Source organism: Pseudomonas sp. RP-B7 (genome assembly GCF_059803535.1).
The window spans coordinates 1-57013 of record NZ_JAPFHC010000030.1 but is presented as its reverse complement, the minus strand read 5'-3'; the positions used below and the strand labels follow the sequence as shown (position 1 = coordinate 57013).

Below are 57013 nucleotides of genomic sequence, written 5' to 3'. Positions count from 1 at the left end.
TGGAAGACAAGCAGCAACGCCTGGAGCAAGCGATTCTCAGTGCGCTGGACGACGTTCAGGTGCTCAACGAAGACCGCATCCTGCGTCGCTACCTGGACCTGATCAAAGCCACGCTGCGTACCAACTTCTACCAGACCGACGCCAACGGCCAGAACAAGTCGTACTTCAGCTTCAAGTTCGACCCGCGCGCGATTCCCGAGCTGCCAAAGCCGGTGCCGAAGTTTGAAATCTTCGTCTACTCGCCGCGTGTCGAAGGCGTGCACCTGCGCTTCGGCAACGTTGCCCGCGGCGGCCTGCGCTGGTCCGACCGTGAAGAAGACTTCCGTACCGAAGTGCTTGGCCTGGTAAAAGCCCAGCAAGTGAAGAACTCGGTCATCGTGCCGGTGGGTGCGAAGGGCGGCTTCCTGCCGCGTCGCCTGCCACTGGGCGGCAGCCGCGACGAGATCGCGGCCGAGGGCATCGCCTGCTACCGCATCTTCATTTCCGGTCTGTTGGACATCACCGACAACCTCAAGGATGGCGCCCTGGTGCCACCGGCCAACGTCGTGCGTCATGACGACGATGACCCGTACCTGGTGGTTGCCGCGGACAAGGGCACTGCGACCTTCTCCGACATCGCCAACGGCATCGCCATCGACTACGGCTTCTGGCTGGGCGATGCGTTCGCCTCCGGTGGTTCCGCCGGTTACGACCACAAGAAAATGGGCATCACCGCCAAGGGCGCGTGGGTCGGTGTGCAGCGTCACTTCCGTGAGCGCGGCATCAACGTGCAGGAAGACAGCATCACCGTGGTGGGCATCGGCGACATGGCCGGTGACGTATTCGGTAACGGCCTGTTGATGTCCGACAAGCTGCAACTGGTCGCAGCGTTCAACCACCTGCACATTTTCATTGATCCAAACCCGAACCCGGCCACCAGCTTTGTCGAGCGCCAGCGCATGTTCGAGCTGCCGCGTTCGGCCTGGACCGACTACGACACCAGCATCATGTCCGAAGGCGGCGGTATCTTCTCGCGCAGCGCGAAGAGCATTGCCATCTCGCCACAGATGAAAGAACGCTTCGACATCTCGGCCGACAAGCTGACTCCGACCGAACTGCTGAATGCCTTGCTCAAGGCGCCGGTGGACCTGTTGTGGAACGGCGGTATCGGCACCTACGTCAAGGCCAGCAGCGAAAGCCATGCCGATGTGGGCGACAAGGCCAACGACGCATTGCGCGTCAACGGCAACGAGCTGCGCTGCAAGGTGGTGGGCGAGGGCGGCAACCTCGGCATGACCCAGCTGGGTCGTGTGGAATTCGGCCTCAATGGCGGCGGTTCCAACACCGATTTCATCGACAACGCCGGTGGTGTGGACTGCTCCGACCACGAAGTGAACATCAAGATCCTGCTCAACGAAGTGGTGCAGGCCGGTGACATGACCGACAAGCAACGCAACCAGTTGCTGGCGAGCATGACCGACGAAGTCGGCAACCTGGTGTTGGGCAACAACTACAAGCAGACCCAGGCCCTGTCCCTGGCCGCGCGCCGTGCCTACGAGCGTGCTGCCGAGTACAAGCGCCTGATGAGCGACCTGGAAGGCCGTGGCAAGCTGGACCGCGCCATCGAGTACCTGCCGACCGAGGAGCAGCTCGTCGAGCGCGCGGCGAACGGCAAGGGCTTGACCCGCCCTGAGCTGTCGGTGCTGATCTCGTACAGCAAGATCGACCTCAAGGAAGCGTTGCTCAAGTCCCAGGTGCCGGATGACGAGTACCTGACCCGTGACATGGAGACTGCGTTCCCGCCGAGCCTGGTGGCCAAGTTCGGCGAGGCCATGCGTCGTCACCGCCTCAAGCGCGAGATCGTCAGCACCCAGATCGCCAACGACCTGGTCAACCACATGGGCATCACCTTCGTTCAACGACTCAAAGAGTCGACCGGCATGAGCCCGGCGAACGTGGCCGGCGCTTATGTGATCGTGCGCGACATCTTCCACCTCCCGCACTGGTTCCGCCAGATTGAAGCCCTGGATCATCAGGTTTCCGCTGACGTGCAACTGGAGCTGATGGACGAGCTGATGCGTCTGGGGCGCCGCGCCACGCGCTGGTTCCTGCGCAGCCGTCGCAACGAGCAGGACGCAGGCCGTGACACCGCGCACTTCGGTCCGCACCTGGCGGCGTTGGGCCTCAAGCTCGACGAACTGCTGGAAGGCCCGACCCGCGAAGGCTGGCAGACCCGCTACCAGGCTTACACCGAAGCTGGCGTGCCTGAGTTGTTGGCGCGCATGGTTGCAGGCACTACCCACCTGTACACCTTGCTGCCGATCATCGAAGCCGCCGACGTGACCGGGCATGACGCCGCCGAAGTAGCCAAGGCCTACTTCGCCGTTGGCAGCGCCCTGGACTTGCCGTGGTACCTGCAGCAGATCAGCGACCTGCCGGTGGCCAACAACTGGCAGGCCCAGGCCCGCGAAGCGTTCCGCGACGATGTGGACTGGCAGCAACGGGCGATCACCATTTCGGTACTGCAAATGGCCGACGCGCCACAAGACATGGAAGCCCGCGTGGCCCTGTGGCTTGAGCAGCACAAGGACATGGCAGAGCGTTGGGTGGCGATGATGGTGGAGATTCGTGCTGCCGTTGGCACGGACTACGCCATGTATGCAGTGGCCAACCGCGAGTTGCTGGACCTGGCGTTGAGTGGTCAGTCGGTGTTGTAACCGGCTTGATCTGACGCTGAAAACAAAAGCCCCCGTATCGCAAGATACGGGGGCTTTTTTACTTGAATTGGAATGCGATCACTGTGGGAGCTGGCTTGCCTGCGATAGCGGTGTATCAGTTGCAGATGTGTTGGCTGACCCTCCGCTATCGCAGGCAAGCCAGCTCCCACATTTTGATCTCCATTTGTCAGGGGGATCAGTGGTGTTTGAGTAATTTGGATTCCAGGTGATCCAGGTGCTGGGTCATCAGGCTCACGGCGGCGGTGGCGTCCCGTTGCTCCAGCGCATCCACAATCGCCACATGTTCTTGCCATGCACAGTAGGTGCAGGCTTTCGCTTCATATTGGGCAATGACCAACGATGTCAGCGGCACCAGGCTGTTGAGAAACTGCGCCAGCGGGGCATTACGCGCCATCGCCGCCAGTTGCAGATGAAACTCCCCGGACAAACGAATGGCCGGGCCACGTTGATCGCGCTCGATGCATTCGCGTTCGCGGGCGATCAGTTCGCGTAACTGGCGCACTTGTGTGGGTGTCGCATGCACGCAGGCCAGTTGCACCACGGTGATTTCCGTCAGGCGCCGGGCTTCGAGGATCTGCCGGGTTTGCTGCGCATCCGGTGCGGCCACCTGGGCACGCTGGTTGGGGCGCAGGATGATCACTTGTTGATGGGACAGTTTCGCCAGGACCCGACGAATCACGCTGCGGCTCACGCCAAAGGTCTCGCCCAGGCTCTCTTCGGTGAAACGGCTGGCCGGCGCGATGCGCTGTTCGAGGATGGCGTCGAACAGGCGCGGGTAGATGTCGTCCACCGAGGGCTTTTTACCGGCGATCAAGCGCAGGGCTGGGAAGATAGGGTCGCGTTGCAACGCATAAGCGGTCATGGCCGGTCTCCAAAAAATCAGCTGCCCAGATGGTCATCCGGGATGTTCAAGCGAATGCCCATGCGCAGGCCTTCCTGAAGGATGTGCCGACGCATTTCGGCACTGGCCAGGGCGCTGTTCTTGTTGCGGATGGCGCGCACCACGGCTTCGTTTTCGCGCAGGCGTTCGGCCAGGTGTTCCGGCGAGTTGCGCAGTACCTGCGCGCTTAGCTTGAGGGCGTTGCGGGTCTGCTGCACCACGTTCTGGAAGATCGGGTTGGAGGTCAGGGCGAACAGTTCTTCGTGAAAGCCGATATAGGCATTCATGCCGGCCTCGGCATCTTCGGCGTCGAGGGCTTCGCGCATGTCCATCAGGGTCAGGCGCAGTTGGCCGACTTCCTTGCTGCTGATGGACTGGGCAACCAGGCCCACGACGAAGGGCTCCAGGGTGTAGCGCAGTTGCAGGATGTCTTCGAGGCTGGCGTCGGCCACCGCGTCGTTGGTCTGGGGTTCGCTGACATCGGTTTCGAGTACGACCACGCCCTTTCCGGGCATCGAGCGCACCAGGCCAAGGGTTTCCAGCACGATCACCGCTTCGCGCAGGCTCGGGCGGCTGATGCCCATCTGTTCCGCCAGTTCGCGTTGGCCGGGCAGCATTTCGCCCCGGCGCCACTGACCCCGCGCCAGGGCGGCGCGGAGTTTTTCTACCACTGAATTGACGACGGTTGAGGTGCTTATCACGTCTACCTCTCCTTTATGTTGCAAATACGGTAATGAATCCAGTGAAGATCTAGTGTGGGAGCAGGCAAGCCAGCTCCCACATTGGTCTGTGTTGTCCTCAGGAATGCCTCAGAACTCCTGATGCGCCGGCAGTACCGGCTTCTTGGCCTGGAAGGTATAACCGTGCTGGCCTTCGAGTACTTTATTGGCGCGCTGGATGTCGATGTCTTTTTCCCAGCGGGCGATGGCTACGGTAGCGACGCAGTTGCCGATCAGGTTGGTCAATGCGCGACCGATGCCCATGAACCAATCCACCGCCAGCACCAGCACCAAGCCCACCACCGGAATCGCCGGGATCGCCGTGAGTGTCGCCGCCAGGATCACCAGGGCCGAGCCCGGGATGCCGTGGGCGCCCTTGGAGGTGATCAGCGACACCAGCAGGATGGTCAGCAAGTCGGTCATCGACAGCGGCGTGCCGGTGGCGTTGGCGATAAACACGATGGCCAGGGTCAGGTAGATCGAGAAACCGTCGAGGTTGAACGAATACCCCGTCGGAATCACCAGGCCTACGGTCGAGCTGCCGATGCCCAGGTGCTCGAGTTTGCGCATGATCTGTGGCAGCACCGCGTCGGACGAAGCGGTACCCATCACGATCAGCAGTTCTTCGCGCAGGTACTTGAGCAGCGGCAACATACGCAGGCCGGACAGACGCATTACCAGGCCGAGGATCAGCCCGACGAAGGCGAAGCAGGTCAGGTAGAACAGGCCGACCAGGCTGCCCAGGTGTTGCAGCGAATCGAGGCCGTAGGTGCTGGTGGTGAAGGCGATCGCGCCAAATACACCGATTGGCGCCAGGCGCACGATCATGCCCATGATGCGGAAGATCACATGGCTCAGTTCGTTGATCAGGCGCGAGATGCCGGAAGCCGCCTCACCCACCAGGTTTAGCGCGCTGCCGAACAGCACCGAGAACAGCAGCACTTGCAGAACGTTGTTGTCGGCGAAGGCGCCGATTACCGAGTTGGGGATCAGGTCCATCAGGAACTGGCTGGTGCCTTTGATGTGCTGGCCTTTGTCGGCCAGTTCATTGAGGCCAGCGGAGGACAACTGCTCAAGGTGGATATTGGCGCCGGTGCCGATCCCGGTGCTGAAGGCCATGACCAGGCCGATCACCAGGGCGACGGTGGTGAGGATTTCAAAGTAGATCACCGACTTGAGGCCGATGCGCCCGACTTTCTTCAAGTCGCCTGCACCGGAAATGCCGCTGACCACCACGCAGAACACGATCAGGCCAATCAGCATTTTGATCAGCTTGATAAAGCCGTCACCCAGGGGTTTGAGTTGTGTGGAGAATTCGGGAAGGGCCAAGCCGCATATGACGCCGAGCATCAGGCCAATCACGACTTGCAGGAAAATCGAACGCGAGCACCATCTGAGCATGGGAGGGATCTCTATTCGGTGCCCTGGTGGTTCCAGGGCTTAATTGTTGTGGTCTTACCGGTAAGTCCAGTGCCGGGCCAGTCTACGCTGGGGTTTTTTGAAATCACAAGTAAAAATTCGCCGGTTGACCGGTCCCGGTCTGACCAGTTGGTCGGTGACGGTGATGCTTGAGCGGTTGGCGGGTGATAAAAATTTTCGCTTATCATCCGGTGCTTGGCACTTGAGGTAATGGATGGACAGACCAGGACTGACGACCGACGCCTGTGGGCAGACCTATTGCGCCTGGCGCACGTCCGCGCCGGAATACCCGCGTTACCACGATCACGAGTGGGGCGTGCCGGTGGCCGACGACACCCAGTTGTACGAGAAGATCTGCCTGGAAGGCTTTCAGGCGGGCATGGCGTGGATCACCATCCTGCGCAAGCGCGAGCAGTTCAGGGTGGCGTTAGAGGGCTTTGATTTTCGCAAGGTCGCCACGTATGGCGAGGCCGATATAGCGCGCTTGATGAACGATGCCGGGATTGTGCGTAATCGGGCGAAGATCGTGTCGACCATCAACAATGCGCGGCGTGCCTGTGAGCTGGTGGATGAAACGGGTTCACTGGCAGCCTGGCTGTGGGCGTTCGAGCCCACTGCACAAGAGCGCCCGGCGGTGGTCGATCTGGCTTATTGGGCGGCCAACCCCACGTCCCCGGCCTCGGTGCGGTTGTCGAAGGCCTTGAAGAAGCGTGGCTGGACCTACGTCGGCCCGACCACGATGTATGCGCTGATGCAGGCGATGGGCATGGTCAACGATCACTTGGAAGGCTGCCACTGTCGGGCACAGATCGAAGACCTGCGCCGGCAGTTCAAGCGGCCCTGACGCCTGGGTTCAGGAGAGGAAGCCGCCGTCTACGTTCAGCGATACGCCGGTGGTGTAGCTGGACGCATCGCTCGCCAGGTACAGCACCGCGCCGGCCATTTCGCTCGGGTCGGCCACGCGTTTGAGCGGGATCTGCGCCAGTGCGGTTTTCAGGATCGCATCGTTTTTCACCAGCGCCGAGGCGAACTTGGTGTCGGTCAGCCCTGGCAGCAGGGCGTTGCAACGAATGCCAAACGCTGCGCATTCCTTGGCGAACACCTTGGTCATGTTGATCACGGCGGCCTTGGTCACCGAGTAGATGCCCTGGAACACCCCAGGGGAGATGCCGTTGATCGAGGCCACGTTGATGATGCTGCCGCCACCGTTCTCACGCATCAGCTTGCCGGCTTCCACCGACATGAAGAAGTAGCCGCGGATATTCACGTCGACGGTCTTCTGGAAGGCGCCGAGGTCGGTGTCCAGCACGTTGCAGAATTGCGGGTTGGTTGCGGCGTTGTTGACCAGGATGTCCAGGCGGCCGAACTGTTCGCGAATACCGGCGAACACCTGGGTAATCTGCTCCATTTCGCCGATATGGCAGGCAATCGCCGTGGCTTTGCCGCCGGCGGCGATGATCGCGTCCGCCACATGCTGGCAGCCGTCCAGCTTGCGACTGGAGACGATCACATGGGCGCCTTGCTGGGCCAGTAACTTGGCGATGGCCTCACCGATGCCACGGCTGGCGCCGGAAACGAAGGCGATCTTGCCGTCGAGGTCGAACAGGTTGGTCTTGGACATGGAGGTTCCTTAAAGGGCTGATTTACCGATCACGTTCAGGCTCATCTGCTCCAGCAGCTTGTTCATCTGGATGAACTGCGCGAAGCGTTTGTCCTGGGTCTGGCCATGGAAGAAGCGGTAGTAGATCTGCTGCACGATGCCGGCCAGGCGGAACAGGCCGTAGGTGTAGTAGAAGTCGAAATTGTCGATCTGGATGCCGGCACGTTCGGCGTAGTAGTCCACGAACTGGCGGCGGGTGAGCATGCCGGGGGCGTTGCTCGGCTGGCGGCGCATCAGTTGCACCGGGGCCGGGTCGGCGGCTTCGATCCAGTAGGCGAGGGTGTTGCCAAGGTCCATCAACGGGTCGCCGAGGGTGGTCAGCTCCCAGTCGAGCACACCAATGATCTGCATCGGGTTGTGTGCGTCGAGGATCACGTTGTCGAAGCGGTAGTCGTTGTGCACGATGCTGGACGTCGGGTGGTCGGCCGGCATCTTGTCGTCGAGCCACGCGCGCACTGCTTCCCAGCGCGGGGCGTCGGGGGTCAGGGCTTTTTCGTAGCGATCGCTCCAGCCGCGGATCTGCCGTGCCACGTAGCCTTCGGGCTTGCCCAGATCGGCCAGGCCGCATGCGGTGTAGTCGACTTGATGCAGTTCGACGAACTTGTCGATAAAGCTTTTGCACAAGGCTTCGGTCTTTGCCGCGTCCAGGCCCAGTTCGGCCGGCAGGTCGGAGCGCAGGATGATGCCGTTGACCCGCTCCATCACATAGAACTCGGCGCCGATCACCGATTCATCGGTGCAGTGCACGTAGGCTTTGGGGCAGTACGGAAAGCCGTCCTTGAGGCTGTTGAGAATGCGGTATTCCCGGCCCATGTCGTGGGCGGACTTGGCCTTGTGGCCAAAGGGCGGGCGGCGCAGGACAAATTCCTGGCCGGGGTACTCCAGCAGGTAAGTCAGGTTGGACGCACCGCCAGGAAACTGGCTGATGGTGGGCGTGCCGCTCAGGCCGGGGATATGGGCCTTGAGGTAGGGATCGATCAGGCTGGCGTCAAGTTCTTCGCCTGCCCGGATCTGGGTCGATTGGTCGTTCAGCGCCATGCTTATCCCTTCTGCTTATTCTAAAGGCCTCGGACTATTTCCTAATCTAATGCGCACAACCGCCCAGCGACAAGGTCGGGGCGGTTTAATAGGTTAGCGTGTTGGAGGGTGATCAGCGTGCCTGATGGGTCACTTTGCAGGCGGGGGCAGCGCGACCGGCGTGAGCACCGGGCGACCGGCGAAAAACTCCACCAGGTTATCGGCTACGCGCTGCACCGTATCATGGGCGGCCTCCGGTGACAGGCCAGCGACATGGGAGGTGAGCACGGTGTTGCTCAGGCGCTTGAGGGCGTCGGGCACTTGGGGCTCGTCGTCGAACACGTCCAGGGCGGCACCGCCAATGCGCCGCTGCTCCAGGGCAGCCACCAGGTCGGCGGTGACCACCACGCTGCCGCGTCCGATGTTGACCAGGTAACCATTGGGGCCGAGGGCGTCGAGGGCGTGGCGATCGATCAAGTGGCGGGTGCCGTCGCCGCCGGGCGTGGCCAGGATCAGGAAGTCCGAGGTGCGCGCCAGTTCCACCGCGCTCGAACAGTAGGTGTAGTCCACATCATCGCGCGGCTGGCGGTTGTGGTAGCTGATTTCCATACCGAAGCCGAGGGCCGCGCGCTTGGCGATCTCCAGGCCCACCGCACCAAGCCCGAGTATGCCCAGCTGCTTGCCGCCCAGGGACGGCCGCATCACTTTGGGCCATTCATTGCGCCGCACGGCGGCGTCGGTCTGCGGAATGCCGCGCACCAGCGACAACAACAAGGCCATGGCGTGGTCGGCCACTGATGGCGCGTTGACCCCGGCGCCGTTGGTGACCACGATCCCGCGATTGCTGGCCGCTTGCAGGTCGACATGTTCATAGCCTGCGCCGATCACGCAAATGATTTCCAGCAGGGGCAGGGCGTCGATTTCCGCGGCGTACAAGCCCAGCGGACCACGGGTCAGCACGGCCTTGATCTGCGCGCCGTGGGTCTTGATGGCCTGGGCGCGTTCGGCGGGTGTGGGAGCCAGGATCACATGAAAGTCATTGCTTTCGATGATGGGCAGGTAGGCGTTGATGGTTTCAACCAGGACCAGAACTGTTGCGGTCATCGGAAGGCTCTTCCTGAAGGGTTTGAGAGGATGAGTATGCGGGATTTGTAGGGCGGGGCGTTTTACTGAGAAAGAAAATTTTCTTCTTGCGTAAGGCTGTTCTAACAGCTGGATATTGCGCAGAACACCCTCAACGGTGAACTGCGCAATAGGCCCCTGAGGGCCTCCGCGGTTTAGTGGGTCGCGTGGTCGCTTGAGCGCCAGAGGTCCCTTGCGCTGATACGCTTCACAAACGCCCCGGCCAATGTCCCATTGTGATGCTCGATGATCGCTTCGGCCTTCAGCGCCGGAGTGTCCATGCAGGTGTGGCCATCCTCGGGCAATACCACCGAAAACCCCAGTTCAACCGCTACACGGCAAGTCGTGTCGATGCAAAACTGGGTTTTCATGCCCACAATCACCAGTTCGTCGACCTGGGCTGCGCGCAGTTGTCGGGCCAGGTCCGTGCCCAGAAAACAGCTTGGGCGGGTTTTGTTGAATAGATGGTCGCGGTGCTCGTCCACCTCCAGGCCGTGCCATACCTGCCAAAGCGGGCTGCCCGCCGCAATCGGCGAACCTTCCGGGCCGGTGTGGCGCGCCACGAAGATCGGCTTGTTGGCGGCGCGGGCGCGCTTGATCAACTGGTTGATGGTGTCGAGCAGGCGTTCACGCTCGAAAGGTCTTTGCGGGCCATCGTATAGGCCGGCTTGCATATCGATGATCAACAGGGCGTCAGCCATGGTGTTGCTCCTTGTGATTGCCTGGTGGGCGGAGCAACAAAAAGGCCCCGTCCATTGCTGGCGGGGCCTTGGGTTGAATCTGTGGGGTATTTAGCTCGACCACCCACAGCCACCGCGCGACCCGCCGAAAGCGGTCGTGGTGGTGGTGCGGGTGAGGTGCAACGGCATAACGTTCATTGCCGGATCATGCTGGCGTGGGCGCTGGATTGTCAACAAATGTGTCTGGGTTGGGTGCGGCGTGTCGATATACCACGCCACCGTTCCTCAGCTAAGTCTTTGCTTATTCACAAGAATCCCGGACAATCGCGGCCCTTCTATGGTCGGGGCGCTGCCTGTCAGGTTTTTCTGACTCGTCCCGGCTGTGTAAATGCGGAGATCCGACCGGATGAATGATCAGGCCAATAGCGTTGACGAACGCTATGCATCGACACCTGCAACCCTCACAAGCTGGAGCCGCCAGGACACCACCTGGATGCTTGGCCTGTTCGGCACGGCCATTGGCGCCGGCACTTTGTTTCTGCCTATCAACGCTGGCCTGGGCGGCTTCTGGCCGTTGCTGATCCTGGCGCTGCTGGCGTTTCCGATGACGTTCTTTGCCCACCGTGGCCTGACCCGCTTCGTACTCTCCGGTCGTGATGGCTCCGACATCACCGACGTGGTGGAAGAACACTTCGGCATCAAGGCCGGTGCAGTGATCACGTTGCTGTACTTCTTTGCGATCTTCCCGATCCTGCTGATCTACAGCGTGGCGTTGACCAACACGGTCAGCAGCTTCATGGAGCACCAGTTGCACATCATGCCGCCGCCTCGGGCAATCCTGGCGTTTGTGCTGATCCTCGGCCTGCTGGCCGTGGTGCGTTGCGGCGAGCAGGTGATCGTCAAGGCCATGAGCCTGATGGTGTATCCGTTCATCGTCGCCTTGCTGTTCCTGGCGGTATACCTGGTCCCGCACTGGAACGGCGGCATCCTCAGCACCGCCAGCGTGGTGCCGGAACCATCGGCCTTGCTCAGTACCCTATGGCTGGCGATTCCGGTGATGGTTTTCTCGTTCAACCACTCGCCGATCATCTCGGCCTTTGCGGTTGATCAGAAGCGTCAGTACGGCGCCCATGCCGATGAGCGCAGCTCGCAGATCCTGTCCCGCGCGCACCTGCTGATGGTAGCGATGGTGCTGTTCTTTGTGTTCAGCTGCGTGCTGACCCTGTCGCCGGCGCAGTTGGCCGAGGCGAAAGCGCAGAACCTGTCGATCCTGTCGTACCTGGCCAACCACTTCGACAACCCGACCATCGCGTTCGCCGCGCCATTGATTGCATTCGTGGCGATTGCCAAATCGTTCCTGGGCCACTACATCGGCGCCAGTGAAGGCCTCAAGGGCCTGGTGGTCAAGACGGGTCGCCGCCCGGCACCGAAGACCCTGGACCGCATGACCGCCGCCTTCATGCTGGTGGTGTGCTGGATCGTGGCCACACTCAACCCGAGCATTCTCGGCATGATCGAGACATTGGGTGGGCCGGTGATTGCTTCGATCCTGTTCCTGATGCCGATGTACGCGATCCGCAAAGTACCGGCCATGGCCAAGTACCGCGGGCAGGCGTCCAACGTGTTTGTCACGGCTGTTGGCCTGGTAGCGATTACGGCGCTGATCTACTCGCTGTTGTCCTGATAACCGGCGGCACCTGAAGAGGCCGATTCGCGCACACCGTGAATCGGCCTTTTTTGTGGCTGCGCAAAACCAGCACCCGGATCAACCCGGCGCCGGTTAATGAAGGCTAAGCTTGTCGGCTTATTGGTTTCTGATTTGGAGACCCCCAAGGTTGGCTCGATTGAATACTCAAACCCCTCCCGCTGTTGCGGCGTCTTCCAGGCGCATCCAGGACATCCTCGCCGGGCTCTCCATCGCCGGTTTGTTGCTGCCGGAGGCAGTGGCCTATTCGAGCATTGCCGCGCTCCCGCCCCAGGCGGGTGTGATTGCCTTGTTTGCCGGGCTGTTGTGCTACGGCTTGTTGGGCACCAGCCGCTTTGCGATTGTGTCGGCTACGTCGTCTTCGGCGGCGGTACTGGCCGCAGCGACCGCCAGCCTTGCCGGTGATGACCCGGCGTTGCGGCTTTCCCTGGCGTTTGGGCTGGTGTTGGTCACGGGTGGATTTTTCTTGCTGGCCGGGCTGCTCAAGCTGGGTGGAGTCACTTCGTTTATTGCCAAGCCGGTGTTGCGCGGTTTCGCGTTCGGCCTGGCGCTGACCATTATCCTCAAGCAGCTGGCAGCTGTGGTGGGCGTACACCTGAGCGACAACAACCTGATCCGCTTCCTGCCGCAATTACTCGAGCAGTGGCCAAGCTGGAACTGGCCGGCGGCGCTGGTCGCGGCCGTGGCCTTGTGCGTGTTGTGGCTGTGCGCGCGGATTCCGCGCCTGCCGGGCGGGTTGCTGGTGGTCGTGCTGGGAATTGCCGGCGGGCAACTCCTGGACCTACAGGCCCACGGTGTGGGGTTGATTGGCATGATCGACCTGCGCCTGGAACTGGGGCGCTTGCCGGTGCTGCCGTTCGCCGATTGGTTGCGCCTGGGGGAGTTGGCGTTTGCGTTAGTCATGATCCTTTATGCGGAGTCCTACGGCTCTATCAGCTCGTTCGCCCTTAAACATGGCGACCGCGTGTCATCCAATCGTGATTTGTTGGCGCTGGGAGCGGCCAACCTGGTGTCCGGGTTGTTTCATGGGATGCCCGTCGGCGCCGGGTATTCGGCAACCTCGGCGAATGAAGCCGCCGGTGCGGGTTCACGGCTGGCCGGCATCGTCGCGGCGCTGGTGGTGTTGGTGATTGTGTTGACGGTGCTGCCCTACGTCGCCCTGACACCGGAGCCGGTGCTCGCAGCCATTGTCATCTATGCGCTGGGGCATGGCTTGAGCGTGCAACCGCTGGGGCGCTATTTCATCTGGCGGCGTGACCGCCTGCTGGTGATCTGCGCGGTCGCGGCGGTGCTGGTGCTCGGCGTGCTGGATGGCTTGTTGCTGGCGGTGGCGATCAGCGTCGTGTTGATGCTGCGCCAGATGTCCTCCGCTGACATCCAGGTGCTTGGTCGCCTGGGCGATAGCCACGACTTTGTTGACCGTCAGCATCATGCCGACGCACGGGAGGTGCCGGGTGTGCTGATCGTGCGTCCCAGCGAGGCGCTGTTTTTCGCGAATACCGAACGCATCCTGGGCGCGGCCTTGCGCCTGATGCGCCAATCGCCAGTGCAAGCCGTGGTGCTGAGCCTGGAAGAATCGCCGAACCTGGATGGCACCAGCATTGAAGCGCTGGCCGCGTTTTTTGCGCAGGTGCGCGGGGAGGGTAAGCGCCTGGTGCTCGCGCGTGTACGGCACGACGCCCTTGAGGTGTTGCAGGCATTGCCTGAGGCAATGGCGCCGCAGGTGCTGCTCAGCGATTTGAGTGTGGATGGCGCGGTGCAACTGGCCAAATCCCGGGCATAAAAAAACGCCGCGTATCTTGCGATACGCGGCGTCTTCTACGTCAACACACCTTAGGCTTGAATCACCGGGATGTTGGCGCTTGCTGCGATTTTGCGGAACTCGGCGATCTGGTCGAAGTTCAGGTAGCGGTAAACGTCACTGGCCATGGTGTCCAGTTTCGCTGCGTAACCCATGTACTCTTCGACGGTCGGCAGGCGACCCAGGGTGGAGGCAACTGCCGCCAGCTCAGCCGACGCCAGGTAGACGTTCGCGCCATCACCCAGACGGTTCGGGAAGTTACGGGTCGAAGTCGACACAACAGTCGAGTTCGGCTCTACACGTGCCTGGTTACCCATGCACAGCGAGCAGCCCGGCATTTCCATGCGCGCGCCAGCTTTGCCGTAGATGCCGTAGTAGCCTTCTTCGGTCAGTTGGTGTGCGTCCATCTTGGTCGGCGGCGACAGCCACAGACGGGTTGGCAGCTGGCCCTTGACCTGTTCCAGCAGTTTACCGGCAGCGCGGAAGTGACCGATGTTGGTCATGCACGAACCGATGAACACTTCGTCGATCTTCTCACCGGCAACGCTCGACAGCAGACGGGCATCGTCCGGGTCGTTCGGTGCGCAGAGGATCGGCTCGTTGATTTCCGACAGGTCGATCTCGATGATTTCGGCGTATGCCGCGTCGGCATCGGCTTCCATCAGCTCAGGGTTCTTGACCCAGGCTTCCATCGCTTGGGCGCGACGTTCCAGGGTACGCGCATCGCCGTAGCCTTCGCCGATCATCCAGCGCAGCAGGGTGATGTTGGAGTTCAGGTACTCGGTGACGGACTCTTTCGACAGCTTGATGGTGCAACCGGCAGCCGAACGTTCAGCCGAGGCGTCGGACAGCTCGAAAGCCTGTTCCAGCGTCAGGTCGTTCAGGCCTTCGATCTCCAGGATGCGGCCGGAGAAGGCGTTTTTCTTGCCTTTCTTCTCTACAGTCAGCAGACCCGATTGGATCGCGTAGTAAGGAATGGCATGAACCAGGTCACGCAGGGTGATGCCAGGTTTCATTTTGCCTTTGAAGCGCACCAGGATCGATTCCGGCATATCCAGTGGCATTACGCCAGTGGCTGCGGCAAACGCGACCAGGCCAGAACCCGCCGGGAACGAGATGCCCATCGGGAAACGGGTGTGGGAGTCACCACCAGTGCCGACGGTGTCCGGCAGCAGCATGCGGTTCAGCCAGCTGTGGATGATGCCGTCGCCTGGACGCAGCGATACGCCGCCACGGGTCATGATGAAGTCAGGCAGGGTGTGGTGGGTGGTCACGTCGATCGGCTTTGGATAGGCCGCGGTGTGGCAGAAGGACTGCATTACCAGATCGGTCGAGAAGCCCAGGCACGCCAGGTCTTTCAGTTCGTCACGGGTCATCGGACCGGTGGTGTCCTGGGAACCCACGGTGGTCATCTTCGGCTCGCAGTAGGTGCCAGGGCGAACGCCTTTGCCTGCTGGCAGGCCGCACGCCTTGCCGACCATTTTCTGGGCCAGGGTGAAACCCTTGCCGGTGTCGACAGGTGCTTCAGGCAGCTTGAACAGGTCGGTTGGGCCCAGGCCCAGCTCGGCGCGTGCCTTGTCGGTCAGGCCACGGCCGATGATCAGCGGGATACGGCCGCCGGCGCGGACTTCGTCCAACAGCACCGGGGTCTTCATTTCGAAGGTGGTGATGACTTCGTCGGTGCCGTGTTTGCAGACTTTGCCAGCATGTGGGTACAGGTCGATCACGTCGCCCATGTTCATGTTGGAAACGTCGAACTCGATTGGCAGTGCGCCAGCATCTTCCATGGTGTTGTAGAAGATTGGAGCGATCTTGCTGCCGAAGCAGAAGCCGCCGGCGCGCTTGTTCGGCACGTAAGGTACGTCGTCGCCGAAGAACCACAGTACGGAGTTGGTCGCCGACTTGCGGGACGAGCCGGTGCCGACCACATCACCGACGTAGGCGATCGGGAAGCCTTGGCCGCGCATCTCTTCGATCTGCTTCATCGGGCCGGTCTTGCCTTGCTCGTCCGGCACGATGCCTTCACGGGCCATTTTCAGCATGGCCAGGGCGTGCAGCGGGATGTCCGGGCGGGACCAGGCATCTGGAGCAGGGGACAGGTCGTCGGTGTTGGTTTCGCCAGTGACCTTGAATACGCGCAGGCTGATCTTGTCGGCCAGGGTAGGGCGGTTGCGGAACCATTCGCCGTCAGCCCAGGACTGGATCACGGCTTTGGCGTGTTCGTTGCCGTTACGGGCTTTTTCGGCCACGTCGTGGAACGCATCGAACATCAGCAGGGTGTGCTTGAGTTGGGCGGCTGCGACAGCTGCCAGCTCGGCATCGTCCAGCAGCTCGACCAGGGTCACGATGTTGTAGCCGCCTTGCATGGTGCCAAGCAGTTCAACAGCGCGCTTCTTGTCGATCAGGGGGGAAGTGACTTCGCCCTTGGCCAGGGCAGACAGGAAACCGGCCTTGACGTAGGCAGCTTCGTCAACACCTGGTGGGATGCGGTTGGTGATCAGGTCAACGAGGAATTCTTCTTCGCCAGCCGGAGGATTTTTCAGCAGCTCAACCAGGCCTGCGGTTTGTTCGGCGTTAAGCGGCTGGGGAACAATACCCAGGGCTGCACGCTCTTCGATATGTTTGCGGTAGGCTTCAAGCACAGTTATTACCCTCATCAGTGGTCCCACGGGACGCTCATCCAGAAATGAACGGCACGCCTGCGCTCGGGGGCTTTTTGGGCCGCAAAGCCAGCGCTGCCGGCATTCCTCACAGAAGCTGCTTTCAAAGTTTTACGCCTGCAGAACGGAGCTGATGAGGGTTGGCGCTGGTGACTGACCTACCGGGTCAAACACCATCGCCAACACCGTTCTGAAGGAACGACTGTGCTCGTGACGCTTTGAAAACAGCTTCCAGCGGATTGTTGGCGCCTTACAAGGCCGGATGATTCTACGGCAAAAAAAAACTAAAGGTAAGTTGCCTCGCCAAGTTTGCAGGGTGATACAGGTTAGACAAAGGGCTAACATGGCGCATTGTTTCGCTGATTTGTGTGTCGTTGCCCATGTCCAACCAAGCCATCAAAACCCCCTGCGTAGGCCTGTGCTCCACGGTCTACGGCGATCTCGTGTGCCGTGGCTGCAAGCGCTTCCACCACGAAGTGATCCAGTGGAATGGCTATAACGAAGAAGAAAAGCGTGCGGTTTGGCTGCGCCTGGAGCAACTGCTGGTGCAGGTGATGGGCGGCAAGGTCGAGGTTTTCGACCCCAAGACCCTGCGCGTTCAACTGGAACAGCGCAAGATTCGCTTCGTACCGCACCAGTCGGAGTATTGCTGGGCGTACCAGTTGATTGCCCGGGGCGCACGGGTGATCTCCAATCTGGAGGCCTATGGCATGGTGCTGTTGCCGGAATTTCGCGACTGGGCCTTGCCGGATTTGCGCGATGCGATCGACCGGGAGTTTTTTATCCTGTCCGAAGCGCATTACCACCGCTATATCGCACCGGGGTTTCTGCGGGATGTGTTTGCTGACTGACAACACCCGACCCAATGTGAAATGGGCTTGTGTGGGAGCGGGCTCCCACAGTTTGATCCTCGTCGCCCTCAGGACTTAGCCGCCAGCTCTTCCAGGTGATCCATAAGGCTCGCAGGCTTGAGCACCAGCACATCACTTTCCAGCTTGTCGAGCACGACCTCCGCCGTATTGCCGATTAACGCGCCGGAAATGCCGGTACGCGCCACCGTGCCGATGATGGTGACGACCGCATGGTACTTGTGCGCCGCAAAGGGAATCAGCACGTCGGCAGGGCCTTCCTCTATGTGCAGCCTTGAGTTGTCGATATCAAACTCGGCTTGGAATGCCCGGCACTGTTCGCGGTAGCGCGCCTCAATCGTTTCTTTGAGCTGGAACGTCGGGTCCGCCGCCGATAGCATCGGCGAAGGGTGGGCGCTGATCACATGCAATTGGGCCTTGGCCAGGCTGGCGATGTCGAAGCCATGACCGACTATCTCGGCGTGCAGTTCACGGTGTTCGGCGTCGGTATTACCCACATCGATTGCCGCCAGGATCACACCTTCAGCCCACGGCGTAGACGTCTTGACCAACAACACCGCCGTCGGGCAATAACGCAACAGTTTCCAATCCGCCGGGGTCAGCAGAGCCTTTTTCAAGGGGCTGTCGGGAAAGTGCTGCTTGATCACCAGTCCACAGCCTTCGGCCTGCTGCACATCAATAATGGTTGCATGCAGGCTCTCGTTCCACGCCTGCTCGGTGGTCACGCTGTAGCCATCCTCCTGCAAGCCCGCCTTGAGCAGGCTCAGCAGCGCCGAATGCTCATGTTTCCTGTCGCACACCAGCAAATGCAAGTGCGCACCGGTGACCCCGGCGATCAACTTGGCGCGTTTGAGGGCCAGGCTTTCCGAATGTTCGGGCTCGATGAGCACCAGGATGCTGCGGATGGCTTGCATGGTCGGTAACTCCGGGAAGTGGTGGGCATGAGACAACTATAGTTGCTGCCCGGCGCACGTCATGTTGATGCACATCAAGGCCGGTGGCTGGTGGTCTGCGGCGTGGTCGGTATAATCGGCGCCCTTTTGTGATCCTTTGCCCGTGAGCCCGATGAACCTGCCCGAAATCCACGAATTCCTCGGTTGCCGCACTCCCGACGCCTGGGTCCAGGCCGCGCTGGCCGATCAGGAAACCCTGCTGATCGACCACAAGAACTGCGAATTCAAAGCTGCCAGCACCGCCCTGAGCCTGATGGCCAAGTACCACAGCCATGTCGACCTGATCAATATGATGTCGCGCCTGGCCCGCGAAGAGTTGGTGCACCACGAACAGGTCATGCGCCTGATGAAAAAGCGCAAGATCGAGCTGCGCCAGCTGCATGCCGGTCGCTACGCCTCGGCGTTGCGCAAAGTGGTGCGCAGTCATGAGCCGGTCAAACTGGTGGATACGCTGGTGGTCGGCGCCTTTATCGAAGCCCGCAGTTGCGAGCGTTTCGAAGCGCTGGTGCCGCATTTGGATGAAGACCTCGGCAAGTTCTACTTCGGCCTGCTGAAAAGCGAGGCGCGGCACTTCCAGGGCTATCTGAAATTGGCCTACCAATACGGCGACGCCAAGGACATCGCCCAAGTCATCGAGCGGGTGAGGGCGGCCGAGCAGGAACTGATCGAGTCACCCGACGTCGAGTTCCGCTTTCACAGCGGCGTGCCGGCCTGAGGCCACGACCACACCGATCAACACGGTGATCCCGGTCAGCAGCAGGATCACCGTTTGCGTACCCAGCGGCGCCGCCAGCAGTGCAACCGCCAACCCGGCCAGGGGTTGCGGCAGGTTGTTGAGCAAGGTAATCACCCCCACGGTTTTGCCAAAGTCCTGCACCGGAATCACCTTTTGCCGCACGCTGCGCATGTACACGCTGTACATCTTGTCGAAGCCGATCACCAGCAGGAACCCCAGCGAGTAAGCCCACAGATTGGGGCTGATCGCGGTGATCAGCGCGCCGGCGGCAATCAGTGCGTATGACAGGCCACCGAGGATTTTCAGCGACAGGGTGGCGCGCGCCAGGTAGAACAGAATCGCGATGGTCACCCCTGCGCCTGCGGCTTGCAGTACCGCATAGGCGTCCTTGTCGGCGGCGTAAAGCCCGGTGACCATTGCGGCTGACGTGGCCAGCGTGACCCCGATGATCAGGTTGACCCCCACCGTCAGCGCAATCAGGCGTTTGAGCCCGGCAAGCTGGCGGATATGCCCGAATGCAATCCGCAGTGGTTGCAGCCAAATATCACGATGCTGTTCAAATACCGCCAGGTCGACCGAGCTGGAGCGCTGCCACACCCCCATGGCCACGTCCGCCAGCACAAACAACCCGGCAATCCCCAGCACCACCCAATGCCACGCCCACACTTCGAGCATCAGCGCTGCCACCAGCGGCCCGAGCACCAGTCCGCTCTGGTCGGCAATCTGCGAGTAGGAGAGGGTCTTGGCATAACTGTACTGCGCAAAGATATGCGGCATCAGCACTTCGCGGGCCATGATGCCCTGGGTGGTCAGCACCCCGCACACGGCCGAAAGCAACACCAGCCAATAGATGCCGTCGAACATCCCGTACAGCGCCACCGCGACGACGCACGTCAGCGCGCGATAGACCTGGCTGATATGCAGGATGCGCACCGGCGGGTACTTGTCGCACAACGCCCCGCACAGCGGAAACACGAGGAAACGCGGCAACGACTCGACAAAAAACGCCAGCCCGGCCCAGGACACGCTCCCTGTGCTCTGAAACACTATCAAGGGCACGATAAACAGCAGAATCTGGTCGGCCAGGCGCGACAGGAACAGCGAAACGAAGAACGCCAGGTAATCCTTGCGCATACAACTCCCTGTAGATGGCGTTAAAAATTGCAGGCTATTTGTTAAAAAGTCTTAAAAGCATGAAGCTTCGTCGGCCGCTGCTGGCCAGTTGCTCAAGTTGCCCAGCTTGCCACCTATAATGCCCGCTCTTCAATCTGCGTCGCACACTGAGAACTTATGGAAAACCTGGGGCTGGGCAAGGTCTTGCTCGTTGAAGACGATGAGAAGCTGGCAGGGCTGATCGCGCATTTTTTGTCGCAGCATGGTTTCGAGGTGCGCGTGGTGCACCGGGGCGACGCGGCCTTGGCGGCCTTTCTCGATTTTCGCCCCAAGATCGTTGTTCTCGACCTGATGCTGCCCGGCCAGAGCGGCCTGCACGTGTGCCGCGAAATCCGCAATGTGTCCGACACGCCTATCGTGATCCTCACGGCCAAGGAGGACGACCTGGACCACATCCTCGGCCTGGAATCCGGCGCTGACGACTACGTGATCAAACCGATCAAACCGCCGGTACTGCTCGCCCGCTTGCGCGCGTTGCAACGTCGCCAGGCGCCGGAGCCCACCGTGCGTGGGGCCCTGAGTTTTGGCCGCTTGGCGATTGACCGTAGCTGCCGGGTGGTGCGCCTGGGAGACGAAAAGATCGAACTGACGACCATGGAGTTCGAACTGCTGTGGCTGTTGGCCAGCCACTCCGGCACCATCCTGTCCCGCGATGACATCCTCAACCGCATGCGCGGCATTGCGTTTGACGGCCTCAATCGCAGCGTCGACGTGTACATCAGCAAGCTGCGCGGCAAGCTCAACGATAACCCTCGTGAACCGGTGTGCATCAAGACCATCTGGGGCAAGGGCTACCTGTTCAATCCGTTTGCCTGGGAGGTATGAATGCTGCGGCTTTATCTACGCCTTTACCTGATCCTTGCTCTGGGCCTGGCGGGGGCGATCTGGCTGGTCAACTACACCTTCGACGAGTGGCTGCCGGAGGCCAACGAAACCTACAACCGCGAGGCGTTGCGTGGACCGGCCTACGCCCTGGTCGAGCAGTTGCGGCCGTTGACGAGCGAAGCGCGGGCTGCCCGCCTCGCCGAGCTGCAACCCCATTACGGGTTGCATCTGAAACTGCTGTCGCGTGATTCCCTGAGGCTGAACGAGCGTGAGCAGCAACTGCTGGCGGACGGGCTGCTGGTCGTGCGTGGGCACTTTATGGAGTTCCTCGCCCGTATCGATGACGGCCCGCAATTGCTGGAAATCAAGCTGCCGGAAGAGCCCAAGTGGCTTTACCTGTGGGCTTATGTGCTCCTCGGCCTGTGCCTGGCCGTCGTGCTGTATTTCTGGGTGCGTCCCCATTGGCGTGATCTGGAGCATATCCGCCTGGCCGCACAGCGTTTTGGCGACAATCACCTGGCCTCGCGCATCCTGCTGCCACGCCGCTCTACCGTGCGCGAACTGGCCGGGCACTTCAACCAGATGGCTGAACGCATCGAGAGCCTGATCGCCAACCAGCGTGAACTGACCAACGCGGTTTCCCATGAATTGCGTACGCCGATTGCGCGCTTGTCGTTTGAACTCGATCAACTCAAGCAGCAGGTCGACCCGCGTCTGCGTAGCGAACTGATCGCCGACATGTACGCCGACCTCGGTGAGCTGGAGGAAATGGTCTCCGAGTTGCTGACCTACGCCAGCCTGGAGCGCGGCGCGACCCAGGTCACCCGGGAAAATATCGAGGCTCACAGCTGGCTCGACAGCGTGATCGGCAGCGTGGCCCTGGAGGCCGAGGCGGCAGGGGTCCGACTGACGTTGCGCAGTTGTGAGGTGGACACCATCCAGATCGAACCGCGCTTTATGGCGCGGGCGGTGATCAACCTGCTGCGCAATGCCATTCGTTATGCCGAGCGGCGTGTGGAGGTTTCGTTGGTTAAGTTTGGCAGCGGCTACGAAGTGCGGGTGTGTGACGACGGCCCCGGCGTGCCCGAGGATGGCCGGGCGAAAATCTTCCAGCCGTTTATGCGCCTGGATGCCAGCCGTGACCGCCGCACCGGCGGCTTCGGCCTGGGCCTGGCGCTGGTGCAGCGGGTGTCGCAGTGGCATGGCGGGCAGGTAGAAGTGCTGGATTCTCAGTGGGGCGGGGCGTCGTTTCGGATGACGTGGGCCTATGCCGAATGATCAGGCCCCGCGCTGAGCCCGGCGCTTCACACAGGTGTTGATGGGGGGCTGGATCAGAAGGTGTATTCCAGCGCACCTATGAGCGAGCTTTGCAGGCGCCGCTCGACGATAGGGCTTTTGCCCGCGTCCCCCGACAGGTACTGCATGTCCAGCAGTGTGCTGAATGTGGTGTGCTCGCTGACCGGCAAACTCCACGTCAGGTTCAGGCCACGGCTGAACAACCCGCCTTTGGCGTCATATGCCTGAAAACGGCTGCGGGCGGCTTGGCCGGGCGTCACGCCATACCATGTGCGCAGGTAATTGGCGTCGCCAAAGCGGCTGTTGAGGCTGGCATCGAGGCTGCCGTAGTCGCCGTCGTACAGGTTGGTGCCGATGCTCAACTCCAGCGAGGTGAAGGCTTTGGCGCTGTCTTTGTGGTCGTCGTCCTTGAGCGCATGTTCCAGGGTTGCCCCCACAATCGCTGCGCCGAGGTTATAGCTGGCGCTTACGCCCAATTGCGGGCGTGATTTGATTTCGCCCATGCCTTTGAGGCGGTCCGAGCCCAGGCGGCCGGTTTTGGTTTCATCTTTGCGTGAGGCACTGGCGCCGATATAGGCGCTGAAACTCAAGGCGTTGCCTTCGTAGCCCCAGCCCAGCCCTTTGTCGGTATCAAGGAAAATCCCCCATGGGCTGACGATCGCGCCGCCCAGCAGCGGCGTGGTGGTGCGCTCGTCGCTGCCGCTGTAGCGCGGCAGGTTGGCCACGCCGGCTTTTAATCGATAGTCCCAGTCGTCGGCCAAAACCTGATGGGCACCGGCCAACAGACACAGGGTGGAGATGGACAAACAGAGGTTTTTTGATCGCATCGTGCGAAGCATGTAGAGCACCCGATTGGAGGTTTGGAAGCTCGAATGCTAGGTCTGGAGGAGGGCGGGGGTCTTTGACAGCTTTGTCGGAAAACTGTCAAAGACTGTTAAGCGCGCAACACATCGCGGGCCGTGATGCTTGCTACTGATCCATCGCGCTCAAGATGCCATGGGCCGCCGTCACTCTGTCGGCAATCGGGTAGTTCTTGTTGGCCAGGATCACCACGCCTATATCCTTGCCAGGCACATACGCCACGTACGCTCCAAAGCCGCCGGTAGAGCCGGTTTTGTTGAACATGACGTTGCCCGGTTGTGTCTGCGCCGGTTGCAGCCAATGGGCTTTATTGGGTTGCAGCGCGATGAGCGTGGAGTTGCCTTCAAGCAATGCCTGCAACTTCACCGGGTAGGGGTAGTATTCCCAGCCCAGGCCTTGGGTCATGCCGTTGACGGTGTAGTAGCCGGTGTGTGTCGTGGCAATTGCCTGTTGCAGCGGCGCGCTCAGGGTTTGTGGGTGCATGTTCGCGAGGACAAAGCGCGCCATGTCCTGGGTGCTGGACTTGACGCCGTAGGCCTCGCCGTCCAGTGCGCCGGGGCCGACCCGTACCGGGTTTTGCTGCTTGTCATAACCTTGGGCGTATTGGTCGGCCTTGTCGGCGGGCACAGTGATATAGGTGTGCTTGAGCCCCAATTGCGGCAGCAGGGTTTTCTCCATCGCCACATTGAAGGGCTGCCCCAGGCTTTGCGCGCTCAGGTAGCCGAACAGGCCGATGCCAGGGTTTGAGTAGAGGCGTTGCACACCGGGGGCGTAGGTAGGTTTCCAGTGCTGGAAATAGCCGAGCATGGTCTTGGCACTGTCGGCGGCTTCCGGAAACTGCAGAGGCAAACCACCCGCCGAGTAGGTCGCCAGTTGCAACAGGCTGATGCGGTCGAAGGCGCTGCCTTGCAGGGCTGGCAGGTGCTGGCTGGCCTTGTCCGTCAGCTTGAGTGCGCCGGTGGCCTGGGCATAACCGCCCAGCGTGGCGGTGAAGGTTTTGCTGACGGAGCCAAGTTCGAACAGGGTGTCTTCGGTGACGGGGCGCTGGGTGGTCTTGGACATTACGCCGTAGTTAAAGTATTGCACCTGGCCATTTTTGATCGTGGCTACCGCCAGGCCGGCGATTCCGTGTTGCTGCATCAACGGCGCAACGTTGCTGTCCACAACCTGGCGCAGGTCGGTGGCGGCCATGCAGGTTCCAGATCCAACAATTGCGGCTGAAATAAGGCAATTTCTTACGTGATGGTTCATGCTGACTTGCTTCCATATCAAGGGTGCACTGCCAACCGAGGCCTGCGCAGGCGGATAAATCTAGGTAGATTTGCGCGCGTCGACAAACGATCATATCTCGCACCAGCCATTAGAATAACTAGGGTCAAGCATGTTGCGCTCCCATCTACCCCTCAATGCCCTGCGTGCATTCGAAGCCTCTGCACGGCATTTGAGCTTTACCCGCGCGGCCATCGAGCTGTGCGTTACCCAGGCGGCGGTAAGCCATCAGGTTAAAAGCCTGGAGGCACAGCTCAATGTCACCTTGTTCAAGCGCCTGCCACGGGGGCTGATGCTTACGAGCGAGGGCGAAACCTTGCTGCCGGTGGTGCGTGAATCGTTTGACCGGATTGCCCAGACCCTCAGTCGGTTCGAAGGCGGACATTACCGTGAAGTGCTGACGGTGGGCGCAGTCGGCACGTTTGCCGTGGGATGGCTACTGCCGCGCTTGCCCGAGTTTCACGCACGTTATCCATTTATCGACTTGCGGCTGTCGACCCACAACAACCGCGTTGACGTCGCCGCCGAAGGCTTGGATTACGCGATCCGCTTTGGCGCGGGTGCCTGGCATGGCACCGACGCAAGCCCCTTGTTTGAAGCGCCGCTGAGCGTGCTTTGCGTGCCGCACATCGCCGAGCAACTGCAAACCCCGGCCGACCTGCTCAAGTTCACCTTGCTGCGCTCTTATCGGGCGGATGAATGGACCCAGTGGTTTCAGGCCGCAGGTTTACCTGCCGACACTCTGGTGCCGCGCAGCATTGTGTTTGACTCATCCCTGGGGATGATGGAGGCGGCATTGCAGGGCGCGGGCGTGGCCCTGGCGCCGGCGATGATGTTTTCGCGGCAATTGGAAAATGATGTGATTCGCCAGCCATTCGACGTGGGCATCACCACCGGCAGTTACTGGCTGACCCGTCTGCAGTCGCGTGCCGAAACCTCGGCGATGCTGGCGTTCAAGGGCTGGTTGATGGCGGTAGCGGGGCGCGGCTGAAGGTTTACTCGCGAAACAAAATGAAACATTTGCGCCGGCCTAGCCTCTACCGTAGCCCCAGCCGAGTGCCTATATGAACAGTCCGCGTCCCTCCGCCCGCATGCCCCGCCTGATCCAACTGCGCAACCTGAAGATGGCACGTTCCGCCCACGCCTATGTGCGCGGCAGCACCGTGCAGTTCTACGATTGGCTGCACAGCCTGCCTGGCCGCCGGTTGCCCCACGGTCCGGCGATCTGGATCTGCGGCGATTGCCATGCGGGCAACCTGGGGCCGACCGGCGACAGCAAGGGGCGCATCGATATGCACATCCGCGACCTCGACCAGGCCGTGATCGGCAACCCGGCCCACGACCTGGTGCGCCTGGCCCTGTCCCTGGCCACCGCGGCTCGTGGCTCTGACCTACCTGGCGTGACCACCGCACGCATGCTCGAAGAAATGATGGTGGGCTACGAACAGGCCTTCAAGGACAAACCGGATGAAGCGCCGCCGCGCCCGTCCCAGGTCAAGGCCGGCATGCGCAGTGCCGTGGAGCGCACCTGGAAGCACCTGGCACGTGAACGCATCGAGAATGTGCGGCCGAGCATTCCCCTGGGCAAGCACTTTTGGTCGTTGTCGCGGGCGGAAAAAAGCGCCTTGGCCGACGTTTGCGCATCGGACGACCTCCACCAGTTGGTCACGTCCCTCAAGGGGCGGCCCAAGGACGCCAAGGTCGAGTTGCTGGATTCGGCCTATTGGGTCAAGGGCTGCAGCTCCCTCGGCTTGCTGCGTTACGCGGCGTTGCTGGGGGTGGGAGACAAGGACGATCGCGAATACTGCCTGATCGACATCAAGCAGGCGGTGGGCGCTGCGGCACCCCGCGCCGCTCGGGCGAAGATGCCACGGGACAATGGCCGCCGGGTCGTCGAGGGCGCTCGCCAGCTGTCCCCTGGCCTGGGTGAGCGCATGCTGGCGACGCGCTTTCTGGAGCACGGTTTTTTCATCCGTGAATTGCTGCCACAGGACATGAAGCTGGAGTTGGACGAACTCAGCGAGACCGACGCGATGCATGCCGCCGGGTATCTCGCCCGGGTTGTCGGTATCGCCCATGCCCGCCAGATGGGCCGGGACACGCGCAAGGCCTGGATGGCCACGCTGCAAGAAAACCGCTCCAGGCAGCTGGATGCGCCGTCCTGGTTATGGACCAGCGTGGTGCAACTGGTAGGCAGCCATGAGCAGGGCTACCTCAGCCATTGCCGTCGGTATGCGCTGGAGCACTGACCTGCAAATACCGAAAATCAAATGTGGGAGATCTATGGTCGAGGGCAACACTTCTACCAACAGTGCCGCCGCCTTCGCAGCCTCGCTAAGGCTCGACAGCTCCCACAGGGGATTGGCAGTGTCCGGGCGATCTCCAGCCGAGCGCTGACAGCCCAGCAGCACCGATCAACTGTGGGAGCGGGCTTGCTCCCGGATCTGGGTGGCCACTAGGCCAGGTATTTGCGGAACCAGCCCAGCGTCCGCTCCCACGCCAGATTCGCCGCCGCCTCGTCATAGCGTGGCGTCGAGTCGTTATGGAAACCGTGGTTGGCGCCCTTGTAGATAAACGCCTCATACGTCGTGCCTGCTGCCTTCAACGCCTGTTCATACGCCGGCCAGCCCTCGTTGATCCGCGTATCCAGCTCACCGTAATGCAGCATGATCGGCGCCTTGATGCGCGGCACGTCCTTGGCCTGCGGCTGGCGCCCGTAAAACGACACCGCCGCGCCCAACTCCGGGTAAGCCACCGCCGCCGCGTTGGTCACGCCGCCGCCGTAGCAGAAGCCGGTGATACCGACCTTGCCGGTGCTGCTGTCGTGGTGCATCAGCCATTCGATGGCGGCGAAAAAGTCGTTCATCAGCTTGGTCGGGTCGACGGTCTGTTGCAGGGCCACGCCTTTTTCATCGTTGCCGGGATAGCCGCCCACCGAGGTCAGGCCGTCGGGCGCCAGGGCGATAAAGCCAGCCTTGGCCAGGCGGCGGGCGACGTCTTCGATGTACGGGTTGAGGCCGCGGTTTTCGTGGACCACCACTACCGCTGGCAACTTTCCTGACGCCTTGGCCGGGCGCACGAGGTAGCCGCGCACGCTGCCGTTGCCGTTGGGCGATGGGTAGGTGATGTAGTCGGCGACGATGTCCGGGTCGGTGAATTTCACCTGTTCGGCCAGCGCGTAGTTGGGGCTCAGCGCGGCCAGCAGCGCCGAGGCGGTGAGCCCGCCGAAGGTGAACAGCGCGGCGCGGTCGAGAAACTCGCGGCGGTTGATCTTGCCGTGGGCGTAGCCGTCGTAGAGTTCCAGCAGTTCGGGGGCAAAGTCCTGCGCGGTGAGACGAGTCATCGGGGCCATCCTCGATTAGCGGTAGCAGTCAATGTAGACCACGTTCAATCGTCGCGGCCATGGGCGGCAGCGGCCAACTGCCCGGTGTCGACGCGCACGAACAATGAATCGCCAATGGCGGTCAGCACGTCACCGGCGTACACCTCGCAGACCACGCGGCTTTTGCGTCCGACGTCGCCCTCGACCCGGGCGCGCAAGGTCAGGGTGACACCCATGGGCGTTGGCTTGATGAACTTGATGCCGAGGTTGCCAGTGACGCACTCGATGCGCGGCAGGCTGCCGGGCTCGCGCTGTTCGGCGCGGTAGTGGTAGGCCATGGCGGTCCAGTTGGAGTGACAGTCCACCAGCATGGCGATCAGGCCACCGTAGACCAGGTCCGGCCAGCCACTGTATTTGGCTTCGGGCACATGCTCGGCGACCAGGTGGATGCCGTCGGCGTCCCAGCGGCTTTTGATGTGCAGGCCGTGGGGGTTGCTGGCGCCGCAGCCATAGCAGATACCTTCGGGGGCGGTGATGTCCTGGAGGGAAGCGGGGTGCATGCCAAGTCCTTTTTGTTATGGGGGCTACTCTGTTTAGCAGGACACGGGCAGGATGGGAACCCGATGGCCTTACTTCCCGCGGAGCGTGCATGAACCGTCGAATATCCCCAGTCGTGTTACTGGCACTGGTGCTTGGTGTGTTTTCCAATGCCCGGGCCGTGGAATACCGTGATGTCAATCGCGCCGCCAGCCAGATCAGCTTTACCTTCCAGCAGTTCGGGCAGCGGGTGTATGGCACGTTCAACGAGTTTGAAGGGACGCTGGCGTTCGATACCCAAGCGCCTGGGGCGGCGCACGCGTTGCTCAAGATCCAGCTCGCCAGCATCGACGCCGGCAGCGCGGATGCCAACGACGAACTGCAGCGCCCGTCATGGTTCGACACGGCGACGTACCCGGTGGCGGTCTACCAATCCAGCGGCGCCACGGCGCTGGGCAACAATCGCTTCAAGATCAGCGGCAACCTGACGCTCAAAGGGATTACACGGCCGGTGACGGTCGATGTGGTGCTCAAGGAGTTGGGCGGGATTGGCGTGTTCGACGGTGAATTCATCCTCAACCGTGCCGATTTCAAGATCGGCGAGGGTGAGTGGGCTGGCAACAGCGTGGTGTCCAACGACATCCACATCAAATTCAAGATGGTTTCACCGCAACGCTAGCGGGCAAACCTCTTTGCCCCGGCCACGCATCCGATCACCGCGACGGTGACCAGCACCATGCCCAGGCTGACCTGCTCATGCAGCAGGCCCGCCGCCAGTGCCAGGCCGAAGAACGGCTGCAGCAGTTGCAATTGGCCAACGGCGGCGATGCCACCCTGGGCCAGGCCGCGATACCAGAACACAAAGCCGATCAACATGCTGAACAACGCCACATAACCCAGGCTCAGCCACGCCGGCAGGCTGATGCCGCGTACACTCGGCGGCGCCAGGATCACACTCAACGGCACCACCACCGGCAACGACACCACCAGCGCCCAGCAGATCACCTGCCAGCCTCCGAGGCTGCGCGACAACTTGGCGCCCTCGGCATAGCCCAGGCCGCACACCAGCACCGCCAGTAACATCAGCAGGTCACCGGCCGGTGCAGCGCTGAGGCCCTGGGCGAATGCATAGCCCATCACCAGCGCGCTGCCGGCGATCGAGAACAACCAGAACACCGCACGCGGCCGTTCGCCACCGCGCAATACGCCAAACACGGCGGTAGCCAACGGCAGCAGGCCGATAAATACGATGGAGTGGGCGGAGGTCACGTATTGCAGTGCCAGTGCTGTCAGCAGCGGAAAACCGATCACCACGCCCAGCGCGACAATCAGCAACGGCCCCCACTGGTTGCGTGCGGGACGCTGTTCCTTGAACCACCCCAGCAACAGCAGCCCCAGCACGGCAGCGATGGTTGCGCGGAGCATGGTGAGGAACACCGGGTCGAACTCCATCACCGCCAAACGGGTGGCGGGCAACGAACCGCTGAAAATCACCACGCCGATAAAGCCGTTGATCCAGCCCTGGGTGCTGCTGTCCGGGGGGCTGAGGGAGAAAGTACGTTGCATGGGCAGGGGCCTGAAAAGAATGATTGCGTGCCGGTCATCCTAAAGTTGAAGATTAGGACAATCAAAAAATTGTCATGGATACATCCCGATGCCCCGCGCCCGCTACAAATCGCTGGTCGACACCTTTGCCCAAGCCATCCGCAGCGGCGACATGCCGCCCGGCACACGCTTGCCAACCCACCGCCAGTTGGCCGCCGAGCATGGCCTGGCGCTGGTCACCGCGAGCCGGGTGTATACCGAGCTAGAGGCCATGGGCCTGGTCAGCGGCGAAACCGGGCGCGGCACCTTTGTGCGCGAGATTTCGCTGCCGCCAGGGCAGGGCAGTGGGCAGATGAGTGTTGCCGCGGGGATGTTGGACCTGAACTTCAACTACCCGTCCTTGCCGGGCCAGGCGGACTTGTTGCGCACGGCGCTGCGCCAACTGGCGCTGTCCGGCGATCTGGAAGCGCTGCTGCGCTATCAACCCCATGCCGGCCGTGTGCATGAACGCGCGGCGGCGGCGCGTCATCTGCTGAGCCGTGGGTTGGCGGTCGCCTCCGAGCAGGTGTTGCTGGTCAGTGGCGCCCAGCATGGCCTGGCGGTGACGATGATGGCGCTGCTCAAGCCGGGGGATGTGATCGCCGTCGATGCATTGACCTATTCGGGTTTCAAGGTGCTGGCCGAGACCTTGCACCTGGAGATCGTCGCAATCCCGGTCACGCCCACCGGCCCGGATCTGGAGTACCTGCACAGCCTCTGCCGCAAGCGCCCGGTGCGTGCGGTGTACAGCATGCCGACCCTGCACAACCCGCTCGGCTGGGTCATGGGCTTGGCGCTGCGAGAAAAGTTGGTAGCGATTGCTCGCCAGCACAACCTGATGATCATCGAGGACGCGGCCTACGCCTTTCTGGCCGAAGATGCACCACCACCGCTGGCGACATTGGCGCCGGAGCGCACGGTCTACGTGGCCGGGCTGTCGAAAAGTGTCGCGACGGGGCTGCGGGTGGGGTTTGTCGCGGCACCTGTGCCCTGGGTGAAGGCGGTGGAGCGCACGATCATGGCCACCACCTGGAACGTTCCGGGGGTGATGAGCGCCATTGCCGTGGGTTGGATCGAGGACGGCACCGTTGCCCAACTGGAAGCGCAAAAACGCGAGGATGCCCGGGCGCGTCAGGCCTTGGCGGCGCAAGTGCTGACGGGGCTGGAGTACCTCAGTCACCCGTCCTCGTATTTCTTGTGGTTGCCGCTACCGGAGGAGGCCCGCGCCGATCAGGTCGCCATGGCCTTGCAGCGCGAGAACGTCTCTGTATCCACCGCGGAGCCGTTTGCGGTCGGTGCTCATGTGCCCCATGCGTTGCGCTTGGCGCTGGGCTCGGTAGCCATGCCGATGCTGCGCGAAGCGTTGGTCAAGGTGCGAGCGGTGGTGGCGTGGTGAGCCGGGGTTAGGCGGCTCGCCGGGGCGTTTCAGTACTTGTAGGCCTGACGTCCGATCAACAGCCATTTGCCATGCTGCTTCTGCCAGACTTGGAAGTTGTCGATGTCGGTGGGCACTTCGACGCCGCTGTTCACGGCCAACGCGTGAAAGTGGTTGCGCACCAGCGCCGTGTCCCCATCGAGGGTGATGGTCTGGTTTTGCATTTCCAGGGTCTTGAAGGCACTGGTATGGGTTTCCAGGTCGGCGATGAATTGCGCCTTGTTCTGCACTTTGCCGCTGGAGTGGCCGTAGGTGAGGGTGTCGGCGGTCAGCGCGTGGAGTTGCTTGAGGTCCAGGTGCAGCATGGCTTGGGTCAGTTGGTCGACCGCCTGGGCCACTTCCTTTTCTGCCGGGGCAGGGGCGGCAGCGACGTAGCCGCTGAACAGGCACAGAAAACCGATCAGTACTTTGACGTTGGGCATGGGTGTTTCCTTATTGTTTTTGGGTGAATACGACGTTTTAGTCATCGTACAACATTGCAATAATCAGGGCGCCCAAGGAAAGGGGAATTTTGAAATATTCATAAAATATTAGCCATTTAGTGATCGTTGATCTTATGTGACGTCCTAACTCATTGGGAGGACCATGGGGTTTCTTTCTAGTGAAGTGGCACATCGCTATGCTGTTACCTCAACAACAAGACACCTGAGGGACAAAATGGATTTTGACTGGCACAGCGACCCCATCACTCGCGCCACCCCCGTGACTTCCCACTACAAAAACACCCGGAACGTCCGCCGCTTCATGCTGGAGCACTGCGGCCCGGGGTTTAAGTTTGATCGGCCATTCATGGCCTGGATTTGCGACGGTGCGGCCAAAACCCTGGGCGACGTAGTGGATGAGTGGCAACGCCGCCATCCAGACCAGGAGCCCGGGCAGTGATCGCCGAAGGCTTGGCGGTGCTGATCCACTACACCACTTATCTGACTCCCGGCGTGCTGCTGTTCGGTCTGTGGTTTGCGCTCACGCCCAAGGCAATGCCGGCGATGCGCATCCTGATTCTGCTGGCGGCGTTCGTGTTGATGCGCGACGTGATGACACCCTTGGGCCTGTGGACGCTGGGCAGTGGGGTGCAGATCGGGTTCACGGCGAATGCCTTTGTACTGGCGGTGCTGGGCGGGTTGTCGGTGCTGTTGATCCTGCTGCTCGCCTACATCGCCCCGGATCTGTGGCGGCTGGTGCGCTGGACGATCGGCAGTCCGCCCGTTGGCTTGGCCGTCGGGCTGCTGGTCGGATGTTTGATCGGTGCACCGCTGCGGGTTTACCATGGCATTGAGGCGTCTGCGTTTTACGGTTACTGGGTCTGGCTGCCGGCCATGGTGGTGCTGGCCTATGGCGCCAATGCCCTGGAAGAGGTGTTGTTTCGCGGGTTTTTGCAGGGCTATCTGGAACAACAGCTGACGCCATTGCGTGCGGCGTTGACCAGTGGCGTGGCGTTTGCGGCGTGCCATGCCTTCCTGGCGTTGAGCGTGACCCAGTTGGGTTGGCCGGTGTTGGTGTTTACCTTGATCGAAGGTGTGGCGTGTGGGTTGGTGCGCATGCGCTATGGCGTGCTGGCGGCGACGGTCACCCATGGGACGGCGATCTTGCTGGTGGCGGTGCCCTACATAGCCTGATGCGGCATACAGGCTCAAGACAATATGGAAAGGGGCCTGCTCCCACACAGGCCTGCGTTCATAAGGCTTGGCGCGTTCAGTCAGATTGCAGTGCAGGTGTACGCGGTGGAACCTGGCGTTTGTTGCCCATCGACTCGAACGCCGCGGCAAACCGCAGCAACGCGGAGTCATCATACGCACGCCCGGCAAACGTCAGCCCGACCGGCATGCCGATATCTGCCATCACGCCCATTGGCACGGTGACCGTCGGTACGCCCAGGTGGCGGATCGCCAGGTTGCCGTTGGCCACCCAGACGCCGTTGCTCCAGGCAATATCTGCCGATGCTTCGTTCACGTCTGCGTCTGCCGGGCCTACATCGGCCACGGTGGGAAACAGCACGGCGTTGAGGCCGAGGTTGTCCATCCAGTCTTCCAGGTCCAGCCGGCGGGTTTGTTCCAGGCCGCGCAGGCCGTCAGGGACGGTGCTGATCTCGTTCCATGGGGTGATGCCGCGTTCGGCCATGCGCACGTACTCGTCCATACCGGCGGCGAGGTCGTCTTCGCGGTTCGGCAAGGTGCCAGGGTCATGGGGGAAGATCTTCGCCCCATCCACATCCGCCAGGCGGTTGAGGCTCGGGTCGGCGTTGGCGCGCAGGAAATCGTCGAACGCCCATGCGGACAATTCCCACAACTCATCGTGGAGAAATTCCTTGGAGACCAGGCCACGGGTAAACACCGTTGGCGCGCCGGGGCGGTCGCCTTCGCAGTTGGACACCAGCGGGAAATCCACTTCGACCACTTCGGCGCCCGCCGCTTCCAGTGCTTGGCGTGCGGCTTGCCACAGCTCGATCACCGTCGCGCGGGTGTTGATCTTTTGCCCGGTCGGGCCGCCGATCCCAGGTTTTTCGCTGGTGCCGGCTTCCGGGTCGGCGTTGATGTACATGCGCGGCACGCCGAAGCGTTTACCGGCCAGGGACGCGCAATCCACCGCCAGTTCAGCGTAGGACGCCGGACGCACCGAGGCGACGCTGGGAATCGCCACCCAGGGTTGCAGGCGCCACAGGTCGCCACGGGTGTCGGGGTCTTCGGCGACGATCACGTCGAGCACTTCCAGCAGGTCGGCCATGGTGCGTGCGTAGGGCACGACCACATCCATGGTCGGTGTCAGTGGCCAGTTGCCACGAACCGAAATCAGCCCACGGGACGGGGTGTAGGCGCACAGGCCATTGTTGGACGCCGGGCCGCGCCCGCTGGACCAGGTTTCTTCCGCCATGCCGAACGCGGCAAAACTCGCCGCCGTTGCGGTGCCGGCGCCGTTGGAGGAGCCGGAGGCAAAGGGTGCGGTCAGGTAGTTGGCGTTGTAGGGGCTTTCCGCGCGGCCATACACACCGCGCTGCATGCCGCCGTTGGCCATTGGCGGCATATTGGTCTTGCCCAGGCAGATCGCCCCGCCGGCGCGCAGGCGCTCGATGGTGAACGCATCGCGCTGGGCGACGAGCTTGGCAAAGGCCGGGCTGCCGGATGCCGCAGTCAGGCCTTTGACCAGGTAGCTGTCTTTGGCGGTGTAAGGAATGCCATCCAGTGGCCCCAGGGTGGCGCCCTTGGCCCGACGTGCATCGGACGCCTCGGCTTCTGCAAGGGCTTGCGGGTTGCGCACGACCACGGCGTTCAGCGCGGTAGCGGTGTGCGGCCCGTCATAGGCCTCGATCCGCGCCAGGTAAGCCTGGACCAATTCAACGGCAGTGGTCTGGCCGGTTTCAAGCGCAGCGCGCAATTGGGCAATGGAGACTTCGGTTACTTGCATCACGTTTTTTCGCCGCCTTCACGTGGGGGTATCGCGGCAGTCTACGTACAGATATTTCACAAAACCAGCGCCGAATATTCTGCATAGGCGGCGCGCATTATCTGCCAGGTGTGGGCGTCGGCCGGAATCAGATGTTCGATACGCAGGGAGGTGAGTGTGATGTCCTGGGGCATGCCGAAGGTGGTGAAGGTTGACAGAAAGTTCAGCTCGCCCTGGGTTGAGCGGATACGGGTGAGTACCAGTGGCGGCAGTTCCTGGGGCGGCTCGGTGGGGCTTGGCGTCGGCAAACCGGTGAGCAACTGCGCCAGCGGCGGATTACCCAATGCCTCTCGGCTTGCGCGCTGCCAGGCCAGGGTGCGGATCTCGTCGGCATTGAGCAGGTGATCACCGAGGCCGCCGGGTTGCAACAGGGTGGTCAGCAGGTTCAAGCCATCGGCGGCGTCCGGCGCGATGCCGACCAGGCCAAACAACACCGCAGTACTGGCATTCGCCGCCAGCACTTGCCACTGGCTGTCGAGCAGAATCGCCGGGGCAGGATTGTTGGCGTGCAGCACATGGCTGACGGCTTCGCGAATTGCCGTCATGCCGGGTGCAGCGAGCGGGGTGGCGTTGTAGCGCGGGGCGAAACCGGCGGCGAGGAACACGCGGTTGCACTGCTCCAGAGGGGTCTCCAATGCCGTCAACAGGTTATGCAAAGTCGCGGGGCTGGGTTTGGCGCGGCCGGTTTCGAGGCAACTGAGGTGGCGCTGGGAAACACCAGTGATCAAGGCCAGGTCGAGCTGGCTCAGCTTGGCCTGGCGGCGCAGTTGGCGCAGGTGTTCGCCGGCGGTAGAGGGGGTGTCCATGGCAGGTTCATGACCTCCGAGGTCATTGCGAGGGGCAGAACCTTATCACTAACGTGAGCCTTCATCACGTTGAGGAACAGACCATGCCAAGACCCTATTTCGCCCTGGCCGGCTTGCTCGGATTTACCTTGTATACGGGGTTTACGATGCTGACGGCCGAGCAGTCGCTGCTGGCGTTTGCAGCGCAGTTGCTGTCGCGACCGGACACGGCGCAGGTGGTCATCGACCTGTACCTGATGGCCGTGCTGGCGTGTGTGTGGATGTACCGGGATGCGCGCAGGCGAGGGCGGCCGCTGCGTTCGGTGCTGCCGTATTTTTTGCTGACGGCGGTGTTTGTGTCGTTGGGTCCGTTGCTTTACATCGTGGTGAAGGGGTTTAGGGATGAATGATCTTTTACCTGTCTATGCGGGATGCGTGTTGGTGCTGTGCCTGAAGATGTTCGCCATTTCCTGTTATCAGGGATATTTCCGCATACGCGCACGGGCGTTTACCAATCGTGAAGACGCGGCCTTTTTTAATCGCAGAGCGCAGCCTATGGAGTTGCCGCAAGTGGCCCGCGCGGCCAGGGCGTGGGCCAATGACCTGGAAAATATCCCGCTGTTTTTTGCGTTGGGCGGGTTGTGTGTCGCGCAGCAGAGTGACAGCGCCGCGACCCTATGGTTGCTTGTGGCCTTTACCCTGACGCGGGTGCTGCACACGGTGATGTATCTGATGGGCTGGCAACCCTGGCGCACGCTGGCCTATGGCGTGGGTGTGGTGTGCCTGTTCGGCCTCGGCGCCGGGATTATTGGTAGCGCCATCGATCAACGGTGGGTAGAGCTTTAGCGAGGCTGCGAAGGTGGCGGCAAGACCAATAGACAGGTTGCCGGTGCTGGCGTCTTCGCAGGCAAGCCAGCTCCCACCGTTGACCGTGTTCACCAATCAAGATGTGGGAGCGTTCGGGGTTATGGGTTGAGGAAGGCTTGGTAGTTGTCCTTGGTGATCTGCTGATAGGGGATGGTCAGTTCAGCGGTGTAGGGTTGCTTCTTGACCATCTTCACCGCCAGGTCAATCGAGCCCACTGCCTGACCCTTGTTGTCCTGGTACACCGTCACCAGCAGTTGCCCTTTTTTCACTGCGTCCAACCCGGCAGGGCCGCCGTCGCTGCCGGCCACCAGGATGTCCTTGCCCGGCTGCATGCCGGCCTGGCTGATGGCCATGGCCGCGCCTATCGCCATCTCGTCCGCGTTTGCCGCCACCGCGTCGATCTTGCGGCCGGATACGATCCAGTTGTTCATCAGGTCAATCGCTTTGTTGCGCTGCCACTCTGCGCTCTGTTCCTCGACGATCTTGATATTCGGGTACTCCTTGAGCACGCTCTTGACCCCCAGCGTACGGTTGTGGGTAGCGTTGTTGGACAGTAGCCCGAGCATGATCGCCAGGTTGCCCTTGCCGCCCATTTTCTCGGCCAGGTAGCGCATCTGGATCTCACCGGCCTTGACCTCATCGGAACCCACGTAACCCACGCCCGGCGGCAGTTGCGGCGCGTCCGGGCGGCGGTTGACGTAGACCAGCGGGGTCTTGGCCTGCTGGGCATTGGTGCTCATCTTGGCGGTGGCGGCGGTGTCCACCGGGTTGACGATGATGGCGTCCATGCCCTGGGCAGTGAAGTTCTGTACCTGATTGAGCTGGCGCACTACATCGCCCTGGGCGTCTTCGAATTGCAGGGTCACACCGGGCAATTCCTTGGCGTGGGCGGCCATGTAGTCGCGCATTTGGGCGAGGAACACATCGTCGACCTGGGCGATACTCACGCCGATACGGATATCGGCCAGCGCCCAGGGCGTGACAGCCAGGGTAAACAGTGCCGCAAGGACTTGCTTCTTCATGGTTTTGCTCCGTTGTTATTGTTGTTGTTAAAACACGGGGGATTTACGCTTGGCGCTTGGCCCGCATCTGCGCCACGGCCGCTGCGAAGTCCGCTGGCGGCCAGCGTTCGCGCAACGCCTGCTGCATCAGTTGCTGCCCGGTTTGCGGGGCCAGGCCCTTCAGCGGCGGGTCGGTATCGAGGTTGGTGGGAAACGAATAGCCGTCGGCCGTGCAGGCGATCACCGCCTCGGCATCCAGGGCCGGGTTGGCGAGCAGGGCCGGATACACCGCCAGCATCATGCGGTCGCGGTCGAGGGCCTCCATGGGTTTGCCGAACGCCGAGGAGATTTGCAGCAGATTGGCCATGCGCTGGCGATCCGGCGTGCGGTTGGTGCCGGCCGCGTGGAACAGCGCCGGGTTGAAGAACAGCAGGTCGCCCTTGTCCAGCGGCAGTTGCACGGCGTGTTGCTGGAAGTAGTCGATAAAGTCCTCACGGCGCCACGCCAGGTAGCCCAGGGCGTATTGCTGGGAGAACGGCAGCAGTTGGGTCGGGCCGGTTTCCAGCGGCATGTCCGAATGGGCCACTGCACCTTGCAAGGTCAGGTACTGGGACAACACGTGCAAGGGCAGGGGGAAGCGCTCGACCACATCGTCGGTCTGGAACCCCAGGTGATAGTCACGGTGCGGTTGCTGCGCCTGGCCGCCGGGGTGCACCACATTGACCTGCGCCGTCACCTGGAAATTGGGCCCCAGCCACGCTTCGGCAATCAGCCCCAACAGCGGGTTGGCGTAGTACTCGACAAACGACTCGGGCGACTGCAGTGCGGCTTTCTGCAGTGAGTTCCAGATCCGCCCGTTGCTACCGGCCTTGGCAAAGTGGTCGGCGGCCACGCCTTGGGCGGCTTCGTTGGCGAAGATTTTCTCGAATACCTGGCTGTGACGGTCGACCACTTCCAGGTCTTCGTAGGCGCGGCGCACGACCATCACGCCCGGGCCATCACGGAACAGCCGGTGCAGTTCATTCATGGCCGTAAGTCTGTCGCTGTTGCGCAGTGCACGTGCCTGATAGATCGGCACGTTGTCCAGCACGTGCTGGCACAGCGGGTACTCTTCAGCCGTGGCCCGTTGCGCGCAGATCCGGCTGAAGTCCGCCAGGCGCACGGCATTCGCGCTCACGAACGCCGACATCACACACCTCCCGGCAGGCTCAGGGCCTGGTGCGGTTGCGGGCTGCCGCCGTCGGTGCAGCCCACCACGCCTTGCTCCAGGTCGATCACCGCGCCGGTCATCATTCCCGATTCACTGGACAACAGAAACGCCACGCTGCGCGCCACTTCCTCGGGCTTGAGCAGACGCCCGAACGGCTGCGCGCTTTCGGCCTGCTGCAACCAGCCGTCCCTGGCGCCGTGGTACTGGCGCTGGATCTGATCTTCGTGGGGCGTGTCCATCCAGCCGATGTTCAAGCCGTTGACCCGGATACGGTTGCGCAACGCACTGAACGCGACGTTCTTGGTCAGGATCGCCAGCGCGCCCTTGGACGCCGCATAGGCGCTGAGGAACGACTGCCCACCATGCCCGGTGACGCTCTGGATATTCACCACGGCGCCTGCCACACCTTTGCTGATCATCAGCTTCAGCGCTTCCTGCATCAGGAAAAACGGCGCCCGCACATTCACCGCAAACAGCTTGTCGAACAGCTCTGGCGAGGTGTCGAGGATGGTGCCGCGATCCGACATGCCGGCGCAGTTGACCAAGCCGTGCAAGGTGCCGAAGTGGGTGTGTGCGGCAGCGATGATCGCCCGGCAATCCTCGATATTTTCCAGATCCGCCTCGACAAAAAACGCCTGGCAATCGAGTTGCGCCAATTGCCGTACCTGTTCTTCGCCCTGGGTGCGACGGCGCCCGCAGATGATCAGCCCGGCGGCGCCACGCTGGGCCAAGGTATGCGCCACCGCCGCACCGAGGCCCTGGGTGCTGCCGGTGACGACAAAGTATTGGCCGCTGAACGGCATGGCGAGATCGGCGTTAGGCATGGAGTTCTCCGGAGTTTTTGTTGTTGTGAGTCGCCCGGCTCGACGCCGGACGAAACTGAGACTAGCATTGCGAAACCTCAGAAATACCCAAATAAGACCTCAAAAACACCTCAGGCGAACCGCATGCTCGAACGCGCAAAACACTTTTCCATCAAGCAGCTCGCAACCCAGGCGGGGGTGAGCAACGCCACGGTCGACCGTGTGTTGCACCAGCGCGGCAGCGTGCATGCGCAAACCCGGCGGCGCATCGAACAGGCGCTGGAGGAATTGGAGTCCCAGGAGAAAAATGGCTTGGCGATGGGGCGTACATTCCACGTCGACGTGATCATGCACACGCCCCAGCGCTTCAGCGCGGCGGTGCAGGCGGCGATCGTCGCGCAACTGGCCAGCCTCGCGCCGTTTCGGATTGCCCCGCGGTTTCACCTGTTCGAAGAGATCGCCCCCAAGGCCATGCACGATCAACTGCTGCGCTGCCTCGACACCGGCAGCCAGGGCGTGGTGCTCAAGGCGGCCGACGAGCCGGCGGTGAACCTGGCGGTCAAGCAACTGATCGCGGCGGGCATCCCGGTGGTGACCCTGGTGACCGACCTGCCGCAGAGCGAGCGCATCGGCTACGTCGGCATGGACAACCGCACCGCCGGGCAGACCGCCGCGTACCTGATGTCGCGCTGGCTGCCGGCGGTGCCCCAGGACGTCGCGGTGGTGATCGGCAGTGAGCTGTTCCGTGGCGAAGAAGAACGCGAAATGGGCTTTCGCGCCTGGCTGCGGGGGCGCTCGCCGCACTTGCGGGTGTTGGACGTCAGCGGTGGCTACGGGGTGTACGACCGCACGTTCGAGCGCGTGACCCGCGCGCTCAAACAGCACCCCGAACTCAAGGCGGTGTACAGCGTCGGCGGCGGCAATCGGGCGATTGTCGATGCGTTCGCCGCCCTTGGCCGTCCACTGGAGGTGTTTATCGGTCACGACCTCGACGAAGAAAACCGCCAGCTGCTGCGTGAAGAAAAAGTCGCCGCGATCATTGATCACAACTTGCAGATCGATGCGCGCAGCGTGTTTCTGCACATCCTGCAATTCCATCGGCTATGGAAGGCCGGGCCGATAGCGCCGTCACAGGTGCAGATCGTCACACCGTTCAACCTGCCGGACTGAATCTCCCCCAACAACAAAACCAGGAGTTTTCACCATGCTACGAATTGCCGTCCTCGGTGCCGGGCGCATCGCCAAGATCCACGCCGCCAACGTCGCCGCCCACCCCAATGCCACGCTGGTGCTGGTGGCAGACCCCTGGCGCGAAGGCGTCGACGCGCTGAGCACGCAACTGGGTTGCGAAGCCGCCTACGATTGCGCGGCTGTACTGCGTCGTGAAGACATCGACGCGGTGGTGATCGGCACGCCCACCGACACCCACATCGACCTGCTATTGGCGGCAGTCGCCGCAGGCAAGGCGGTGTTGTGCGAAAAACCCATCGATCTGGACATCGGCAAGGCACGCACGGCGGCCCAAGCGGTGGAACGCCAGGGCGGCAAGGTGATGCTCGGTTTCAACCGGCGCTTCGACCCCGACATGCTGCGCCTGCGTCAGGCCCTCGATGCCGGCCAGATCGGTGCGGTGCGCCAGGTCATCATCACCAGTCGCGACCCCGGCCTGGCCCCGCGTGATTACCTGGTCCATTCCGGCGGCATCCTGCGCGACATGACCATTCACGACTTCGACACCGCCCGCCATCTGCTCGGCGAAGAACCGGTGCAAGTCAGCGCCATCGCCAGCCGCCTGGTGGACCCCAGCCTTGCCGAGATCGACGACTACGACAGCGTGATGGTGTTGCTGCGTACCGCCTCGGGCAAGCAATGCCATATCAACTGCTGCCGCCAGGCGGTATACGGCTATGACCAGCGGGTCGAAGTGTCCGGCGCCAGCGGCGTGCTGCTCACCGACAACCATCGCCCCAGCACCCTGCGCCACTGGAGCGCCGCGCACACCGAAGCGCTGGAGCCGTTGCAGCATTTCTTCCTGGAACGGTATGCCGACGCCTATCGCAATGAGCTGACCCAGTTCATCGATGCGCTGAACGACGACCTGCCGTTGCCCACCAATATGCGCGACGGTTTGTATGCGTTGCACCTGGCGGATTGTGCGCTGGAGTCGGTGCGGACTGGGCGCAGCGTTGCGGTGAGTTACGATCTTTAGCGGTAGATGCGGGTTGGGAAATGGGGACGGCCCCCATTTCTCCCGATGCGACGAGCCGCAGTTAAATCAATTCGAGCTTAACGGCTATGCCAAAGGTCATCATGACCAATAAGAGGCCGATCATGGACCATTCCAAAAATACCAACTTGCGTTTGAGGGAAGGAGGGAAGCCCGCTAAGTCTTGAGCGTTCAATTGGCCTTTTCTGAGCTGGTAGCTTGGGAATGTAATAAGTCCGCAAATGCCGCCTATGAACATCAGTTTTCCCCAGGGGCCGGCATGTAGGATCGGAGCCCAAGTCGTGATTGCCGGACTGTTTTTGAGATGTTCCAGCATCACGTCCGCCTGGGTATAAGCCAGGTGCAGGCATACGCCGATCCAAAGGAAAATCCCGATGAAGTCGGCAAGCGCTATGGTTAAAAGAACTGTATCGCCCGTGCTCAGTGTCATTTAACAGTCTCGTAGATTTTCTCGCCTACCCATCCGCCAAATGCGTTGCCCAGGGCGCCTCCCGATACTGAGCCCGCGCCAACCACGACGAGCCCGCATGCTAAAGGAGCTATGCCGACGGTTGGTATGCCCAGCCCGACACACAGCCCGCCGACAACAGCCGTTGATAGCGCCGCCCCCGCCAAGGCCCCACCCCCTAGCGACCCTGCAAAGCTACCTGTTTCGGTAAATGTGATCTTCTCGCAGGCTTCATCGTTACCCGCAGAACACACGTTTTTCACCTTCATATAAGAAGCCCCACCACCAATCGCTGTACCGACCCAGCCTCCATATTTGATCACCGTCGAAGCTTTCACCAATTGTTGGATGTGGGTCGCGTAGCCGGGTATCTGGCCCGGTGCCCCGGCCTGTGTCCACCGATGAACAAGGCTGCGGCTTGATATCCCCAACGCGGTTTTCAGGTTGGGATGGTCGGGGATACCGGCGCTTCTGCGGGTCAAGGAGGTGAGGTGGGTATCAAGCCGGGCCAGCAGGTTTTTGCGTTCGGCGAAGAACTCTGGTGATCGCAAGTGCCCGTCCTTGAGGAATGCTTTTTGGTGCAGTGCTTCGATCTCTTGCAAGATTGTTTGTAAGTTGTCCAGGTTCCTGGCGAGCATGGTTTCACCCGTCCCAATAGCGGTTGAGCTGTGAGCCAGGAAACTTTGGATCTGCTCGCGGTGGCGCATCATGAAGTCCGCATCGGCTGCACTAAGAGGGTTTATCGCGTCATTGGTGAGTGCCGCTGCTTCCAGTAACTGGTTTTCTTCTTTGCTGCATTGAAAATTGTTTGGATCGCTAAGCACGATCAATGAGCCGGCTTTAACGTTGTCTGTTCGGGGGTTGAGTGTTCGGAACTTGGCCATTGCTGCTGGGTCTGGCGTTGGAAATAACGTGGCTTCCAGAGCTTCGCGGGTCGTGCTTTGGGGAACGATATAGAAGCCGGGTTCTTCACCTTGTGGGCTGTTAAGCGAAGAGGGCGTCCAATTTCTTGAAGGACTGTACGTTGGCTGATTCGGTGTCGCCGAGGTGCGGGCCTGAGTCATCGGCGCCGGTTCAGCGGCTGATCTCATGGTCGGTCGTTCGCAGCCTTCGTTGCGGTAGATCGCCGTGTAGACCGAGGGAATGAATCTGGCTCGGCAGGGGCAACTGCTGAAACTGTCCAGCGTGCCGGCCATCAGCCTGCCATGACTGTTCATGTGGGAAATACCGCCGAGTATTTTATAAATGCCCGGGTGCTTTCCACAGGTCACTCGGTCTCCCTCACAGGCGTGGAGGAGGCCATAGATGTCTATGCTTGGGTCGCCATCCAGGACTTTCCCGCCGCAGTTGGTTTTGTCACCCAAGCCAATGAAGTAGCCGTCACTCATTTATATCGTCCTTTTTATGCAGTAAGTAAACGTGCGTTTATTACGCAGTCACCCTGATAATTTGGATATTCGAAGTACAGCCGGACGCCTCCGGCTATTGCTTAGGAAAAGTCATCTGAATATGTGGGATATGGTTGCGGTAGCGAGTTAAAAGCGCGTAGGCGGGGATGGAGGGCGCGGCGTTTTGGTGCTGCTGGGGTGATGGGCCTCAGTCGCACGATGCACGGCACCGGGCGCGAATGGCTTACCGCACGGTGAAATTCACCCTCGGCGATGGCTAGCCGAATGAACTCGCGCCGGTGCGATCCACCAACCGAATGCTGTCGCGTCCACCGCGCTTGGTTTCATAGAGCGCGGTGTCACCCTGTTCGATCAACTCCGTGAGGCTCGCGGGCGGTTGGTCGAACAGGTTGGCGCCGATGCTCAGGGTCACTGGAGTTGGGGTCGCAAAGGTTTGCGAAGTGAACTGAAAAAAATCCCCGCGCAGGCGGCTGCCGAGGTCGACGATCTGTTCGGTCGAGGCCGGGTGCAGCAGGATCACAAACTCATCACCGCCCAGGCGCGCGGCCAGTGCGCCACGGGGGATCACCGTGCGGATCATCTCGCTGAGGGCGATCAGCAGGCGGTCGCCGGCGATATGGCCATACAGGTCATTGACCGGCTTGAAGTTGTCGATGTCGATCAGCAGCAGTGCGCCAGGACGGGCCGGGGAGATCTGCGCCAACAGGCGCGGCGCGCGCAAATCCAGGGCGCGGCGGTTGTACAGGGCGGTGAGCGGGTCGCGGGCGGCGAGGCGGGCGATCTGTTGTTCGCGGCGGTAGCGTTCGGAGCCGGTCATCGACAGGGCGATCAGCATGATTGCCATCGCGCCCTCCACCAGGGAAATCTGGATGATCTCGCCCTTGAACGAGGCCAGGTCGATCAAGGTGCCCGGGATCAGCACCGACAACGCCTTGGCCACGTAGAACGAGCCGTGGAACAGCAGCACATAACGCAGTTGCACCGCGCCGATGCTCAAGGATTTGCCATGGGGCCGCAGCATGAAGCTCGCCCGCAGGGTCGGCGCTGCCACCAGCAAGGATTGCACCGCCAGCATGGCTTTGGACCACAACAGGTCGCTCGGCAACATCAGCATCCCCAGCCAGATGAGCGGCATCAGTAGCCAGCGTCGCGACAGCCGCACCTGGGTGAAGCGCGCGACGCCAAGCAGGAACAGAAAATGCGCGATGACCAGCAAGCCATTGGCGAACCAGATGCCGATCATCAGCAAGCCGTTGGTGCGCAGCAGGGCCAGGGTGGAGCCGACGGTGATGGTGGCGAAACCGGCGCTCCAGAACAGCAGCGAAGGTTCGCGCACGCTGCGCCATTCAATCGCCAGGTACAGGGCGGCAGCGGCGGCAAGGGCCACGGTGAGGGCCAGAATTGTAGGAGGGTCGAGCGTCATGTCTTGCCGAGTCTGCCTGGTGTGCGTTTAAACCGGGATTGTAAGCGCACACGCAGGTTTTCAGAACACACTTCGTACTGGCATACGGCCAGGCGACGCGCGGCCGATCAGACGCCTTTGGTCGAGGGCAGCAAGATCGTCAGGATGCCCACCAGCGGCAGGAACGAACACAGCTTGTAGACATACTCGATGCCGTGGTTATCCGCGAGCAGACCGAGCAGCGCTGCGCCAATCCCACTGAAACCGAACATCAGGCCGAAGAAGATCCCGGCGATCATGCCTACGTTGCCCGGCACCAGTTCCTGGGCGAACACCACGATGGCCGAGAAGGCCGACGCGAGGATAAAGCCGATCACCACGCTGAGCACCGCGGTCCAGAACAGGTCGACGTAGGGCAGGGCGAGCGTGAACGGCGCGGCGCCGAGGATCGAGAACCAGATGACTTTTTTGCGGCCGATCTTGTCGCCAATCGGTCCGCCGGCAAACGTACCGACGGCAACGGCCCCCAGAAACAGGAACAGGTACATCTGCGAACTGGCGACCGACAGCTGGAACTTCTCGATCAGGTAGAAGGTGAAGTAGCTGGTAAGGCTGGACATGTAGAAGTACTTGGAAAACACCAGCACAGCCAGCACCACCAGGGCAAAGCTCACACGGCCCTTGGACAAGCCATGGGTGGCTTTACCGCCCTGCTTGAGCTTGAACAGATTGAGGTGGTGGCGATACCAGCGGCTCAGGCCGTACAGCACCAGGATCGCGAACACTGCAAACAGACCGAACCAGGCGATGTGGCCCTGGCCGTAGGGAATGATGATCGCCGCCGCGAGCAATGGGCCAAGGGCGCTGCCGGTGTTGCCGCCGACCTGGAAGGTCGATTGCGCCAGGCCGTAGCGACCGCCGGAAGCCAGGCGGGCGACGCGCGAGGTCTCTGGATGGAAGGTCGAGGAGCCCACGCCGACCAGGCCGGCGGCGAGCAGGATCGCCGGGAACGTGCCGACAAACGCCAGCATCAGGATGCCGACCAAGGTGCACACCATGCCCGCCGGCAGCAGCCACGGCTTGGGGTGGCGGTCGGTGTGATAGCCGATCCACGGTTGCAGCAGCGAAGCGGTCAGTTGGAAGGTCAGGGTGATCAGGCCGACCTGGGCAAAGCTCAGGCCGTAGTTGGCCTTGAGCATCGGGTAGATCGACGGCAGCACGGCCTGGATCAGGTCATTGATCAAATGCGCCAGGGCGCAGGCGCCAAGGATGCGCATGACCAAGGGGCTGGTTTGGGACGTAGTGGGGGCAGCAGTGGGTGACGCGGTCAGGGTCGACATGCAGGCATTCCATACAGGGGTGGCGAGTACTTGAGCCCGCCACTTATTTCAAAATGATTCGGCGTTCATGCTAGATTTGCAAAAAATGCCTGTCTCGCGAAATTCGGGCAGTAATCATCGCAAAAAGGGCGAAATGATCAAATCACTGGATAAATTTCTGCAGGAGATCGACGAAGGCGACTGGGCGGTGATCAGTTCGGCCACCGATTATCCCGAAAACTGGGTGATCCCTGACCACAGCCACGAGAAGCACCAACTGCTCTATGCCATCGAAGGCGTGATGGTGGTGCACTCGGCGCAAAATCAGTGGACGGTGCCGTCCAATCGCGGCTTCTGGATGCCCTGCGGGCATGTGCATTCACTGCGTTGCGTGGGCCCGTTGAAAATGCGCAGCGTGTTTGTGCGCCCCAACGCGTTCCCGAACCTGCCCACCGAGACCAAGGCGGTGAGTGTATCGCCGTTGTTGAGCGAACTGATCAAGGCCTCGGTGAGCTTGAAGCCGCCGTATGCCGAGGATTCGCGGGACGCGCGGATCATGCACCTGATCCTTGACGAGCTTGCGCTGCTGCCGGCCTTGCCGCTCTCGCTGCCGCAACCGGCCGACCCGCGTATCCAGCAGATCTGCCAGGCATGGCAGGACGATCCGGGCGACGCCTCCACCGTGGCCGACTGGAGCGAGCGCCTGGACCTGGACCAGAAAACCATCCAGCGCCTGTTCCGCAAGGAAACCGCGATGACGTTCGGCCAATGGCGCCAGCAAGCGCGCTTGCTGCTGGCGCTGGAGCGGATTGCGGTGGGGGAGAAGATTATCGACGTGGCCCTGGAACTGGGCTATGAAAGCCCCAGCGCCTTTACCAGCATGTTCAAGAAACAGTTTGGCAAGACGCCGAGTCAGTTTTTCAGGTAGGGCTGGTCAGCGGACCAGCAACTGATTGAAGGTGTCCCGGTCCAGGGGCCGACTGAGGAAGTAACCCTGGCCTTCGTCGCATGCCACGGCCTTGAGCAAGTCCAGGTGTTCAGCGGTTTCTATGCCTTCGGCGGTCACGGTCAGGGACAGGGCACGGCCCAGGCCGACAATGGCCTGGATGATGGCTTTGTCATCGTCGCTGTCTTCGAGCCGGCTCAAGAAGCTGCGGTCGATCTTGAGCCCATCGAATGGAAATGCGCGCAAGTAACTCAGGGAGGAATAGCCTGTGCCAAAGTCATCCATAGCGATGCGTATTCCCAGTGCTTTGAGGGTGTGCATGATCGCCAGGGCGCCTTCGGCGTCTTCAAGCATGACGCCCTCAGTAATTTCCAGTTCCAGCCGTGACGGGTCGATACCCGAAGTGCCCAGCGCTTGACTGACACGCGCCACCATGTTCCCGCGCTTGAACTCAGAGGGAGAAAGGTTGACCGACACGAACAGGGGGGCCGGCCACTGGGCGGCACAGGCGCACGCCGTCTCCATTACCCAGTCGCTGAGCGACAGGATCAGCCCCGACTCTTCGGCAATCGGGATGAAGGTGTCCGGTGCAATCAGGCCGCGCACCGGGTGTTGCCAGCGCACCAGTGCTTCGGCCCCCACCATCTCGCCGTCAGCGATACGGTAGCGGGGCTGGAAGTGCAGGCGTAATTCTCCATGCTTGATCGCGAACCGTAAGTCGCTTTCCAGGCGGCGCCGCTCAATGATCCGTGCATTCATGTCCGCGGAATAGAAGCGCCAGGTATTGCGGCCGGCGGATTTGGCTTCGTACAGCGCGATGTCGGCATAGCGCAGCAGTTCGGCCGCGTCGCTGGCATCGTTGGGTGCCAGGGCGATGCCGATGCTGGCGCTGATGAACACCTCCTGCTCATCGATCCCGATGGCGCCCTCGATGGACGCAATCAGGCGTTGGCAGAGTTTTTCGACGTCATCCTGAGTGCCTGTATCAGTGAGGATCAGCACAAATTCGTCGCCGCCCACTCGAGCTACCAGGTCGCCATGGCGCACGCAGTCGACGAGACGGTTGGACACGACATTGAGCACGCGGTCGCCAGCTGCATGGCCGAGCAGGTCGTTGACTGGCTTGAAGCGATCAAGGTCCAGGGTGAGCATGACCAACGGCTGCGCCAGAGGCGACGCGGCCTGGAGCTTGCTGTTGAGGAAAGCTTGCAGACGTGTACGGTTGGGCAGCCCGGTGAGAGCGTCGTGCTGGGACAGGTACTCGATTCTGCGTCGCGCCTCGACTTCATCGGTGACATCGGTGGCCGTGCCGCGAAACCCGCCACAAGGCATTTCCCGGGCCGAGAGCCGGGTGCTACGCGCCTGACCTTGGGCATCGACGTAGCGGCACTGCACGCTCAGGTCTGGGCGTCTGCCGGGTGTGGCGAGCCATTGCGACAAGTGCCCGACGTCCGTGTCGAGCAGGTCGTTCATCGCTGCGCCCATCCAGGCCTGTCTGGCGAGACCGGTGACGCTTTCGAAACGTTCCGATAAGTAGGTGAAGTGCCAGGTGGCGTCAATTTCCCAAACCCAGTCGGAACTGGCCTCTACCACGTCGCGAAACCGTGCTTCGCTGGTGGCCAGGGCCGCCTGGCTGCTTTGCAATGAAGCGTGGCTGGCATCAAGGGCCAGGGCGCTGGCAGTGGATCGACGCAGGATCATCCAGGTCATCGCGCACACCAGTAGTGCCGCCAGGCCCAGCAGGGGCAGGCCTACGCCCACCAACTTCAGACCGGGGCGCTCCGGCTCCCAGTACAGGCTGCCGGCGGCGCCGTTGTCGCCGAGGGGTAGCAGGGACTTGCCGATTTCTTCGGAGCTGGCGATGTGGAGGTTGGCGACGCCAAAGTCATCGCCGATAGCATCCAGTTTGGCGCTGTCCAGAATGTCGACGAAGATCAACACGGAGGGCCGCCTGCCGTCCGGCAATACCGTGGGGTCGGTGCCGGGGGTGATCGCGGCAGCCGCCACCAGGGCAGGGCTGCCGCGCACGTTGATAAAGCTCGTCACCGGGGTTTCGGAGGCGGCCCCGGCACGCGCCTGTTCAATAATGGGGTCAATGGATTGGCCAAGCCAACTGCTCAACTCCAGCGGCTGTAGTTTGCCCTCGACCACTGCATATACCGTGCGATTCACGTCGCTGACGACAAAAAGCCCTTGAAAGCCGAAATCCTGGAACAGTGTCGGGCCGACATTTTCGCGCACGTAGGCCCAGTCGGTGTCCACTTGAACGTGCAGGTGTTTGTACGCGTCGCTCCAGAACGCATAGTCTTTGACGGTCAAACGCAAGGATTTGTCCAGGGACTGCATGGCCTTGCGAGCGTGAAAAGCGCTTTCAGCCTGTTCGGTGCGATCCATGTCGTAGGCGAGGTAGACCAACGAATAGACGACCGCTGCAAAGACACCCGCCAACAGGGCCATCAGCTTGAATAGTGATGTGCGAGTCAGTGATAGGCTGGTGCGATTGGACAGCGTGCGGACAATTGGTGCATGGGAGTTCGGCATTATTTCCCGCAGGACACTTCTGCAAGTCAGTTCGATGACAGGCTATCGGCGCCCTTGGCGAAATAATGAGGGGGAAGGGTAAACACGCTTCAGTCATCAGATGGATAAAAGCAGGCCTCTGCTCGGCCCAGCCTTGCCACGTCGGATAACGTGGCAAGGCTATTGGCGGCGCAGACTTGCTTCAATTTATGCGCGGATGCTGCTGCACCAAGTTTTTGCGTTTGGCTTCCAACTCGGCAATCTCGGCGTCGATGTCTTCGATCTTCTGCTCGATATTGTCGTGATGTTCCTGCAACAACTCCTTGGCCTCTTCCATGTCCGACGCCGCCGGTGCCGCGCCGCGCAGGGGTTTGTTGGCGGTTTCCTTCATGGTCAGGCCGGTGATCAGGCCGACCACCGCGAACACCATTAGGTAGTAGGCGGGCATGTACAGGTCGTTGGTGCTTTCCACCAGCCAGGCCACGGCCGTCGGGGTAAGACCGGCGATCAACACCGAGACATTGAAGGCACTGGCCAGCGCGCTGTAGCGCAGGTGGGTGGGAAACATCGCGGGCAGCGTCGATGCCATCACACCGATGAAGAAGTTAAGCACCACCGCGAGGATCAGCAAGCCGGCGAAGATCAGGCCGATCTTGCCGCTGGTGATCAGCATAAACGCCGGGATCGACAGCACCAACAAGCCGATGCTGCCAGCAATGATGAAGGGCTTGCGGCCGATCTTGTCGCTGACAAAACCAATGAATGGCTGCACGAACAGCATGCCGACCATGATCGCGATGATGATCAGCACACCGCTGTTTTCTTTGTAGTGCAGGTTGTGGGACAGGTAGCTCGGCATGTACGTGAGCAGCATGTAGTAAGTCACGTTGGTTGCCGCGACGATACCGATGCAGGTCAGCAAGCTGCGCCAGTGCTTGGTCGCGACTTCCTTGAAGGAGACCTTGGGTCCGTGGCTCAAGCCTTCGCGGTCGCCTTGTTCGAGCTTGTCCATGTGCTGCTGGAACGCCGGGGTTTCTTCCAGGGCGTGGCGCAGGTACAGGCCGATGATGCCCAGGGGCAGGGCAAGGAAGAACGGCAGGCGCCAGCCCCATGATTCGAAATCGGCCTCGCCCAATACGCTGGAAATCAACACCACGACGCCCGCACCCAGCACGAAACCGGCGATGGAGCCGAAGTCCAGCCAACTGCCGAGAAAGCCGCGCTTGCGGTCCGGCGCGTACTCGGCGACGAAGATCGAGGCGCCGGTGTACTCACCGCCCACGGAAAAGCCCTGAGCCATTTTGCACAGCAGCAACAGGATCGGTGCCCAGATGCCAATCGAGGCGTATCCGGGGATCAGGCCGATGGCAAAGGTACTCAGGGACATGATCACGATGGTCGCGGCGAGGACTTTTTGCCGCCCGTATTTATCGCCCAGTGCACCAAAGAACAGGCCACCCAGGGGGCGGATCAGGAACGGCACGGAGAAGGTGCCCAGTGCGGCAATCATCTGCACGCTGGGGGACGCGTCGGGGAAGAACACTTTGCCGAGTACATAGGCGACAAACCCGTAGACGCCAAAGTCGAACCACTCCATGGCATTGCCCAGTGCGGCGGCGGTGATCGCCTTGCGCATCTTGGTGTCGTCGACAATGGTGATGTCTTTCAACCCGATGGGGCTGACGCTTTTCTTGCGAGATTTCATGGGCACCACTCTAAATCTGAACAGGGGAGGTGCCATCGTGGCGATGGCACCGCTCTGAAAGGTCAGATACAGGCGGATACGAAATAATTCACCACTAATTGCGTTTTTTTGCTGAGGCCTGCGTTTTTGTCGTGGTCGAGGGGGTGTTGTCCTACGACTTGTTTTGGTTTGGCGTAGTGTTTCAGATTGACAGCCCCTAGATCGCCCGCTATAAAAGTCACAGTTGTACGACGACATATGACGTTACGTATGTCCTACCTAACAAAAATAAAAAAGTGATGCCATGAATTTGAACGAGCCCATCAACGCCCAGCGCGTTGGCCAAGCGGTAGGCAGCTATCGCTGGACCATCTGCGCGATGCTGTTCTTCGCCACCACCGTCAACTACCTCGACCGCCAGGTGCTCAGCCTCCTGGCGCCACAGCTGTCTACGCAATTTGGCTGGAGCAACACCGACTACGCGAACATTGCGGCGGTGTTCCAGTTTGTCTATGCCATCTCAATGCTGTACGCCGGGCGTTTTGTCGACAAGATCGGCACCAAGGCCGCTTATATCGTCGCGATTGGCATCTGGTCTACCGGCGCGATCATGCATGCGTTTGCCGTGCCGATGGGCGAGGGCATCGCTGCGGTCAGTGGCGCGATTGGCCTGGCGGTGATCCCGGTGTCGATTGCCGGTTTCATGTTGTCCCGCGCGGTGCTGGCGGTTGGCGAGGCGGGTAACTTCCCGATTGCGATCAAGGCCACGGCCGAGTACTTCCCGAAGAAAGAGCGCTCATTTGCCACTGGCATTTTCAACTCCGGGGCCAACGTCGGCGCGATCCTGGCGCCAATCTGCGTGCCGCTGATCGCGGGGCTGTGGGGCTGGGAGGCGGCCTTTATCGTGATCGGTGCGTTGGGTTTTGTGTGGGTAGCGGTGTGGATCGCCTTCTACCAGCCGCCCGAGCAGCAAAAGCGCCTGTCGGCCGCAGAACTGGCGTATATCCGCAGCGACCAGACCGTGCAGCCCTTCACCCCGGCGCCAGCGGGTGCAGTAGAGAAAAAAGTCTCGTGGTTCAAACTGCTCACCTACCGTCAGACCTGGGCATTTGCCTTTGGCAAGTTCATGACTGACGGCGTGTGGTGGTTCTTCCTGTTCTGGCTGCCGACTTATCTGTCGGCGCAATACGGCATGAAAGGCGCCGACATCGTGATGCCGCTGGCCGTGCTCTACAGCATGACCATGGTCGGCAGCATCGGCGGCGGCTGGTTCCCAAGCTACTTCATGGCACGCGGCGACGCGCCGTATGACGGGCGCATGAAAGCCATGCTGGTGATCGCGTTGTTCCCGTTGGTGGTGTTGCTGGCACAGCCGTTGGGCTATATCAGCTTCTGGGTGCCGGTATTGCTGATCGGCGTGGGGGCGTCAGCGCACCAGGCGTGGTCCTGCAACATCTTCACCACCGTGTCCGACATGTTCCCGCAGAAAACCGTGGCGTCGGTGGTCGGTATCGGCGGCATGGCCGGTGGCCTGGGCGGCGTGGTGATGACCAAGGTCGGCGGCTGGGTGTTCGACTACTACAAGTCGATCAACGATATTCACACCGGCTACATGATCATGTTCGCGATCTGTGCGCTGGCGTACCTGGTGGCTTGGAGCGTGATGAAGACGCTGGTACCACGCCACAAGGAAATCACCGACCTTTAAGTGACGACTTCCCGCGCTGGCGGCAGCGCGGGAAGGCTTTACAGCTCACGGGTCCAGGTTTCGCTGATCAACGATTTGCCGAAACTCTCGGTGGGTTCTTCCTCGACCAACTGGAAGCCGGCTTTCTGATAGAGCTTGCGGGCATCGGTGAGGATGTTCACGGTCCACAGCAGCATGCTTTTGTAGCCGGCCTGCCGGGCAAAACGCAGGCACTCATCCACCAGGCGCTGGCCAATCCCCATGCCGCGCGCACTGGCGTCCACATAGAGCATGCGCAGTTTGGCGGTGTTGTCGTCATGGCGCACCACGAACACCGAACCCACCACTTCGCCGTCTTTTTCCGCGATCCAGCAGCGCTCGCAGCTGCGGTCAAAGTTCCTCAAGTACTTGGCGACAATCTCCGCCACCAGCGCCTCGAACTCCCAATTCCAGCCGTACTCACGGGCATACAGTGCCGATTGTTGTTGCACCACCAGCCCCATGTCGCCGGGTTGCGGGTCGCGCAGCAGGTAGCTCGGCGCGGTGCCTTGCAGCAGGGCCTGGATGCGTTTCATCGCGCCTGTCAGTTGCTGCTGTTGCCGTTCAGGCAGGGCCTGGAGCAGGGCGATCACTTCGTCCTGGGTCTGTTGTTCCAACGGCGTCAACACGCTGCGACCGAGGTCGCTGAGGTGCAGTTGCACCGCGCGGGCATCGGTGACAGAGCGGACTTTCTGGATCAGGCCTTTCTTTTCCAGCCCACTGATCAGCCGGCTCAGGTAACCCGCATCCAGGCTGAGCATCTGGCACAGGTCGGCGCTGGTCAGGTCGCCTCGGGACGACAACTCATACATCACGCGGATTTCGGTGAGTGAAAACTCGCTTTGCAGCAGATGCTCCTGCAGCACACCAATCTGGTGCGTGTAGAAACGGTTGAAGCCACGGATGATGCCGGCGCGTTCGACCAGAGGGGAGATAGACATGATGGTGTCCAGATGGTTGCCTTTAGCAATTATATTGTTGCCTTGAGCAAATATGTCAAAGCCTTTGCTCGTGCAAAATCCACTGAACCTCCTGCGTAGACCAGCGCCTAACCCCGTATCATCCCGCCCTCAATTTCCGCCAGGCATTCCCATGACCCATCCCCGCATCGGCTTCGCATGCCAATACAAGCACCCTGAACGGTTGCTCTCGGCCAGTGCCATGAAGCTGATCGAAGGCCCGTTCAACCCGCGCACCACCACCTTGCGCTGGATGGACGGTGTGACAGCGCAGGAGGCCCGCGCCAAGCTGGTCGAAGTGGTCACCCACAACCTTGCCGCGCAATTGCGCCTGCTCACTTACGTCGCCGGGCTGCCGCCGACCTTGCGCATGCTGCGTCTGAGCAGCGACCTGTTGCCGTTCTACAGTCACCCCAAGGTGGCGGCCGTGTACAAGGACCCGGCCATCGAACAGCAACTGGTCGAGGGGTTTGCCGCCATCGGCGAGCTGGCGCGGGCGTCGGACATCCGCCTGTCTTTCCATCCCGGCCAATACTGCGTGCTGGGCTCGGAGAATCCCGGCGTGGTGGAAAACAGCCTGGCCGAATTTGAATACCACGCCGATATGATCCGCATGATGGGCTATGGTCGACAATTCCAGGACCTCAAGTGCAACGTGCACATCGCCGGCCGCCTTGGGGTGGAAGGCACCCGCGCCGTCTGGACGCGCTTGTCGCAAGTGGCGCGCAACTGCATCACCTTCGAGAACGACGAGAAAACCTACGGGCTGGATCACTGCCTGCAAGTCGCCGACCTGGCGCCGGTGGTGCTGGATATTCATCACTGCTGGATCAACGAGAATGAGTACATCGATCCCCACTCGGAACGGGTGGCTCGCGTCATCGACAGCTGGCGCGGTGTGCGCCCGACCATGCACTACTCCCAGCCCCAGGAGAGCCTGCAGGAGCTCGGCTTCGACGCCGAACACAAGCTGGAGATGGATGCGCTGATGCAGGTGGTGTCCAAGCGCGACCTGTACGGCCACAGCGCGCAGATGTGGAACCGCTGGACCAACGACTACGCGCTGCAGTTTCTCGACCGTTTCGACATCATGCTCGAAGCCAAGGACAAGAACGTTGCGTCCCTGGCGTTCTACGAACATTGGCAGCGGCATACCGCCTGAGTTGCGGGGTATCACTGATGCCGGGCATGCTGGGTAAACCGACACAAGGAAACGTCCCCATGCCAACCCTGCATCTGCTATGCGGCAAGATCGCCTCCGGCAAGTCCACCCTTGCCAACACCCTGGCCACTGCGCATGCCGCACTAGTGCTCAGCGAAGATCACTGGCTGGCGCAGCTGTACCCGGGTGAAATCCTGTCCATCGCGGATTACCTGCGCAGCGCCCAACGTATTCGTGGTGTGCTGGGGCCGCTGGTGGTCAACCTGCTGCAATCGGGCGTCAACGTGGTGCTGGATTTTCCGGCCAACACCCTGGCCAACCGCGAATGGCTGCGCGGCCTGGCGCAGACAGCCCAGGTGCCGCACTGCCTGCATTATCTCGAGCTGGATGACGCCACTTGCCGCGCCCGGCTGCATGCCCGAAATGCGCGGGGCGAGCATGACTTCGCGGCAACCGATGCCGAGTTCGACCTGATCACCCGTCACTTCAGTGTGCCGAGTGAGGAGGAGGGGTTGGTGATTGAGGTGCATCGCGCAAGAGGAGATCAGGAAGCACCCTTCTCTTAAAGTCGAATCTTCCGACATTAATCTGGGATAACAAAACTTTACTCTCTGGACTCTCACGCGTTCAGGAGTAAAGGGATGACTTCCAGCGTACTACCGAGCCCATTTTTCGATCACAGCCGTCACGTGCTGTGGGTTCGTAATGTCGGTGCCATGCTTGATGTACTGGCCTTCGAAGGCGAAGAGCAGCTCAGCCAGCCGTTCAAGTACCGCATCGAATTCACCAGCCCCGACCTCGACCTCGCCGCCGACTCCATCCTCGGCCATCAAGCCAGTTTCAGCCTGCACGCCCCGCCACAAAAACTGCCGCTGCTGAGCCTGTCGCCCCCCAAGATCAAACCCCTGCGTACCCTGCACGGCGTCGTCACCGCCTTCGCGCGCCGGTCCGGCTCCAATGACCAGGCCACCTATGCAATCACCCTGCAACCGCGTCTGGCCCTGCTTGAACGTGGCCGACAGTTGCGTATCTACCAGCACCAATCCGTGCCCGAGATCGTCGAACACATCCTGCGCAGCCGCCACGCTTTCGAAGGGCAGGACTTCCTGTTCACCCTCAAGCGCGACTACCCCCGGCGCGAACAGGTCATGCAATACGGCGAAAGCGACCTGGCCTTTATCAGCCGGCTGCTCGCCGAAGTGGGCATCTGGTATCGCTTCACCAGCGACGAACGCCTGCGCCTAGAGGTCGTCGAGTTTTTCGATAGCCAGCGCGGTTACCAATTCGACGTCGAACTGCCTTACCGCCCGCAATCCGGGCTCGGCAGCAGCGGGCAGGACGGCGTATGGGCGTTGCAATCGAGCCACCAGGTCGTCGAGCAACAGGTCAGCGTACGCGCCTACCACCACCGCGACGCCAGCGCCCACCTGAACGGCGGGATCGAGCAGAGCCGCGGCGGGGCCTACGGCGATGCCTACCACTACGCCGAACCCTACAGCGTCCTCGGCAACCGCCTCGATCAAGACGAAGACCTGCCATGCGAAAGCGGCTACTTCTACGCACGCTTGCGCCACGAGCAGTACCTGAACCAGCAGACCCGCCTGAGCGGCCTTAGCAGCAGCGCCACCCTGGCGCCGGGCCAGGTCCTCAGGATCAGCGGCGGCGCACCCCAGGCGTTCCAAACCGGTGCAGTCATCACCCGCCTGACCACCCAGGCCGCGCGCGACCGCAGCTTCGAAGCCGCCTTCGAGGCGATCCCCTATTCAGAAACCCTGTGCTTTCGCCCGGCTCCGCACGCCAAACCGCAAATCGCCGGCACCGTCCCGGCCCGCGTCACCAGCCCCCAGGCCCACGACCCTTACGGCCA

Annotated in this window: 51 protein-coding genes (1 of these 51 cut by a window edge); 23 read left to right on the top strand and 28 right to left on the bottom strand. The window is 61.5% G+C overall.

What is annotated here, in order from left to right; translation table 11 throughout:
- On the top strand, positions 1-2696 hold the 3' portion of the coding sequence (locus OPU96_RS22970) for an NAD-glutamate dehydrogenase (protein WP_226457675.1). The gene continues 2164 nt to the left of window position 1, outside the view; the window shows 2696 of its 4860 coding nt (coding positions 2165-4860); its start codon lies beyond the left edge, outside the window; its stop codon occupies positions 2694-2696.
- 196 nt (positions 2697-2892) lie between these two features.
- Here OPU96_RS22970 and OPU96_RS22965 read toward each other — a convergent pair whose 3' ends face one another.
- The 3 genes from OPU96_RS22965 to OPU96_RS22955 all read right to left on the bottom strand — a co-directional run bounded on the left by OPU96_RS22965 (position 2893) and on the right by OPU96_RS22955 (position 5732).
- A complete protein-coding gene (locus tag OPU96_RS22965) occupies positions 2893-3579 on the bottom strand; it encodes a GntR family transcriptional regulator (RefSeq protein ID WP_192300524.1) in 687 nt (228 codons plus the stop codon).
- A 17-nt stretch (positions 3580-3596) separates the two neighbouring features.
- Positions 3597-4298: a FadR/GntR family transcriptional regulator gene (locus OPU96_RS22960; RefSeq protein ID WP_192300523.1), complete on the bottom strand. Its 702-nt coding sequence runs from the start codon at positions 4296-4298 to the stop codon at positions 3597-3599.
- 108 nt (positions 4299-4406) lie between these two features.
- Positions 4407-5732, bottom strand: a complete 1326-nt coding sequence (locus OPU96_RS22955; protein ID WP_226457678.1) for a C4-dicarboxylate transporter DctA — start codon at positions 5730-5732, stop codon at positions 4407-4409.
- Between the two features lie 217 nt (positions 5733-5949).
- Between OPU96_RS22955 and OPU96_RS22950 the strand changes: the two genes are divergently transcribed.
- A complete protein-coding gene (locus tag OPU96_RS22950) occupies positions 5950-6579 on the top strand; it encodes a DNA-3-methyladenine glycosylase I (RefSeq protein ID WP_498559746.1) in 630 nt (209 codons plus the stop codon).
- Positions 6580-6588: 9 nt separating this feature from the next.
- Here OPU96_RS22950 and OPU96_RS22945 read toward each other — a convergent pair whose 3' ends face one another.
- The 4 genes from OPU96_RS22945 to OPU96_RS22930 form a co-directional block, all read right to left on the bottom strand.
- On the bottom strand, positions 6589-7356 hold the full coding sequence (locus tag OPU96_RS22945) for an SDR family oxidoreductase (protein WP_192300521.1): 768 nt from the start codon (positions 7354-7356) through the stop codon (positions 6589-6591).
- Positions 7357-7365: 9 nt separating this feature from the next.
- The gene (locus OPU96_RS22940; protein WP_192300520.1) at positions 7366-8433 is read right to left on the bottom strand and encodes a phosphotransferase family protein; all 1068 of its coding nucleotides are present in this window, start codon (positions 8431-8433) and stop codon (positions 7366-7368) included.
- A 129-nt stretch (positions 8434-8562) separates the two neighbouring features.
- Positions 8563-9516, bottom strand: coding sequence for a 2-hydroxyacid dehydrogenase (locus OPU96_RS22935; RefSeq protein WP_226457673.1), 954 nt, complete (start codon positions 9514-9516; stop codon positions 8563-8565).
- 173 nt (positions 9517-9689) lie between these two features.
- Entirely contained in the window at positions 9690-10235 is a 546-nt protein-coding gene (locus OPU96_RS22930) for a cysteine hydrolase family protein (protein ID WP_226457672.1), read from the bottom strand.
- A 385-nt stretch (positions 10236-10620) separates the two neighbouring features.
- Between OPU96_RS22930 and OPU96_RS22925 the strand changes: the two genes are divergently transcribed.
- Positions 10621-11898, top strand: coding sequence for a serine/threonine transporter (locus OPU96_RS22925; protein ID WP_305390956.1), 1278 nt, complete (start codon positions 10621-10623; stop codon positions 11896-11898).
- Positions 11899-12058: 160 nt separating this feature from the next.
- Positions 12059-13702 (top strand): SulP family inorganic anion transporter, encoded by a 1644-nt coding sequence (locus tag OPU96_RS22920; protein WP_226457670.1) that lies wholly within the window; start codon positions 12059-12061, stop codon positions 13700-13702.
- Between the two features lie 50 nt (positions 13703-13752).
- Here OPU96_RS22920 and acnB read toward each other — a convergent pair whose 3' ends face one another.
- Positions 13753-16362 (bottom strand): bifunctional aconitate hydratase 2/2-methylisocitrate dehydratase, encoded by a 2610-nt coding sequence (acnB, locus tag OPU96_RS22915; RefSeq protein WP_498559752.1) that lies wholly within the window; start codon positions 16360-16362, stop codon positions 13753-13755.
- 398 nt (positions 16363-16760) lie between these two features.
- Between acnB and OPU96_RS22910 the strand changes: the two genes are divergently transcribed.
- A complete protein-coding gene (locus OPU96_RS22910) occupies positions 16761-17231 on the top strand; it encodes a DUF1289 domain-containing protein (RefSeq protein WP_192300515.1) in 471 nt (156 codons plus the stop codon).
- Positions 17232-17299: 68 nt separating this feature from the next.
- Here the strand turns inward: OPU96_RS22910 and uspL are convergent, their stop codons facing one another.
- The gene (gene uspL, locus OPU96_RS22905) at positions 17300-18163 is read right to left on the bottom strand and encodes a universal stress protein UspL (protein ID WP_226457669.1); all 864 of its coding nucleotides are present in this window, start codon (positions 18161-18163) and stop codon (positions 17300-17302) included.
- A gap of 151 nt (positions 18164-18314) precedes the next feature.
- On the opposite strand from uspL, the gene OPU96_RS22900 reads away from it, so the two are divergent.
- Complete coding sequence (locus OPU96_RS22900; RefSeq protein ID WP_226457668.1) at positions 18315-18917, top strand: MiaE family protein; 603 nt, start codon at positions 18315-18317, stop codon at positions 18915-18917.
- Here OPU96_RS22900 and OPU96_RS22895 read toward each other — a convergent pair.
- Positions 18873-20072 (bottom strand): MFS transporter, encoded by a 1200-nt coding sequence (locus OPU96_RS22895; protein ID WP_498559745.1) that lies wholly within the window; start codon positions 20070-20072, stop codon positions 18873-18875. The two genes, OPU96_RS22900 and OPU96_RS22895, sit on opposite strands and share 45 nt — an antisense overlap.
- 156 nt (positions 20073-20228) lie before the next feature.
- On the opposite strand from OPU96_RS22895, the gene OPU96_RS22890 reads away from it, so the two are divergent.
- Positions 20229-20936: a winged helix-turn-helix domain-containing protein gene (locus OPU96_RS22890; protein WP_498559744.1), complete on the top strand. Its 708-nt coding sequence runs from the start codon at positions 20229-20231 to the stop codon at positions 20934-20936.
- Positions 20937-22214, top strand: a complete 1278-nt coding sequence (locus tag OPU96_RS22885; protein ID WP_226457665.1) for an ATP-binding protein — start codon at positions 20937-20939, stop codon at positions 22212-22214.
- 53 nt (positions 22215-22267) lie between these two features.
- On the opposite strand, the gene OPU96_RS22880 is transcribed toward OPU96_RS22885, so the two are convergent.
- Together OPU96_RS22880 and ampC are read right to left on the bottom strand one after the other, a co-directional pair.
- The gene (locus tag OPU96_RS22880) at positions 22268-23071 is read right to left on the bottom strand and encodes a MipA/OmpV family protein (RefSeq protein WP_498559743.1); all 804 of its coding nucleotides are present in this window, start codon (positions 23069-23071) and stop codon (positions 22268-22270) included.
- 130 nt (positions 23072-23201) lie between these two features.
- The gene (gene ampC / locus OPU96_RS22875) at positions 23202-24344 is read right to left on the bottom strand and encodes a class C beta-lactamase (RefSeq protein ID WP_498559742.1); all 1143 of its coding nucleotides are present in this window, start codon (positions 24342-24344) and stop codon (positions 23202-23204) included.
- A gap of 130 nt (positions 24345-24474) precedes the next feature.
- Here ampC and OPU96_RS22870 point away from each other — a divergent pair, with 130 nt between their 5' ends.
- Both OPU96_RS22870 and OPU96_RS22865 read left to right on the top strand, forming a co-directional pair.
- Positions 24475-25353, top strand: a complete 879-nt coding sequence (locus OPU96_RS22870) for a LysR family transcriptional regulator (protein WP_192300508.1) — start codon at positions 24475-24477, stop codon at positions 25351-25353.
- Positions 25354-25426: 73 nt separating this feature from the next.
- Positions 25427-26611 (top strand): DUF2252 family protein, encoded by a 1185-nt coding sequence (locus tag OPU96_RS22865; RefSeq protein WP_498559741.1) that lies wholly within the window; start codon positions 25427-25429, stop codon positions 26609-26611.
- Between the two features lie 206 nt (positions 26612-26817).
- On the opposite strand, the gene yghX is transcribed toward OPU96_RS22865, so the two are convergent.
- Both yghX and OPU96_RS22855 read right to left on the bottom strand, forming a co-directional pair.
- Positions 26818-27705, bottom strand: coding sequence for a YghX family hydrolase (gene yghX / locus OPU96_RS22860; protein ID WP_305390950.1), 888 nt, complete (start codon positions 27703-27705; stop codon positions 26818-26820).
- A gap of 44 nt (positions 27706-27749) precedes the next feature.
- Positions 27750-28244 carry a PaaI family thioesterase gene (locus tag OPU96_RS22855; RefSeq protein WP_192300505.1) on the bottom strand — a complete coding sequence of 165 codons (495 nt, stop codon included), beginning with the start codon at positions 28242-28244 and terminating at the stop codon, positions 27750-27752.
- A gap of 89 nt (positions 28245-28333) precedes the next feature.
- On the opposite strand from OPU96_RS22855, the gene OPU96_RS22850 reads away from it, so the two are divergent.
- Positions 28334-28900 (top strand): YceI family protein, encoded by a 567-nt coding sequence (locus tag OPU96_RS22850; protein WP_226457659.1) that lies wholly within the window; start codon positions 28334-28336, stop codon positions 28898-28900.
- Here the strand turns inward: OPU96_RS22850 and OPU96_RS22845 are convergent.
- Complete coding sequence (locus OPU96_RS22845; protein WP_498559740.1) at positions 28897-29787, bottom strand: DMT family transporter; 891 nt, start codon at positions 29785-29787, stop codon at positions 28897-28899. The two genes, OPU96_RS22850 and OPU96_RS22845, sit on opposite strands and share 4 nt — an antisense overlap.
- Positions 29788-29875: 88 nt before the next feature.
- On the opposite strand from OPU96_RS22845, the gene OPU96_RS22840 reads away from it, so the two are divergent.
- A complete protein-coding gene (locus tag OPU96_RS22840) occupies positions 29876-31201 on the top strand; it encodes an aminotransferase-like domain-containing protein (protein WP_498559739.1) in 1326 nt (441 codons plus the stop codon).
- Between the two features lie 29 nt (positions 31202-31230).
- On the opposite strand, the gene OPU96_RS22835 is transcribed toward OPU96_RS22840, so the two are convergent.
- Positions 31231-31662, bottom strand: a complete 432-nt coding sequence (locus OPU96_RS22835) for a nuclear transport factor 2 family protein (protein WP_226457656.1) — start codon at positions 31660-31662, stop codon at positions 31231-31233.
- Between the two features lie 235 nt (positions 31663-31897).
- Here OPU96_RS22835 and OPU96_RS22830 point away from each other — a divergent pair, with 235 nt between their 5' ends.
- Together OPU96_RS22830 and OPU96_RS22825 are read left to right on the top strand one after the other, a co-directional pair.
- Positions 31898-32122 carry a DUF6434 domain-containing protein gene (locus OPU96_RS22830; RefSeq protein WP_498559738.1) on the top strand — a complete coding sequence of 75 codons (225 nt, stop codon included), beginning with the start codon at positions 31898-31900 and terminating at the stop codon, positions 32120-32122.
- The gene (locus OPU96_RS22825) at positions 32119-32856 is read left to right on the top strand and encodes a CPBP family glutamic-type intramembrane protease (protein ID WP_498559737.1); all 738 of its coding nucleotides are present in this window, start codon (positions 32119-32121) and stop codon (positions 32854-32856) included. Before OPU96_RS22830 ends, OPU96_RS22825 begins: the two co-directional genes overlap by 4 nt.
- Before the next feature lie 76 nt (positions 32857-32932).
- On the opposite strand, the gene OPU96_RS22820 is transcribed toward OPU96_RS22825, so the two are convergent.
- A complete protein-coding gene (locus OPU96_RS22820; RefSeq protein WP_226457653.1) occupies positions 32933-34642 on the bottom strand; it encodes an amidase in 1710 nt (569 codons plus the stop codon).
- 53 nt (positions 34643-34695) lie between these two features.
- Positions 34696-35484 (bottom strand): helix-turn-helix domain-containing protein, encoded by a 789-nt coding sequence (locus tag OPU96_RS22815; RefSeq protein ID WP_498559736.1) that lies wholly within the window; start codon positions 35482-35484, stop codon positions 34696-34698.
- Between the two features lie 83 nt (positions 35485-35567).
- Between OPU96_RS22815 and OPU96_RS22810 the strand changes: the two genes are divergently transcribed.
- A complete protein-coding gene (locus OPU96_RS22810) occupies positions 35568-35873 on the top strand; it encodes a DUF2834 domain-containing protein (RefSeq protein WP_226457651.1) in 306 nt (101 codons plus the stop codon).
- Positions 35866-36309 carry an MAPEG family protein gene (locus OPU96_RS22805; protein WP_498559735.1) on the top strand — a complete coding sequence of 148 codons (444 nt, stop codon included), beginning with the start codon at positions 35866-35868 and terminating at the stop codon, positions 36307-36309. Before OPU96_RS22810 ends, OPU96_RS22805 begins: the two co-directional genes overlap by 8 nt.
- Positions 36310-36428: 119 nt before the next feature.
- Here the strand turns inward: OPU96_RS22805 and OPU96_RS22800 are convergent, their stop codons facing one another.
- From OPU96_RS22800 to OPU96_RS22790, 3 genes are read right to left on the bottom strand one after another with little or no spacing between them, the layout of a single operon-like run.
- Complete coding sequence (locus tag OPU96_RS22800; RefSeq protein ID WP_226457649.1) at positions 36429-37352, bottom strand: sugar ABC transporter substrate-binding protein; 924 nt, start codon at positions 37350-37352, stop codon at positions 36429-36431.
- A 43-nt stretch (positions 37353-37395) separates the two neighbouring features.
- Positions 37396-38520 carry a phytanoyl-CoA dioxygenase family protein gene (locus OPU96_RS22795; protein ID WP_305390941.1) on the bottom strand — a complete coding sequence of 375 codons (1125 nt, stop codon included), beginning with the start codon at positions 38518-38520 and terminating at the stop codon, positions 37396-37398.
- The gene (locus OPU96_RS22790; RefSeq protein ID WP_192300492.1) at positions 38520-39365 is read right to left on the bottom strand and encodes an SDR family oxidoreductase; all 846 of its coding nucleotides are present in this window, start codon (positions 39363-39365) and stop codon (positions 38520-38522) included. Before OPU96_RS22790 ends, OPU96_RS22795 begins: the two co-directional genes overlap by 1 nt.
- A gap of 123 nt (positions 39366-39488) precedes the next feature.
- On the opposite strand from OPU96_RS22790, the gene OPU96_RS22785 reads away from it, so the two are divergent.
- Positions 39489-40514, top strand: a complete 1026-nt coding sequence (locus tag OPU96_RS22785; protein WP_226457646.1) for a LacI family DNA-binding transcriptional regulator — start codon at positions 39489-39491, stop codon at positions 40512-40514.
- A 34-nt stretch (positions 40515-40548) separates the two neighbouring features.
- Complete coding sequence (gene iolG, locus OPU96_RS22780) at positions 40549-41553, top strand: inositol 2-dehydrogenase (RefSeq protein ID WP_498559734.1); 1005 nt, start codon at positions 40549-40551, stop codon at positions 41551-41553.
- Positions 41554-41614: 61 nt separating this feature from the next.
- Here the strand turns inward: iolG and OPU96_RS22775 are convergent, their stop codons facing one another.
- The 4 genes from OPU96_RS22775 to OPU96_RS22760 form a co-directional block, all read right to left on the bottom strand.
- On the bottom strand, positions 41615-42001 hold the full coding sequence (locus OPU96_RS22775) for a hypothetical protein (protein ID WP_498559733.1): 387 nt from the start codon (positions 41999-42001) through the stop codon (positions 41615-41617).
- Positions 41998-43407 carry a PAAR domain-containing protein gene (locus OPU96_RS22770; protein ID WP_498559732.1) on the bottom strand — a complete coding sequence of 470 codons (1410 nt, stop codon included), beginning with the start codon at positions 43405-43407 and terminating at the stop codon, positions 41998-42000. Before OPU96_RS22770 ends, OPU96_RS22775 begins: the two co-directional genes overlap by 4 nt.
- Positions 43408-43684: 277 nt before the next feature.
- Positions 43685-44851: a GGDEF domain-containing protein gene (locus OPU96_RS22765; RefSeq protein ID WP_498559731.1), complete on the bottom strand. Its 1167-nt coding sequence runs from the start codon at positions 44849-44851 to the stop codon at positions 43685-43687.
- A 107-nt stretch (positions 44852-44958) separates the two neighbouring features.
- Positions 44959-46170: an MFS transporter gene (locus tag OPU96_RS22760; protein ID WP_226457643.1), complete on the bottom strand. Its 1212-nt coding sequence runs from the start codon at positions 46168-46170 to the stop codon at positions 44959-44961.
- Positions 46171-46255: 85 nt separating this feature from the next.
- Here OPU96_RS22760 and OPU96_RS22755 point away from each other — a divergent pair, with 85 nt between their 5' ends.
- The gene (locus OPU96_RS22755) at positions 46256-47077 is read left to right on the top strand and encodes an AraC family transcriptional regulator (protein ID WP_226457642.1); all 822 of its coding nucleotides are present in this window, start codon (positions 46256-46258) and stop codon (positions 47075-47077) included.
- 6 nt (positions 47078-47083) lie between these two features.
- On the opposite strand, the gene OPU96_RS22750 is transcribed toward OPU96_RS22755, so the two are convergent.
- The gene (locus OPU96_RS22750; RefSeq protein ID WP_498559730.1) at positions 47084-49636 is read right to left on the bottom strand and encodes a bifunctional diguanylate cyclase/phosphodiesterase; all 2553 of its coding nucleotides are present in this window, start codon (positions 49634-49636) and stop codon (positions 47084-47086) included.
- 181 nt (positions 49637-49817) lie between these two features.
- Positions 49818-51320 (bottom strand): glycine betaine/L-proline transporter ProP, encoded by a 1503-nt coding sequence (proP, locus tag OPU96_RS22745; RefSeq protein WP_192300486.1) that lies wholly within the window; start codon positions 51318-51320, stop codon positions 49818-49820.
- Between the two features lie 283 nt (positions 51321-51603).
- Between proP and OPU96_RS22740 the strand changes: the two genes are divergently transcribed.
- Positions 51604-53007: an MFS transporter gene (locus tag OPU96_RS22740; protein ID WP_498559729.1), complete on the top strand. Its 1404-nt coding sequence runs from the start codon at positions 51604-51606 to the stop codon at positions 53005-53007.
- A 38-nt stretch (positions 53008-53045) separates the two neighbouring features.
- Here the strand turns inward: OPU96_RS22740 and OPU96_RS22735 are convergent, their stop codons facing one another.
- Positions 53046-53966, bottom strand: a complete 921-nt coding sequence (locus OPU96_RS22735; RefSeq protein WP_498559728.1) for a bifunctional helix-turn-helix transcriptional regulator/GNAT family N-acetyltransferase — start codon at positions 53964-53966, stop codon at positions 53046-53048.
- Positions 53967-54117: 151 nt separating this feature from the next.
- On the opposite strand from OPU96_RS22735, the gene OPU96_RS22730 reads away from it, so the two are divergent.
- The 3 genes from OPU96_RS22730 to OPU96_RS22720 form a co-directional block, all read left to right on the top strand.
- Positions 54118-55146: a UV damage endonuclease UvsE gene (locus tag OPU96_RS22730; RefSeq protein ID WP_498559727.1), complete on the top strand. Its 1029-nt coding sequence runs from the start codon at positions 54118-54120 to the stop codon at positions 55144-55146.
- 59 nt (positions 55147-55205) lie between these two features.
- On the top strand, positions 55206-55712 hold the full coding sequence (locus OPU96_RS22725) for a P-loop nucleotide/nucleoside kinase family protein (protein ID WP_192300482.1): 507 nt from the start codon (positions 55206-55208) through the stop codon (positions 55710-55712).
- Between the two features lie 75 nt (positions 55713-55787).
- The coding region (locus OPU96_RS22720) for a type VI secretion system Vgr family protein (protein WP_498559726.1) at positions 55788-57013 on the top strand (1226 nt) is incomplete at its 3' end.

What these genes read in the sequence shown, in the direction of transcription:
- OPU96_RS22965 (WP_192300524.1), bottom strand. Translation starts at nt 3,579, where the DNA reads ATGACCGCTTATGCGTTGCAACGCGACCCTATCTTCCCAGCCCTGCGC.
- OPU96_RS22950 (WP_498559746.1), top strand. Translation starts at nt 5,950, where the DNA reads ATGGACAGACCAGGACTGACGACCGACGCCTGTGGGCAGACCTATTGC.
- OPU96_RS22945 (WP_192300521.1), bottom strand. Translation starts at nt 7,356, where the DNA reads ATGTCCAAGACCAACCTGTTCGACCTCGACGGCAAGATCGCCTTCGTT.
- OPU96_RS22940 (WP_192300520.1), bottom strand. Translation starts at nt 8,433, where the DNA reads ATGGCGCTGAACGACCAATCGACCCAGATCCGGGCAGGCGAAGAACTT.
- OPU96_RS22935 (WP_226457673.1), bottom strand. Translation starts at nt 9,516, where the DNA reads ATGACCGCAACAGTTCTGGTCCTGGTTGAAACCATCAACGCCTACCTG.
- OPU96_RS22930 (WP_226457672.1), bottom strand. Translation starts at nt 10,235, where the DNA reads ATGGCTGACGCCCTGTTGATCATCGATATGCAAGCCGGCCTATACGAT.
- OPU96_RS22925 (WP_305390956.1), top strand. Translation starts at nt 10,621, where the DNA reads ATGAATGATCAGGCCAATAGCGTTGACGAACGCTATGCATCGACACCT.
- OPU96_RS22910 (WP_192300515.1), top strand. Translation starts at nt 16,761, where the DNA reads ATGTCCAACCAAGCCATCAAAACCCCCTGCGTAGGCCTGTGCTCCACG.
- uspL (WP_226457669.1), bottom strand. Translation starts at nt 18,163, where the DNA reads ATGCAAGCCATCCGCAGCATCCTGGTGCTCATCGAGCCCGAACATTCG.
- OPU96_RS22900 (WP_226457668.1), top strand. Translation starts at nt 18,315, where the DNA reads ATGAACCTGCCCGAAATCCACGAATTCCTCGGTTGCCGCACTCCCGAC.
- OPU96_RS22895 (WP_498559745.1), bottom strand. Translation starts at nt 20,072, where the DNA reads ATGCGCAAGGATTACCTGGCGTTCTTCGTTTCGCTGTTCCTGTCGCGC.
- OPU96_RS22890 (WP_498559744.1), top strand. Translation starts at nt 20,229, where the DNA reads ATGGAAAACCTGGGGCTGGGCAAGGTCTTGCTCGTTGAAGACGATGAG.
- OPU96_RS22885 (WP_226457665.1), top strand. Translation starts at nt 20,937, where the DNA reads ATGCTGCGGCTTTATCTACGCCTTTACCTGATCCTTGCTCTGGGCCTG.
- OPU96_RS22880 (WP_498559743.1), bottom strand. Translation starts at nt 23,071, where the DNA reads ATGCTTCGCACGATGCGATCAAAAAACCTCTGTTTGTCCATCTCCACC.
- ampC (WP_498559742.1), bottom strand. Translation starts at nt 24,344, where the DNA reads ATGAACCATCACGTAAGAAATTGCCTTATTTCAGCCGCAATTGTTGGA.
- OPU96_RS22870 (WP_192300508.1), top strand. Translation starts at nt 24,475, where the DNA reads ATGTTGCGCTCCCATCTACCCCTCAATGCCCTGCGTGCATTCGAAGCC.
- OPU96_RS22865 (WP_498559741.1), top strand. Translation starts at nt 25,427, where the DNA reads ATGAACAGTCCGCGTCCCTCCGCCCGCATGCCCCGCCTGATCCAACTG.
- yghX (WP_305390950.1), bottom strand. Translation starts at nt 27,705, where the DNA reads ATGACTCGTCTCACCGCGCAGGACTTTGCCCCCGAACTGCTGGAACTC.
- OPU96_RS22855 (WP_192300505.1), bottom strand. Translation starts at nt 28,244, where the DNA reads ATGCACCCCGCTTCCCTCCAGGACATCACCGCCCCCGAAGGTATCTGC.
- OPU96_RS22850 (WP_226457659.1), top strand. Translation starts at nt 28,334, where the DNA reads ATGAACCGTCGAATATCCCCAGTCGTGTTACTGGCACTGGTGCTTGGT.
- OPU96_RS22845 (WP_498559740.1), bottom strand. Translation starts at nt 29,787, where the DNA reads ATGCAACGTACTTTCTCCCTCAGCCCCCCGGACAGCAGCACCCAGGGC.
- OPU96_RS22840 (WP_498559739.1), top strand. Translation starts at nt 29,876, where the DNA reads ATGCCCCGCGCCCGCTACAAATCGCTGGTCGACACCTTTGCCCAAGCC.
- OPU96_RS22835 (WP_226457656.1), bottom strand. Translation starts at nt 31,662, where the DNA reads ATGCCCAACGTCAAAGTACTGATCGGTTTTCTGTGCCTGTTCAGCGGC.
- OPU96_RS22830 (WP_498559738.1), top strand. Translation starts at nt 31,898, where the DNA reads ATGGATTTTGACTGGCACAGCGACCCCATCACTCGCGCCACCCCCGTG.
- OPU96_RS22815 (WP_498559736.1), bottom strand. Translation starts at nt 35,484, where the DNA reads ATGGACACCCCCTCTACCGCCGGCGAACACCTGCGCCAACTGCGCCGC.
- OPU96_RS22810 (WP_226457651.1), top strand. Translation starts at nt 35,568, where the DNA reads ATGCCAAGACCCTATTTCGCCCTGGCCGGCTTGCTCGGATTTACCTTG.
- OPU96_RS22805 (WP_498559735.1), top strand. Translation starts at nt 35,866, where the DNA reads ATGAATGATCTTTTACCTGTCTATGCGGGATGCGTGTTGGTGCTGTGC.
- OPU96_RS22800 (WP_226457649.1), bottom strand. Translation starts at nt 37,352, where the DNA reads ATGAAGAAGCAAGTCCTTGCGGCACTGTTTACCCTGGCTGTCACGCCC.
- OPU96_RS22795 (WP_305390941.1), bottom strand. Translation starts at nt 38,520, where the DNA reads ATGTCGGCGTTCGTGAGCGCGAATGCCGTGCGCCTGGCGGACTTCAGC.
- OPU96_RS22790 (WP_192300492.1), bottom strand. Translation starts at nt 39,365, where the DNA reads ATGCCTAACGCCGATCTCGCCATGCCGTTCAGCGGCCAATACTTTGTC.
- OPU96_RS22785 (WP_226457646.1), top strand. Translation starts at nt 39,489, where the DNA reads ATGCTCGAACGCGCAAAACACTTTTCCATCAAGCAGCTCGCAACCCAG.
- iolG (WP_498559734.1), top strand. Translation starts at nt 40,549, where the DNA reads ATGCTACGAATTGCCGTCCTCGGTGCCGGGCGCATCGCCAAGATCCAC.
- OPU96_RS22775 (WP_498559733.1), bottom strand. Translation starts at nt 42,001, where the DNA reads ATGACACTGAGCACGGGCGATACAGTTCTTTTAACCATAGCGCTTGCC.
- OPU96_RS22770 (WP_498559732.1), bottom strand. Translation starts at nt 43,407, where the DNA reads ATGAGTGACGGCTACTTCATTGGCTTGGGTGACAAAACCAACTGCGGC.
- OPU96_RS22765 (WP_498559731.1), bottom strand. Translation starts at nt 44,851, where the DNA reads ATGACGCTCGACCCTCCTACAATTCTGGCCCTCACCGTGGCCCTTGCC.
- OPU96_RS22760 (WP_226457643.1), bottom strand. Translation starts at nt 46,170, where the DNA reads ATGTCGACCCTGACCGCGTCACCCACTGCTGCCCCCACTACGTCCCAA.
- OPU96_RS22755 (WP_226457642.1), top strand. Translation starts at nt 46,256, where the DNA reads ATGCCTGTCTCGCGAAATTCGGGCAGTAATCATCGCAAAAAGGGCGAA.
- OPU96_RS22750 (WP_498559730.1), bottom strand. Translation starts at nt 49,636, where the DNA reads ATGCCGAACTCCCATGCACCAATTGTCCGCACGCTGTCCAATCGCACC.
- proP (WP_192300486.1), bottom strand. Translation starts at nt 51,320, where the DNA reads ATGAAATCTCGCAAGAAAAGCGTCAGCCCCATCGGGTTGAAAGACATC.
- OPU96_RS22740 (WP_498559729.1), top strand. Translation starts at nt 51,604, where the DNA reads ATGAATTTGAACGAGCCCATCAACGCCCAGCGCGTTGGCCAAGCGGTA.
- OPU96_RS22735 (WP_498559728.1), bottom strand. Translation starts at nt 53,966, where the DNA reads ATGTCTATCTCCCCTCTGGTCGAACGCGCCGGCATCATCCGTGGCTTC.
- OPU96_RS22730 (WP_498559727.1), top strand. Translation starts at nt 54,118, where the DNA reads ATGACCCATCCCCGCATCGGCTTCGCATGCCAATACAAGCACCCTGAA.
- OPU96_RS22725 (WP_192300482.1), top strand. Translation starts at nt 55,206, where the DNA reads ATGCCAACCCTGCATCTGCTATGCGGCAAGATCGCCTCCGGCAAGTCC.